The organism is Ruminococcus sp. (assembly GCF_024691275.1).
Taxonomy (GTDB): domain Bacteria; phylum Bacillota; class Clostridia; order Oscillospirales; family Ruminococcaceae; genus Ruminococcus.
Map to the genome: position 1 here is coordinate 57672 of NZ_JAILNU010000112.1, position 47448 is coordinate 105119.

The following is a 47448-nucleotide window of genomic DNA, read 5'->3' on the forward strand; positions in this document are numbered from 1 at the left end:
ATATACTCGGCAGCTGATGACGGAGGAACGTCACGTCCGTCAAGGAAAGCGTGGATGTAAACCTTGTCAAGACCGTTCTTCTTTGCCATTTCTACGATGCCGTAGAGGTGTTCCATGTGGCTGTGAACGCCGCCCGGTGAGAGAAGTCCCATAAGGTGGAGGGCGCTGCCCTTTTCCTTGCAGTTGTTCATTGCGCCGAGGATAGCCTTGTTGTTGAAGAAAGTGCCGTCCTTGATATCCTTGGATATCTTAACGAGCATCTGGTATACTATACGTCCTGCACCAATATTTGTGTGGCCAACTTCAGAGTTACCCATCTGTCCGTCAGGAAGACCTACATCGAGACCGCTTGCGCCGATGATTGTGTTCGGACACTCAGCCATGTACTTGTCGATGTTAGGCTTCTTTGCAGCAGCGATAGCGTTGCCGTATGTATCAGGGTTATAGCCGAAGCCGTCCATGATTATAAGTGCTACAGGTTTTTTTGACATATTTATCCTCCTATAAAACTTTTTAAATACCAATCGCTTTTATCAACATAATAATTTATGCCGTTTTTTTCACACCAGTCAATGATCTTCTTCAAGGAGTATTTATCCTCGAAGATACGATAATCCGTAAGATTCTGTCCGCCGTCATCAACAGTTCCCCAGAACCGGTTCAGAAATTCCTTTTCATCTGTTATACTTTCAAAAAACTTTGCCAGCTTTTTATCGAATGTCTTAGTATAGGCTTTTTCGGCTTCGTTTTTTTCAGTGAACGGAAACGGTATGGGATCTTCTATAAAATCGGCCTCATCACTGTCCTTATCAACGATAAGGTAAGTATATGGATCAAACCAAAACTTTTCAGACTCAGCTCTGACAAGTTTAAAAACTTCATAATCTATTTTCAGTATCATATCATAATGCGAAGTTAAAATAGGGGCGGATAAAATCCGCCCTTCAGTTTATCTTAGCCGTTTACAGCAGCCTGAACGATTGTATTGAAGTCAGCAGCCTTGAGTGAAGCACCGCCGATAAGACCTCCGTCGATATCAGGCTGTGCAAGAAGCTCAGCAGCATTGCCTGCGTTCATAGAACCGCCGTACTGGATAGTTACAGCATCAGCTGTTGCCTGATCGTACTTCTTAGCAAGCTGAGCACGGATAAATGCACATACTTCCTGAGCCTGGTCAGGTGTAGCTGTAAGACCTGTACCGATAGCCCATACAGGCTCGTAAGCAATAACAACGTTCTTAACCTGCTCAGCAGTTACGTCCCAGAGATCAAGCTTGATCTGACGAGCGATAACTTCCTCAGTGATGTTGCACTGACGCTCCCACTTGAGCTCGCCAACGCAAACGATAGGCTTGAGACCGGCATTAAGAGCTGCAAGAGTTCTCTTGTTTACAGTCTCGTCTGTCTCGCCGAAATACTGTCTTCTCTCGCTGTGACCGATAACAACGTACTCAACGCCGAGCTCTGTGAGCATATCAGCAGAAATTTCGCCTGTGAAAGCGCCGCTCTTCTCAAAGTGAACGTTCTCAGCACCAACCTTTACGTTGCTGCCTGCTGTTGTATTGATAGCTGTTTCGAGGTTTGTGAAAGGTACGCAAGCGATAACTTCGATCTTGCCCTCAGCATTAGCTACGAGAGGCTTGATAGCTTCGAGAAGCTCCTTAGCCTCGGGACGAGTCTTGTTCATCTTCCAGTTACCTGCAATGATTGCTTTTCTAAGATTCTTGTTCATTGTAATTAACTCCTTAAATCAGAATTTTATTTCTTCATCATCGTAATAAGGCAGCTTCTTTGGCTCATTATTGCAATTATTATTGCCGTTATTGCAGCCTATTTTTACACCCTTCTTTATAGGCGCGATAAAGAAGCCCACGATGATACCTATGAGGAAGCTGCAAACAGCAAACAGCCAAAATGCTATAGAGCTGTTCTTTATCTCCTCATTTATTTTGCATAGACAATTACATTTCTTCATAACATTATCCCCCTTAGGAAAAAATACGGAATATTCTATCCAAAAAACAGCATGGATTCGATGAGAATAATGAGGGAAGCGATGAAAATACATGAAAAAGCTGCTTCCTTGCTCAATGCGGGTTTAGGAATGAATTCCTTGACAACTGTTGGATCTTTACGTGAAACGTATATCATAGCTTTGTTGCCATATACAGTGAATCCATCTATTTCAGCCGAATATTCTACATTATCATAGTAATACCGCGTTTGATATAACTCAGTATCCTCATTCTGCACAACATCCGCTCTTGTTCTGAACCATTTTCTTCTGGAAGGCGGCAGATTCAGAGTTTTATTGAAAATGCTCCGAAAGCCGAACCATAACATTTTGAATAGAAAAACATTGAAGCAGATCAAGACTATGAGTGTGATAATTAAGCCACAAATATCTTGTATGCCATCAATTTCTTTTATATAGTCTTCAAGCTCTTTCATATTAGCAATCAAGGGCGAATATCTCTATCCGCCCTATTGATTATAAAATTACTTTTCAGCGATAGCTGCAACACCAGGAAGAACCTTACCCTCGAGGTATTCGAGAGAAGCACCGCCGCCTGTTGAGATGTGGCTCATCTTATCAGCAAAGCCGAGCTGGATAGCAGCTGTAGCAGAATCGCCGCCGCCGATGATAGTTGTAGCATCAGCCTGTGCGAGAGCCTCACATACAGCAACTGTACCCTTCTTGAGTGTTGGGTTCTCAAATACGCCCATAGGTCCGTTCCAAACAACTGTCTTAGCAGACTTAGCAGCGTTTGCGAAGATCTCAGCTGTCTTAGGTCCGATATCAAGACCCATCATATCAGCAGGGATCTTGTCAGAGTCAACATACTCTACAGAGATCTCAGCGTCGATAGGATCAGGGAATGAAGGAGCGATAGCTGTATCTACAGGGAGAAGGATCTTCTTGCCGAGCTTCTCAGCCTTAGCAAGCATTTCCTTACAGTAGTCGAGCTTCTCGTCGTCAACGAGTGACTTACCGATAGAACCGCCCTGAGCCTTGATGAATGTATATGCCATACCACCGCCGATGATAAGTGTATCGCACTTCTCAAGGAGGTTAGAGATAACATTGAGCTTGTCAGCTACCTTAGCGCCGCCGAGGATAGCAACGAATGGTCTCTCAGGAACTTCTACTGCATTACCGAGATACTGGATCTCCTTCTGCATGAGGTAACCTACAGCTGTTTCCTTAACGAACTTTGTAACGCCTGCTGTTGAAGCATGAGCTCTGTGAGCTGAACCGAAAGCGTCCATAACGAATACTTCGCCGTCAACGAGATCAGCAAGCTCCTTTGAGAACTCCTCGCCGTTCTTTGTCTCCTCGTTTCCGCGGAAACGTGTATTCTCAAGAACAACGATCTCGCCGTCGCTCATAGCAGCTACAGCCTTCTTTGCGTTTTCGCCGACAACTGTATCATCAGCAGCAAAAGTAACCTTTGTGTTTACGAGCTCACCAAGTCTTGCTGCAGCAGGAGCGAGTGAGAACTTAGCCTCAGGGCCATTCTTTGGCTTGCCGAGGTGTGAGCAAAGAACTACCTTTGCACCATTCTCTACGAGCTTATTGATAGTTGGGAGTGCAGCCTGGATTCTGTTGTCGTTTGTGATAACGCCGTCCTTCATAGGAACGTTGAAATCAACTCTTACGAGAACCTTTCTGCCCTTAACGTTAATGTCTTCTACAGTAACCTTGTTTAAACCTGCCATTGGTATGACATCCTTTCGTAATAAGATACATTGATAGCTGTTGTTATATTATTAACAACGTACAATACTATTTTACACTATTCTGAGAAAATTTGCAAGCGTTTCCGTAATATTTTTCTTTAGAAATCGGAAAATTTTTTGTAAAGTTTTTTATTAGTATGGTATTATGTATTCCGCGTAAGAAAATCCATACTGATATCATAAAATTCATCAGCATTCGTAAGCATTGCAGGATGATCTCCGTTTTCAAAAAGATACATTCTGCCGTTTGGTATTTTTTGAAGCATTTTCGAAAACACCTGTTCGTAGTAATCATCATAAACACTATACATGAAACTATCTTTTTTACTGCCTGTCAGAAGTATATCTGCTTTGATATCACTGAGCGGTCTATGATAGAAATTCGCTGTTTTCTTTTCATGTCTAATAATTGCAGAGGTATCATTGACGACGATCTTTTACCAGTCGTCACCGTGCATATATTCATAAAATCCTCTTGCAGACGGATTTTTCAAGGCGTTTTCTCTGTCAGAAACAAGGCGTTCTACAAACTTTTTATCTGCTTTTTCTCCTTTAAAGCTGTCCGCTATGATCTTTTCAACAAGCTCAGGGACTTCAAGAGCGACATTTAGTGCGGCAATAGCTCCGCCGCTGCTGCCGATAATGTACACATCTTTATACTTTTTATGTCTAAGAAAGGATATGACCTGCTGTGCCTCATAAAACCAGAAATCAGAAGGAAATACATCAAGTCTGTCCGACTTGCCGTGCCCCAGAAAATCAATCAGCACAACTTTAAAGCGGCTGCTGTATTTGTTTGCAAATTCACTGAACATTTTTGACGAAGCTGTATTGCCGTGCAGAAATATCAGCGGCGTACCACTGCCGAACTCTTCATAATATATATTTTTATTACGGAATCTAAAAAAGCTCATGATAGATACTCCTGTAAATCTAACTTATAAACTGATTATACATGATACAATGAACCATGTCAATAAAAAGCCGCAGTATTCCAGGTTGTAACAGAATACTGCGGCTTATTAAATTATAAACTCATCAAGTTATCACTTGAAAACAGCAAGTAAGAAGCCTGCTGCGATTGCAGAGCCGATAACACCTGCAACGTTCGGTCCCATAGCGTGCATGAGAAGGAAGTTTGAAGGATTAGCCTTCTGACCTTCCATCTGAGATACACGGGCAGCCATAGGAACAGCGGATACACCAGCTGAACCGATGAGCGGATTGATCTTTCCGCCTGAGAGCTTGTACATGATCTTGCCGACAAGAAGTCCGCCGATCGTTGAGAAGCAGAATGCTGTAAGACCAAGAACGATGATCTTGATAGTCTCAAGTGAGAGGAATCTCTCAGCAGCTGTTGTAGCGCCTACTGAGATTCCGAGGAATACAGTTACGATGTTCATAAGAGCGTTCTGAACTGTATCGGAAAGTCTCTCTGTAACTCCGCACTCTCTCCAGAGATTGCCGAGCATAAGGCATCCTACGAGAGGAGCTGTTGAAGGGAGAAGAAGGATAACGAACATAGCAACAATGATTGGGAAGATGATCTTCTCTGTCTTTGAAACTACACGAGTCTGCTCCATCTTTACCTCTCTCTCCTTCTTTGTTGTGAGGAGCTTCATAAGAGGCGGCTGGATCATAGGGATAAGAGCCATATAAGAATAAGCTGCTATAGCGATCGGTCCAAGGAGCTCAGGAGCAAGTCTTGTTGTAAGGAAGATAGCTGTAGGACCGTCTGCACCACCGATGATACCGATGGAAGCAGCCTGATTTCCGCTGAATCCGAGACATACAGCTCCGAAGAATGCGAGGAAAACGCCCATCTGAGCAGCAGCTCCGAGGAGGAGGCTCTTAGGATTGGAGATAAGCGGACCGAAGTCTGTCATAGCACCAACACCCATGAATATGAGTGAAGGATAAACGCCTGCCTTAACGCCTATGTAAAGAATGTCAAGGAGTCCTCCGTGAGCCATTATAGCTCCGTAGCTGTGGTAATATTCGCTTGACGGATCAAGGAACTCGTCCCAGAGATCCATGTGATAAAGTGCATCTGTTGAGCCTGCACCGAAGTAAGAAAGGTTTACGAGCAGACAGCCAAATGCGATACCAACGAGAAGGAGCGGTTCAAATTTCTTTTTGATTCCGAGGTAGAGAAGAACACATGATATAAATATCATGATAAGATTCTTCCAGCCCCCGTCAACGAAAAAGCTCTGGAAACCTGAATCGTTCCACAAAGTTTTCAGGGTTTCAAGAATATCCATCTATGTGCCCTCCTTATGCTATTACAACAAGAGGAGCGCCTGTGTCAACTACAGAACCCTTGCTTGTAACGACCTGAGCAACTGTGCCGTCCTTTGGAGCAACTATCTCGTTTTCCATCTTCATAGCTTCGAGGATAACGAGTATCTGACCAGCCTTTACTGTATCACCCTGAGCAACATCGACTCTGATGATATTACCTGGCATTGGAGCTGTAACAGTCTCGCCTGCTGCAAGATTTACAGGAGCAGCAGGAGCGGGAGCAGCCGCCGGTGCAGGTGCTGCTGCTGCAGCAGGAGCAGCAGGAGCTGCCTGAGCGGGTGCAAGTGCCTCATATTCGTCAAGAAGAACAGCCTTTCCGTGTTCGACCTCGACCTCATAAGTTTTACCGTTAAGTGTAACTTTATACTTCATGATTATTTGACCTCCTTGATGGAAATAAAGTGCAGCTCATTGAGCGGCTTCTGCATTTTGTCGGCAACTATAGCCATTATCATTGCAGCTTCCTTATCAGGAACGTCAAAGAGCTTAACGTGACCGGCTGAACCGGGTGCGAGCGGAAGCTCAGTCTTTGCCTCAGGGGATTTTTCGGCAGGTGCAGCCTTCTGAGCTGCTGCCTTAGCTGCATCTGCGGCTGCCTTTTCCTTTGCATCTTTCGACTTGAAGTATGCACCTGTGCAGTAGAGCAGTATCATAAGGATAACAAGTCCTGCAAAAACGACACTGTATCCGAAAACTGCTGTGATAGCAGCATCGCCGATAGACATTTCTTTTACATTTTCAGCAGCGGCAGTAAACAACAGATTATTGAACATACCTCTGCCTCCTTACATTTCTTCGATAGTATATACGGCTTCGTTCTCTTCCTTTGCCTTGCGGTCGTTGAGGAACTTGAGAGTCTGGTCAGGATAGCAGATGTAGCTCATTGCATCTTCCTCGCTGCGGCAGAGATCACCGAGAGCTTCTCTTGCTGCTGCGAACTCCTCACCTGTACGCTTCTGATCCTCGATACGGCAGTCAACTGCTTCGCTGTCGCCGAGTACCTTATCAACGAGCTCCTGGGCGATAGGTGCAGGCGGATTGCCGTACTCACCCTTGATGTAGTTCTTTATTTCCTTGGAAATGTTCTTGTATCTTTCTCCTACAAGTACATTTGTTACAGCCTGGTTGCCGACCATCTGTGAAAGAGGTGTAACCAGCGGAGGATATCCCATGTCAGCTCTTACCTTCGGTATCTCAGCGAGAGCTTCATCGAATCTGTCCATTGCGTGCATATCTGTAAGGTTTGCGATCATATTTGAAAGCATACCGCCCGGAACCTTATAAACGAGTGCCTGAGCATCAGTACCGAGGCTCTTTGGATTGAGCTGACCGTTGTCGATGTACTTCTGCTTGATCGGCTTGAAGTAGTCGTTGACCTTGTTTATAATATCCTCGTTAAGACCTGACTCTATGCCGTATTGCTGAAGAGCATAGAACATTGTCTCTGTTGCAGGCTGTGAAGTACCGCCTGAGAAGCATGATGTAGCTGTATCAATAACATCAATGCCCGACTCGATAGCCTTTGTAAGTGTCATGTAAGCCATACCTGTTGTGCAGTGTGTATGGAGGATGAGTGTCATGTCGCCGATAGCGTCCTTGATTCCCTTGATAAGGTGCTCAGCCTCGTATGGAGACATTGTACCTGCCATATCCTTGAGGCAGATAGTATCAAATCCCATTGTCTTGAGTTCCTTGCACATCTCGATGTACTTGTCAACAGTATGTACAGGGCTCTGAGTGTATGAGATACAGCCTGAAGCGATAGTCTTGGCAGTTGCATACTTCTTTGTAGCATTGAGAGCAGTCTCGATATTTCTGAAATCGTTGAGCGCATCAAAAATACGGATAACATCGATACCGTTCTTGATAGAGAGCTCGATGAACTTCTCAACTACATCGTCATGGTAGTGCTTGTAGCCCAGAAGGTTCTGACCTCTGAGAAGCATCTGGAGTCTGCTGTTAGGAAGGTTCTTTCTGAGATTGCGAAGTCTCTCCCACGGATCTTCGCCGAGATAACGAAGACATGAGTCGAATGTAGCTCCGCCCCAGCATTCAATAGAATAATAACCTGCCTTGTCCATATCGGAGAGGATTCCCTCATAATCCGAATAAGGCAGACGTGTAGCCATCAGTGACTGATTGGCATCACGCAAAACTGTTTCTGTCAGTTGCACTTTTTTCATGTACAAGCCTCCTCAAAAAATAAATCTGCATTGCAGATAAAATATACAGTTTGTTCATCAGAACAGATATGAGCTTTTTTGCTATTCTGCAAAAAAACACCAATCAAAGAAAATTATAACATATTTGTTCTGAAATTACCAGACTTTTTTACAAATTTATATTTATTTTTTATTTTAAACTAAAAGTGGTTTAACCAAATAGAAAGCAGCCGCTCTTTTTAAGAGTGGCTGCTTCTTGTTATTTCATAGTATCTATATACTCTTTTATGGCTTTTTCTGCTTCAATGCACCGCTTTTTGAATTCTGCTGCCGAGATCCTCATAGCTCCGTTGCCGAGAATGATGATCTGCTCAGCTCCGTCAGATGTGGCAACTCGTACCCTGTGCTTCTTTGACAGCTCATGTGTAACTTTCTCTATATAGGTATCGGCTGTCTCCGATTCCTTCGTGTATACTATGTTGATATTGCAGTACTTCTCTATATCGCGGTGTCTGCCCTTGACCTTATAAGCGTCGAAAACGAGTATGAGCTCACAGCCTGCATAGCCCTGATAATTACACATTCTATTAATGAGTTCGCTTCTTGCTGCATCGAGGTTCTCCTCGGCTATTTTTTTCAAGTCGTCCCATGCAAAAATGATATTATAGCCGTCTACCAGAAGATAATCAGGTCCTTCGTACTGAGGGAGTCGTACTTTTTTATCACTCAGCTCGACAGCCCTGGTCTTTTTGAAAGTTCTTACAGGATCACGGTTGAGCTTTCCGTAAGTCATTTCAAATATCTCCATGAGCTCTTCATCGCTCACAGCCTTCTCAATGAATTTTGCAGCTTTGGAACGCTTGCTTTCGAGCGGTTCTTCATATTCAGCGTCATCTTTCAGCGACAGCGGCAAATGCATATGCTCATACACTTCGTTCCATTTGACCACATAACCTGCTCCGTGAGAACAGAACACCGAATCAGCGCTGTTTTCAATGTCTCCGTCACAGTCGTAGGCTATTTCAGCAGTAACTTCTTCTGTTCGGTGACACTCTCTGTAGCCGTCAAGAGCAAGGGATATCCTGCCCTTGCCGTGAGTGTACGCGATGATCTCCGACTGATAGTTGTTTATTTCAGAAACAGGAGCAGTACCATTTATAACTGCCATTTCTCCAATGTTTCTGGGAGTATCGAAATCAGCACACATATGCTGAAGGTCCGAGATAGCTCTTCCGACGTTTTCTGCGGGTATCTCCAGCTCATAACTGTAGTAAGGCTCAAGCAGTATCGGCTCAGCCATGCGAAGTCCCTGACGAATTGCGCGGTACGTTGCCTGTCGGAAGTCCCCGCCTTCTGTGTGTTTAAGATGAGCCTTTCCGCTGACAAGAGTCAGCTTCATATCCGTGATAGGCGAACCTGTAAGAGCTCCGATATGCGTCTTTTCTGTAATATGTGTGAGGATAAGTCTCTGCCAGTTCCTGTCAAGGTCGTCCTCCGAGCATACGGTATCATACTGAAGACCGCTTCCCGCAGGCAGAGGCTCCAGAAGGATATGCACTTCTGCATAATGCTTTAACGGCTCATAGTGACCGACACCTTCAACTGCATTTCTAATCGTTTCTTTGTATGTGACCGCACCGTCAGCGAATGAAACATCATAGTTGAATTTATCGGAAATAAGTTTTTTCAGCACTGCAAGCTGTATGCTTCCCATAAGCTGAACGTGTATCTCGCGGTTTTGTTCATTCCATATGATGTGCAGCTGAGGGTCTTCATCTTCAAGCTGCCGCATATCCTTTAATGCTTCATATACATTCTTATCCGCAGGGAGTATTATCCTATAGGTCATTACAGGTTCAAGGTATGCTTTTTCGGAATTCTTCACGAAGCCGATCCCCTGTCCTGCAAACGAGCCTGTAAGCCCCGTTACCGCACATACTTCTCCTGCTTCGGCAATATCGGCAGTCCTGAATTTTTCGCCCGAGTAAAACCTTATGGAACTTACCTTACATGAGATGTCCTCGCCATTCTGGTTTTTGTAAGTGAGCTCATCACGCATTTTCAGCTGACCGCCTAAGACCTTGATATGAGTAAGCCTGCTGCCCTTCGGGTCATATGATACCTTGTAAACCTTTGCTCCGAATTCATCGGGATATTCCGATGCGGCAGTATAACTGTCCAGTATTTTCAGAAATCCCTCTATGCCTTCAAGCTTCAGTGCTGAACCGAAACAGCACGGAAAAACCTTCCTTGTCTTTATTGCATCTGCAATATCTGCATCGGATAAGGTTCCGTCCGAAAGGAACTTTTCCATAAGCTCCTCGCAGCACATGGCTGTATTCTCACATGTCTCGCTGTGTTCTCCCGAAAAATCAACGAAGTTCCCAGACAGGCGGCTGCGGAGATCATTCACGATATAGCTTTTATCCGCGCCAATAAGGTCCATTTTATTAACAAAGATAAAAACAGGTATCTCATACTTGCTCAGCAGCTTCCACAAGGTCGATGTATGGCTCTGTACGCCGTCAGTTCCGCTGATAACAAGCACAGCGTAGTCAAGGACGCACATCGTTCTCTCTGTTTCTGCTGAAAAGTCAACGTGTCCCGGAGTATCGAGCAGTGTAAAAAAAGTATTTTCTGTTTTGAATTCTGCCTGAGCCGAAAAGATCGTGATACCTCTTTCTCGTTCTATCGAGTTGGTGTCAAGTGCCGAATCGCCGTTGTCAACTCTTCCGAATTTACGTATGCTTCCCGTTTTATACAAAATCGCTTCGGAGAGAGTTGTCTTGCCCGAATCAACGTGAGCTGTTATGCCTATAGTTATTTTCTTCACCCGATCACTCCTTATAATTGATTATAATAATTTTATCATAAAAAAACAGTTTTGTCCATATATATCACACTTTAAAATAAACTGAATATAATATGTATAGGACAAATGAAAGGAACGATAGCATGAGGCGCATCAGACGACACAGAAAACAGCCCAAAAATAAGATATGTATCCTTTTGATCCTCACGGTGACAGTCGTATTGCTGAGTTTGTTCAGAACCGAATGCGCTCTGCGTCCTTATGCTCAGCTTCAGGCTGAACACTTTGCAGAAAAGACAGCCAACGAGATCATAGAGAAAACTGTCTGCGGTTATCTTGAAAAAAACAAATACAAGTATAATGATTTTGCCTGTGTATTGTACGACAGCAGCAGTAAAGCAAGCTCTATCGAAACTCTGCCGTATACAATAAATAAAGTCCAATCAGAGCTGACTCTTCTTATTAACAGGGAGCTTGAACAATCAGGCAAAAAATATACGGATATCCCCTTAGGTACGCTGACGGATTCTTTTTTGCTCACAGGAAAAGGGCCGAAGGTAAGAATAAGAGTTGCACCTATCGGAGTTGCTTCCGTGGAGCTACAAAGCAGATTTGAGGATTCGGGCATAAACCAGACCGTACATAAGATATCAGCTGTGATACGTGTGAAAATGAGCTCATCAACTCCGCTGTATTCATTCGAGGTTGTTTCCAAATTCGAGTTTGTCCTTGCGGAGAGCGTATTGGTAGGCTCTGTACCGAATATAGTTCCTTATATCTTAGAAGGAAGTAAGCCTGCATTACAGTGAATATACCCATACAAAAGTTTTGCCCCGAAGCATTCCAAAATGCTTCGGGGCATTGCATTAACTTACGATCGAATTGCCGACAGAATGATATACAATACAAGGTAATATGCTTTTGCCGACATTATGCAGCGAATGTAATGATAAAATATTGAACTGTTCTTTTATTCATCCTTGTTTTTATTTATTTCCCTCGGCGCATACCCATTTCTGTCCGTCTTTAGTGTGAACTGCAACATTAATGAATCCTGCATTTTCGAGAAGCATACGGAATTCGTCCAACCGCGGATTGTAAAGACTGAATTTTTTTATTCCTTCAATATCTGTCTCATCAAGCTCGGCATCGCCGTTTATATCCGCAACGATAAGAAATTTTCCACCCTTTGCGAGCACTCGGAAGACTTCCCTGAGATTCTCCTGCGGATCGGGCCAGAAATAAAAGCTCTCGACTGTTATTATCTTGTCAAATGCTTCGTTGTCAAAAGGGAGCTTTTCTACAGAAGCTTCGATTATCTTCATCTTTCCGCTTTCGATGTCTGCCTTGTTATGCTCTTTTGACATTTTAACGGATAATTCAGAGTAATCTGCACCTGTGAGCTTCCCTTTCTCAGTCATAACCGACATTCTGCGAAGAGTCTCTCCCCCTCCGCAGCCTATATCCAGCACCCGATCATTCTCTTTAAAGTCAAAAAATTCCAGCGCCCAGCCTGTTACAGCATAATGATGCTCATTCATTCCTTCGAGCATTTCTGCACCTGCTTCGCCATGCGGCTTACGTGGATCTCCCAGTTCTGTTATTGATATTTTTTTATCGGCCATTATTCATTCTCCTTTGCAGCCATTTTGCAACTCCGTTGTCGTTATTGCTCTCAATCACCGCCGAAGCGATATCTTTGAGTTCAGGTGCGGCATTTGCAACTGCATACGCTTCATCAGCACATTCAAACAGGTCTTTGTCGTTGAGCGCGTCGCCGAATACTACAAGCCTGTCGCACTTCAGAAATTCCTTGAGCTGTAGAGCTGCCCGTGATTTTGATGCCTTGAAAGGCATTATCTCCAGCCACTGCTCATTAGAATAGATATCCCGCTGAAAGACACAATGATACGTGTCCTTGTATTTTTCATAAAAAGGCAGCAGCTTTTCGTATTCGTCGATGCAAGTGAGATAGAATATTTCCCCTTTATGAAGATCAGAGACATCTGATGCAGGATTTGTTCTGCTGTCCCCCTTTCTCGACTCGACGAAATCAGCCATTCCGGCTGTTATCTTATCGGTGATAAACGTAAATTTTTCTTCAGCTTCCCTGACTGAGTACACAGTGGGAAAAATCTCTTTTTCTGTCATATCATCTATCACATCGTGGACATCTTTTCCGAAATAATTGGAAATGAGCCTTTCACCGCTTAAAGTATCTATTACAAAAGCTCCGTTATAGACTATAGCGGGGATACTGACAGATATACCGTCTGTCACCTTTCTTGCAGTGTTCCATGAACGAGCTGTGGCATATGAAAATTTCATTCCCGAGCCAACAAGATCGTTTATGACTTTATTTGTATAGTCGGTGGTTTTCTGCTCGCTGTTGAGCAGCGTACCATCAAGGTCAGATAAATAAAGTGTTTTCATACATATCCCCTGAACTTAAATTATATATTTACTTGCTTCCTTTATACTAAGGCTGTTCATTTTGTCCTTGTGTCTGTTAATGAAATCTTTCACCCATTCGGGAGAGGTCTTTGAGAATTCTCTCAGCGCCCAGCCTATAGCCTTGTTTATGAAGAATTCGTCGCTGTCGAAACAGTTACATATTATCTTTTCAAGCAATTCGCAGTCAGTTTTATCCTTGTACGCCAATTGATGCAGAATAGCTGCTCTTCTGACCCAGATATCAGTATCGACAGACCATTCCAGCATGAGCTCTTTGACTTTTGCATCTCTCAGACCAACATCACCAATTACTTTGCAAAGAAAGTCGGTGGTATCCCACCACGCCTTAGTAATGATGTAGCCTCTTATTTCACCGATATCTTTAAAAGATACGTATTTTTTCATTGCAAGGAGATAGTCATAGACAAAATACTGAGTTTCCCTGTATTTATCCTCATAACACTTGTCAAGGAGCTCCCAGTCTATAGCTTTTGTCTTCTTCTCGGATCTGATAAAGTCCTTGAACAGTTCCTTGCGTTCAGGCGCGGCAATTCCGTAAAACTCAAACTTGTTTTTCATGTATTTTGACATAGCTGCCGCATTTTCTGTATTACGATGCTTTTCAAGAATAACTTTTATAAGTGCGAATTTATCCATGCCTTTCTCCTTATAGTCCTTTCAGGCGAATGATGCTAAATTAAGTATACAGCATATAATACGATATGTCAATTAAAAAGCCATAGCATCTGATATCTTCGTTTCAAATGCTATGGCTGATATTCTTGAATTATATTCAGATCAAATGATCCGCTCTATTATTCTACTGTTACGCTCTTTGCAAGATTTCTCGGCTTGTCAACGTCATAGCCCTTTGCAACTGATACATAATATCCGAGGAGCTGGAGTGGGATAACGGAAAGACTTCCTGCAAAGTGAGCGTCTGTCTGTGGGATATATACTGTGAAATCAGCAAGGTCTTCCATACTGTAGTTTCCGTAAGTTGTAAGTCCCATAAGTGAAGCGCCGCGGCTCTTTACCTCGACCATATTGCTTACAGTCTTTTCATAAAGCTCCTGCTGTGTGAGAACGCCTATTACAGGGATACCCTCTTCGATAAGGCTGATAGGACCGTGCTTCAGTTCGCCTGCTGCGTATGCTTCGGAGTGGATATAGCTGATCTCCTTCATCTTGAGGCTTCCCTCAAGACCGATAGCATAATCTATGCCGCGTCCGATAAAGAATGCGTCCTTAGCGCCTGCAAGCTTGTTTGCATACCACTGGATACGCTCTTTATCTTCGAGTATCTTTTCGATCTTTTCAGGTATAGTATTGAGCTCTTCAAGAAGCTCGCCGCACTTCTCCTCGGTCATTTCTCCGCGAGCAACTGCAAACTGCATTGCAAGGAGATAGCCTGCTATGAGCTGAGTGCTGTATGCCTTTGTTGTAGCAACAGATATCTCAGGACCTGCAAGTGTATAGAATACGTTATCTGCCTCTCTTGCAATGGAAGAGCCGACAACATTTACGATTCCGAGTGTCTTTATGCCCTTATCCTTAGCCTCTCTGAGAGCTGCAAGACTGTCAGCTGTCTCGCCGGACTGGCTTATTATAACCACAAGGCTGTCTTTTACAAGTGACATTTTTCTGTATCTGAATTCGGAAGCGAGTTCAACTCTTACAGGTATCGAAGTGAAGTCTTCGATAACATACTGTACTGCCATTCCAACGTGATATGCGCTTCCGCAGGCAACGATATAGATCTGGCTTATCTTCTTCATTTCATCATCTGTGAGTCCGATATCCGAGAAGTCAATCTTGCCGTTCTTGATTACTGAGTTTATTGTATCACGAACTACCTTAGGCTGCTCGTGTATCTCCTTGAGCATAAAGTGCTCGTAGCCGCCCTTTTCAGCTGCTTCAGCGTCCCACTTGATCTCTGTGAGAGGCTTTTCGATCTCCTCACGGTCAATGTTATAGAAAGTGACAGCGCCCTTTACAAGCTTTGCAATTTCCATATTGCCGATATAGTATACATTCCTTGTATATTTAAGTATAGCAGGAACATCGGAAGCTACATATGTTTCGCCGTTTGCGATGCCGATTATCATAGGGCTGTCCTTACGGGCAGTATATATTTCGCCCGGGTAGTCCTTGAACATTACAGCAAGGGCATATGAACCTCTGATCCTTATCATTGCTCTTGCAATGGAATCAACAGGGCCCAGACCGTACTTCTTGAAGTAGTAGTCGATAAGCTTAACAGCTACTTCCGTGTCTGTCTGAGACTTGAATGAGTAGCCGCTCTTGCTGAGCTTTTCGCGGAGCTCCTGATAGTTTTCGATGATACCATTGTGTACAGCAACGACGTTCTCGTCGTCACTTGAATGAGGATGTGCGTTAAGTGCAGAAGGTTCGCCGTGTGTAGCCCAACGGGTGTGACCGATTCCGCAGTCGCCTTTTACTGCGCTTCCGTCATTTGTCATTTCTTTGAGGACTTTGAGTTTTCCCTTTGCCTTGACAACTTCAACGTCCTTTTCGCCGTCACGTACAGCTATTCCTGCTGAATCGTATCCTCTGTATTCAAGCTTTGAAAGACCGTCAAGCAGTATAGGTGCTGCCTGAGTGCTTCCTGTAAAGCCAACTATTCCGCACATAAAATGTTTCCTCCATATATTTATTCTTGATATATACGATAGTCATACGATAGAGATATTATGACACATTACATTTATTATATATCAAATATTTAGCTTTGTCAATCGCAAACAAATATTTAAATTTTTTGCATGATTGCTGTATTATTCGGTAAAAATCACTTATACCATCAACAAAAAACAGGCGAGCATTTTAGCTCGTCTGTTTTTATGTACTTATTTAACGATATCATCGTCAGTAAACGGATCGCCGCACTCAGGGCAGAACTTAGGAGGATTCTTTGGATCCTCAGGCTCCCAGCCGCACTTGTCGCACTTATAGAGAGGTGCGCCGACAGGCTTTGGCTTTCCGCACTCTGAGCAGAACTTACCCTTGTTTACATGACCGCACTCGCATACCCAACCGTCCAGTGTGAGCTGAACAGGCTTTGGCTTTCCGCATGTAGAGCAGAACTTGCCTGTATTTGCAGCGCCGCACTCACAATTCCATGAATCAGCTGATGCAGCAGAAGGTGCAGCAGGTGCAACAGGAGCCTGCGGCATCTGAGCAGCCTGATTCTGCTGAGCCATATTGAAAAGTCCCTGTGCGTTCATACCGCCTGCCTGATTAGCCATTCCCATTCCGAAGAGTCCCATTGCAGCACCGTTAGGGTTCTTTGCAGCATTCTGCATAGCCTGTGCCTGAGCCTCAACGAGTGTAGCAGCAGCATTGCCGGGATCGCGGTTCCATGCTCTGTCCTCAAATTCCTGAATTCTCTTGGTATCTTCATCGGAGATAGTAGCGGAATTGATATTAACTGTCCAGATCTTGAGACCTCTCTTCTCCTTCCAGATCGGATCGACCTCATTCTCCATAGCTGCCTTTACTTCCCTCTGTCTGCCCGGGAGCTCATCATATCTGATGCCCGAAGCCGAGATAGCTGCAAATGCAGGCTGGAGAGAATCAAGGAACTCGCTCTTGAGCTGATTATCCAGCTCTGAACGTCTGAACTGATCTGTTACGTTGCCGCATACATTTACATAGAAAAGAACAGGGTCAGCGATCTTGTAGGAATAGATACCGTTGCATCTTACTCCGACTGTGAAGCTTCTTCCCAGATCCTGATATGTCATTCTGAAAGGAACAGGATTCTGTGTTCCGAACTTATTGTCGAGAATCTCCTTCATGTTGAAGTAGTATATTCTCTGATCCTTTGCAGCTGTACCGCCGTGCTTGATACGATCCCACATTTCCTTGAAGGTCTCTTTAAGACCTGCACCGAATGTGCTGGAGAAGATGCTTGGCGAAGTACCTGTTTCATATTTATATATACCCGGTTGTGTAGCGATCTCTGTTACCATGCCCTGATCGACCATTATCATAGCCTGACCTTCATGTACAACGATACCGCTTCCGTCTGATATAACATTTTCGTTGCCCTTTGTATTGGAAGAATGCTTTCCAAGCTGCTTCTTACCTCTTACAACAAGTACATCTGAAGGAATCGAATCACAAACGAAGAATTCCTGCCATGTATCAGCGAGAGTTTGACTTGCTCCTACGAGAGCTGCCTGAATAAGACCCATAATTATAGCTCCTTTCGGGAAAAAATCCCTATAAAAAATGATATTAAACGGAAAATTGGCTTTTTCCGTCAAAAATATGTCAGCATTCCACTAACACATTGTAATTATAACATATTTACGGATAAAATGCACTACCTTTTTATCAAATTTTTACCCATCAATATATATTTTTTTGTTTTAACCAAATTTACTCCCATTCTTTCCAAACATCAGGGCAGTAACCTATCGTCGCTTTCTTTCCGTTTCTGACGATAGGAGTTCGTATAATCTGTGGGTTATCGAGTATCTTTTCTTCCTTATCTTCGTCTGACAGATAGTTTAGAAGTGCAAGGAGATCCTTGTCTTTGTGAGCATCATTTATCATTTTGTCGATGCCGCCGACAGCCTGCTTCACGCTGTTCAGCTCGCCCTTGCTCATGCCTTTTTCCTTCATATCTATAAACTGGAACTTAACACCGCGTTCCTTGAAGTAACGTTCTGCTTTTTTGCTGTCAAAGCATTTCTTTGTTCCGAATATCTGTATATTCATTATCAGTCTTCCTCCGTGACAAAAGCTGCGTCCATACTGTCTGTTGTACGTGTCAGTTCAAATTCTATGCTGTGCAGATCAAGTCCGTTCTGCGCGAAATAAATGCGCATAGCCGTAAAGCGTGAGAACATTGGTATCTCGGTCGTATACGAAACAGGTTTGCCGTCTGTACCGTTCCATGTCAGTGTACCGCTCGGAGTTCCCATTGAGAATAACGTTATCGGTATCTGTGCAAGCGGGCTCTGTGTTGATGACGCGGTAACGGTCACCTTGTACCAGCCTGCCGGTTCGACTGTAAGAGCAAACGAGTAGTTCTGTCCCTTAACGCTTCTGACACCGCTGAGATCTATGCTAAGCTTCTTGTTGAGATCGTAGAACACAACAGGCTTGTCAGATATCTCGTCACCGTCAGGTCTGTTGATTATTTCGACGGTATCCTCCTCACCTTCCATACGTTTAAGCGCGTTCGTGCCAAGAAGAAAGCCGAGAATATTAGCCGCATTACGCTGTAATTCAGCCCTTGTGAGCTTGCCGTTTTCAAGAGCCGTCATGATGCTCTCGTCAACACATGAGCTGTCAGAGCAAACCATATACACATCATTTTGCGCCCGAGCCATAGGAACATAAAAGCTCCTTTCGGGTTCTTCGCCGCGGTAATTGACATTTGCCCACCAGTCTGTCATCGTAAAGCCTTTGAATCCCCACTCATTGCGGAGAACAATAGTGTTCAGGTCATAGTTTCCTGCCGTCCAGAGACCGTTGACCGCGCCGTATGTTGTCATTATCGAGTCGGCGTTTCCTTCCCTGACAGCTATCTCGTAGCCTTTGAGGTATATCTCACGAAGTGCTCGTTCAGAAGCTGCCGAATCAAGTGAATGTCTGTTTTTCTCCTGATTATTTGCGCAGAAGTGCTTGACCGTTCCTGTAACGCCGACTTTATGAAGTCCTCTGAGCTCGGCTGCCGCCATATGACCTGTAAGATAAGGATCTTCGGAAAAATACTCGAAATTGCGTCCGTTGAGAGGGTGGCGGTGGATATTCATTCCCGGTCCGAGGAGACAATCTACCTTGTTTGCCACCATTTCCGTTCCCATGAACTCGAAGAGCTCCTCAACAAGCTCTCTGTTGAACGTAGATGCTATAAGAGTACCGTTCGGAAGGCTGAACGCCTTTGTTCCGCAGTCAAGTCTCATGCCCGAGGGACCGTCGGAACAGCAGGCAGCAGGAACGCCGAATTCATTGAGCGTGTCCGAAACACCGCCAAAGGCAGAAGCTGTACCCGCAGTTACGCGAGGGCTTCCCATACCTTCACCGCGTATAATACACGAAAGATCATGATCGGAAAGCTGCGCGATGAACTCATTCATCGTATTCTTTCCGTTTCTGACATCAATGAGCTTGATGCCTTTATCGCCTGTATATGGTATTTCGGCAGGCATACCTTCCGCAAGTCTTTTTGCTTCATCGACCTTGCTGAGTGGAGCTTGTTCCTTGATATAAGATAGTTTATCTCCGCTGCAAACAGCTTTTATGCGTTCAAAATCCTCAACAGGAGCAAGAGCCTGCGAACAGCGCTGCACAACGATTTTTTCGGGCAGCTCCTTCGTGAACACAGGAGACGCCGAACGAACATCTGAACCTAAACAGAAATTATACTTTCCTTCTTCAAGTATCCAGCAATATGGCTCTCCTGCTGCTCCCGAGTCATCATACGAAGCGATATCACTCATCTTTACTACGATACTGAGATCCTGAGCTTCATCGGGTAAAAGCTCCTTAGTCTTTGCAAATCCGCACAGAACTCTTGCCGGCTGTCCCAGTGCGCCCTGCGGCTTCTCAACGTACAGCTGAACGACTTCCTTTCCTTTGCGGCTGCCTGTATTAGTGACCTTAACACTGAATGTCAGTATATCGTTTCCGCTTACAGAAGAAGTCTCAATGCTGAAAGTTGTATATGAAAGTCCGAATCCGAAGGGATACAGCACATTGTCCTTAGCAAAAGACTCGAACCAGCGATAACCGACAAAAATATCCTCTGTATAGCAATTCCTTGTCTTGTTGCCGAAATACGGATCTGACGGGTAATCCGATACATTTTTTGCAATGGTATCGGGAAGCTTTCCTGAAGGACTTGTTTTGCCTGTAAGAACGTCCGCCGTTCCGGTTCCGCCTGTCATACCGCCCTGCCATACAAATAGCAGAGCATCAGGCGATGTGCTTTCGATGTCGTTCAGGTCTATAAGTCCGCCCACATTGAGCAGCACTATTACCTTATCGAAATGAGCTCTTACCTTTTTCAGCATATCAAGCTCGACAGAAGTAAGAAGATACGAGCCCTCTTCTGCGCGTGCGTCCTGTTCCTCGCCTGCTGTTCGTCCAATTATAACAACAGCTTTGCTGCTTACAGACGCAGCCTTCTTCACAACGTCGTCGTCAAGGGGCATTTCCTTCTGTGACCACGGTTCTGCGCCCCAGCCTTCGCCAAGCTCGTATGGGTTCTCTTCGTCCCATTTGCGATAGATTTCCAGAAGTTCCTCGTTGATCTTTACTCCTGCTTCGAGGAGACCGTCGAGGATACCTGTGACCTTAGTCACATTTACCATTCCGCCTGAACCGGTACCGCTTTTATAATAATGAAGCTGTATGCGTCCGAAGACGGAAACAGTCTCATTTACATCAAGCGGAAGAGCACCGCCTTCATTTTTCAGCATAACGATGCCCTCGGAAACTGTCTGTGCAGCTTTTTCCAGATATTTGTTCCAATCAAGTATTCTTTTCATAGCTATTACCTCACTGTGAAAAAATTTCGGTAATAATATTATATCAAATTTTGCACAATAATTCAAGCGGTTTGTACAAATCTACGCAAAAAGTTTATAAAATAAAAACTGACGAGATATAAGCACAGTGTTTATACAGAAGTTTTTACGTGATATAGATTCCTTCTTCAAACTCCTTTCCTAAAACTTCCGAAATGGATTTTTCTCAGATAAAGCGCTCAAAGCAATTAAAAAGCCCTGCAAGTTATGCAGGGAACGCCCTATCTGCGGAAAATTCGTGTTAAAGGCATTGTATTTGGAGACGGGGAGAACCTTTCCTCAGAATGGTTCTCCCCGATAATTACGTGTAAGGTTTCTGTATGAGTCCCCTACTTATGTACGTCGGTTATTAATGTCTATATCAGCCGAAATATCTCTTGAGAAGTCCCTCGAAAGCCTTGCCGTGACGCGCTTCATCTCTTGCCATCTCATGTACTGTATCATGTATAGCATCAAGGTTCAGCTCCTTAGCTCTCTTTGCAAGCTTGAGCTTTCCTTCGGTAGCGCCGTGCTCAGCTGCCACTCTCTTTTCAAGGTTTTCCTTTGTGGAAGCAGAAAGAACCTCACCGAGAAGCTCAGCAAACTTTGCAGCGTGTTCTGCTTCTTCATATGCAGCCTTTTCCCAGTAAGCACCGATCTCAGGGTATCCTTCTCTGTATGCAACTCTTGCCATAGCAAGGTACATACCTACCTCGGTACATTCGCCGCTGAAATTTGCTCTGAGTCCTTCAAGTATCTCGGGATCTGTTACAGCCTTTGCAACACCAAGCTCATGCTCGCAAGCAAATACAAGCTTATCGCCTGTTTCCTTAACGTTGAACTTTGAGCCCGGAACTCCGCACTGCGGACATTTCTCAGGTGGTGCATCTCCTTCATGAACATAGCCGCATACTGGACATACATATGTTTTCATAATCTTTTACCTCCGTAGTGTTTTTTATAAGAGCCCGTTGAAAACACCTGCGTTCACATACGGGACAGTTATACAGTGTGCTTTACTCTGTCGTGTTCTTCAGCACGTTTACCGTTGTTGAAGCGGTCAAGCGTACCAACGAGATAGCCTGTTATCCTTCTGATCCTGTCGAAAGGTATATCCTTCGCAAAATCATATTTAAGGTCTACATACTCTCCGTCGACCTTAACAGTCATTCCAATGATCTCTCTGTCGCTGTATTTCTGCTTGCCGTAATCTATGTAAGCATTTATCTCGTCCTGAGAGAGCTGTTCACCGATAACATTAATCTTCATTGTTTTGACCTCCATACAAAATAGTGTTGACATTTGTCATAATGTATTGTATCATAAAGAGAGCAAAAAATCTGTTGCAATTGCAACACAGGAGGTATTTTTTATGTTGCCTGAGGATAATATATTATTCAAGGGAATAGATCAGTCCGACTGCCAACGCATGATATCCTGCTTCAATGCAGATATCAAAACGTTCAGGAGCGGACAGAAAATAATGGACTATTCTGACAATCCCGATAAACTCGGTGTTATTCTCTGCGGTACGGCTGTTATGGTAAGATATGATATAAACGGTGTCCGCTCCATTATGGAATCACTCAATGAGCAGAGCATATTCGGCGTGTATTTTACATTTACTGCTTCTCAGAGAAGCGGTATCGAGATAGTAGCCGAAACAGAATGTAATGTTATGTTCGTCAGAAGGTCAGAAATCACAAAAAGATGCGAAAAAGCCTGTCAGTGTCATTCAAAAGTCGTCGAAAACCTGCTTCAGCTCATGTCGGAAAAGGCAATATCCCTGAATGAGCGCATTGAGGTGCTCAGTCAGCGTACTATCGAGGAAAAGCTTATAAGCTGCCTGAGCATAATCGAGGAGAAAACTCCCAATGGCAAAGCACCGCAGATACCGTTTTCAACAACTGCCCTTTCGGATTACCTCTGCGTCAACAGAAGCGCTTTACAGCGTGAAATAACCCGCCTGAAAAATAATGGAGTGCTTACTATATCAAAGAGAAAATTCAAGCTTATGAGAAATCGTGACTCTGACAATTGACACGCATATATATGTGTGATATAATAATCTTTGTATTTTATTTGAAAGGAACAAAACATATTATGATCTGGGAAATAATCAAAACAATCATTCTCGGTATTGTCGAAGGAATTACGGAATGGCTTCCTATAAGCAGTACAGGACATCTTATCCTTGTAGGAGAGTTCCTTAAACTCGATCAGTCAGATGATTTCAAGGAAATGTTCGATGTTGTCATTCAGTTCGGCGCAATCATGGCTGTAGTTGTCATTTTCTGGAAAAAGCTGTGGCCGTTCGGAAAAGAGGGCAACGCCCATCCGCTGAACGCTTCGCCTTTCGGACAGATGGTCAAGACAGACATATTTACCATGTGGTTCAAGGTCCTCGTAGCCTGCATACCTGCTATTTTAGTGGGAATGCCTCTCGACGACTGGATAGACGAGCATCTTTATAACCCGTGGACAGTTGCCATCGCACTTATAATATTCGGTGTTGCATTCATTATCGTCGAGAACTGGAACAAGGGAAAAAAGCCAAAGGTAAACACCATTGCAGAGCTTACATATAAAGCAGCTTTCATAATCGGTATATTCCAGCTTATCGCAGCCCTCTTCCCCGGAACATCACGTTCGGGCGCAACTATAGTAGGTGCTCTGCTCATCGGCGTATCACGTACAGTTGCTGCTGAATTCACATTCTACCTTGCTATCCCTGTTATGTTCGGTGCAAGTCTGCTCAAACTCGTAAAGTTCGGCTTCGGATTCAGCGGAAGCGAGCTTGCCGTACTTCTTACAGGCATGATCGTTGCATTTGTAGTATCTGTTTTCGTAATCAAGTTCCTCATGGACTACATAAAGAAGCACGATTTCAAGGTGTTCGGCTGGTACAGAATAATCCTCGGAATACTTGTTCTTTTATACTTCGGCACAAAAGCAGTAGTTAAATGAAAAAAGCAGCTCAATGAGCTGCTTTTTTATTATTCATCAAAAGAATCAAGGTCGATGCCTGCAAGAAGCTCTTTAAGCTCTGCAAGCTCATCTGCTGTAAGAGTAACACCCTTTCCCATTCTGGAATGATCGGGAGACCATTCACGGATATCGTACTTTGGTTCATGCTCGTTCCAGCTTACAAGGTTAAGTTCCTTGGACCAACCCTTTGCATTTTCGGATAAAACACCTAATTTTTCTGTGATCTCATATTTCAGCTCTGCCATACTGCTATCTCCTTTCCGTTTTTGACGGTATCGCCATTTCAATTTGATATTATATCATAAAAAAATCGTTTTGTCTATACCCGAAAACAAAAAAATTATATTGATACTTTCAAAAAGCCCAGCGCCTTTCCGTATAGCTGACGCGGACGGCTCTTTGCAGCGATGAGCTCCTCGGCAAAAATAACTGCATCTTCGATATTGCGTGAAAAATCGGATATGATCTCCTTGTCGCCGCTTTTATGGTCAATGACCTCAATGCCATATGTAATTATCTCATCGCCGTACAGCTCCATTCTTCCGCTCAGAACCCTGTATGCTACCTTATTATCACCGAATATCTCCATATATACAGCTTTGTCACGCACCTCATGTTTTTTTGTTTTTACGATCCCGAACATTTTTATGCTCCTTTCTGTTATTCTGTACATATATTATAACATCGGGAACACAGCATGTGAACGGGTATTTTTTCGTAAACAAGGGCACATTGTGCGGCTTTGGGGCGAAAAAAGTCCTCATGTCATGAGATATTTTTATTCCATATCATTTATCTGCATATAGATACGCTGCATCTGCATATCTGTTTCAGCTATCCTTTCCGCACACTGTTTCAGTTCCTCTGATATCTCCGGCGGAATGGCAGCAGATGTCTTATACTTCAGCTGGTGCTCAAGGCTTGCCCAGAAATCCATAGCGATAGTCCTTATCTGTATCTCCACCGGAGCGTATTCCTTATGAGTGGATAGATACACGGGAACATTCACTATGATATGATAGCTTCTATATCCGCTCGGTTTTGGATTCTTTATATAGTCTTTTCGCTTTATAACTGTAAAATCGTCACGTCTTGCGAGCATCTCCACTATAGCGTAGATGTCGGTAATGTAGTAACAGGTAACACGTATCCCTGCCATATCGAGGAGATTTTTCCGTGCAGCTTCGGTGGACAGCGGAAGTCCTTTTTTTTGCAGCTTTCCGATTATGGACTGGGGCGATTTCAGGCGGCTCTCGATATTATGTATAGGATTACGCTGAAATTTTACGCTGAACTCGTTGTCAAGTATCCCAAGATATGTCTTTACGACTTCTATTGCCGAATCATACAGATGCTGGAGCTGAAGAAAATCATAAAAAACATGTGAAAACGTTTCCTTCACCGATTCACTGTTGCTGGCAAGTGCGGGAAGATTGTCAAATGCTTCCGCATAAAAATCTATTTCACTCATATTATTTCCTTTCTTTATATTTTCACGGTTATGTCAGATAAAACCTGTTTTTATTTTTTCTTTTCGGACGGAACTTTTCCGCCGAGGCTCTCTATCACTTCGGTCACAGCACCGTAGTAGTCTTCCTTGGCGGCAAGCTCATTTGCTTTATCCAGTGCTGTCTTGAACTTTTCGGTGAATCCATCATCTGAGAATGCTATTATCTTCTTTGAATTTGTCTCAAGCATGAGCATTATGCCGTTTTCGCTGTAATATCTGCGAGCATAATAGCTTTTCAGTATATTCTCGTTCGACGTTTCGGAGTTGTTGCACGAAGCTATCAGCATAACGCTGCCATCACAGGTCGAAAGACCTTTTTGCAGCTTTGTGAGCTGCTCCCCATCAAACACATCTGCGTTGTCGACGATATTTTCGGGACAAAGCTCGGCAAGCTGAAGAAGGCGCATTATACCTCTTCTGTAATTGCCGTCTATAAACTCCTTCGTAGCCCAGTATACGGCATTATCCTGAGCTTTCTGAGAAATATTTGTCAGACAGGCTCCTGTTTTGAAAACGATATCATTGTTGGTCGCGTTGTTCACGAGGACGACAATACCGCTGCCCTTGCCTTCATACAGCCTGTTATATTCGTCAAGAGCATAATCGTAAGGAGTTTTACCTCCAAGATCATTAACGGTGATAACTGCAGTATTTATGAGTTTTTTTCTGTAAAGCCAGCAAGCATAGTCATTGCAGGCTATGCCGTCACCGGGACCGAGCAGATTTGCGTTGTCAAAAATATAGGTGCCATCTGCATCTTCTACTTCTCTTTCGGTAAACGGCTGACTTGTAGCCGGTGTACGTGCTTCCTTTTCATCAGAACTGTCTTTGAAAGAACAACTGCTTATTATAAGTGTCAGTGCAGCTGCAAAAACTGCGGCAGATAAAAATTTTCTCAAAAAAATCATTCCTTGCTCTTGTAATCTCTATTATATTTTAGTATAATTTAATTGAAAAATCAAGTGCAAACATTAATTTTCACGTTCCGAACTTATAAAAGGAGGAAAATATGGATTACCGTGTACAGGGAAATGACATCATCGTATACGAACCTGATCTTGACCTTGACGAGACCCTCGACTGCGGTCAGGCATTCCGCTGGAAGAAAATAGCCTCGGATCACGACTGCACTTATGTAGGTTCTTTTGTCAATGATAAGCTCATGGTCTCGCAGACAGAAAAAGGAAATTTTATTTTTCATAATACCGATGAGAACGATTTTATTTCAAAGTGGATAAAATACTTTGACTTTGAAACCGACTATTCTGAACTCAAACGCTGTTTCTCCGAAGACGAAACTCTCTCAAAAGCCTGTAGCTTTGCAGGCGGGATAAGGCTCCTCAGACAGGACAGCTGGGAATGTCTTATTTCCTTTATTATTTCCCAGAACAATAATATTCCAAGGATAAAAGGCATAATCGACCGCCTGTGCGAGCATTACCACAGTAAATTTCCTTCATGCGAACAGCTCTCTCAGGAAAATGAAGACTCCCTCGCCTACCTCAGAAGCGGTTTCAGGGCAAAGTACATCGCCGATGCAGCTTCAAAGACTGCGGACGGCACAGCAAAACTCCGCGAGATCGCTGCGATGCCTATAGACGAAGCAAGAGCTGCTCTTAAACAGATCAAGGGCGTAGGTCCAAAAGTTGCTGAATGCGTCCTGTTGTACGGTATGTACAGAACAGAAGCCTTCCCGATAGATGTGTGGATCAAAAGAGTCCTTGCTCAGTATTATCCCGACGGTTTCCCTGAGTTTGCCAGAGAGAACGCAGGCATTGCTCAGCAGTATCTTTTCCATTACATACGCAGCATCACCAAGCAGAGTGAATAAATCCTGACATATTGCCAATACTTTCGCTAAAAGATATTTTCGGAGGTATTATGATAAAAGGCGTGAACAGAAAGATCATAGAGATAAAAAATCCCGACAGTCTTTATTTTGAAAAGGCGATACTGTATTTAAAGCCGAATATTACTATGTTCTCGGAGGCTGCTTCCCGAAAAGCAGCAGGCAGTTTCCTTGAAAGCATCAAAAGCAGCGAATACGCTGAAAAATCAAGGAAACGCCGCCGTTACCTTGTATTCTCGGCTCTTGCCGTAACAGTGGGAGCACTCGCCATTTGGCTTCTCAGATGAACAATATCATATTATATGTCCGTACACTATGTCCCAATACTGGACTTTTTGCTCGTAACATGGTATAATATCAGTACAGTATTTCTTTTATAACTTTGCAAAGGAGGTCGGTCATGGAAAAGCACGATCCGTCAAACTACAAAAACAAACTTTCCAAACGAATCATCAGTACACCAAGTCCATCAGCAAAAAATGCTTTCTTTTATATACAGGAAGCAGGCTGTGAAAAAAAAGAAGACTCTGCTACCACACAAAGGCAGAATCTTGAATCTTTTCTTATACTTGCTGTTATCAGCGGACGCGGCGAGCTTACTGTAGGTCATGAAAACTATACCCTCACTCAGGGCGAATGCCTGTTCATTGACTGCCGACTTTCGCACCATTACAAAAGCTCCGACTCCGATCCGTGGGAGATACTCTGGGTGCATTTCAACGGAAGCACCTCGCAGCAGTACTATGATTATTTCGTTTCAAACCAAAAGAATGTTTTCAGACCGCATTTCTTTGACAAGGTAGTGTCTGCAATAACAGAGATAATCGACATTAACGAGAAAAAAGCTCCTGATGCCGAAATAATGACCTCAAAGCTCATCGTTGATCTGCTCACGCTTGCACTGACGGTAAACGGAGAGCAGCAGTTCGATTCAGCATTAAAGCAAAAGCTTGCTGCTGTCCACGATTATATTGACGACCATTTTGCCGAAGACCTTTCGCTTGAAAAACTTTCCTCGGAATTTTACATAAGCAAATACTATCTTACCCGCGAATACAAGCGTATCTACGGCAAGACCATTTTCCAGCATATCATAAATGCACGTATCAATTACGGAAAAAAGCTCCTGCGATTTTCGGATAAATCCGTTGAAGAAGTGGCACATCTCTGCGGCTTCAACGACCAGAGCTATTTTGCAAGGCAATTCAAAAAAGCCGAGAACCTAACCTGTTTCGCCTACAGGAAGATGTGGCGCGATTAATAAGATATAATGAAAAAAAGAGAGCCGAAGCTCTCTTTTTTTATGACCAGACCGATAAGCCGTGTTCTGTCGTGTGCGGTAATTTATCTAGTCTTATCGTCGCCGATAAGCTCAAGCCGCCATTATCTGTTATCCGCCGAGCCGACGTTATGATAACAGATACCAATAGGCGTTGCATCGGATAGGGTTTACATAGCAGTACCGTCTCCGGCACTCTGGTGAGCTCTTACCTCGCCTTTCCACCATCACCGCCCGAAAGGACGGCAGTATATCTCTGTTGCACTTGCCCTAAGGTCGCCCTCGGCTGCCGTTAGCAGCTATCCTGCTCTATGATGCACGGACTTTCCTCGTAAACTGATCGTTTCCGCTACCGCATAGTCTGCTCACTTGAATATAATAACATTTTTACGAGAAAAAGTCAAGCACGAACTTTTTCTCCCAGTCTGTGACCGAGTATTTTTTCGATCTCTCTTACTTCCTCGACCTTCATAGCCTTTATTTTTAAGCGTTTGTGCTCCTCTCCCTCGAACCATATACACATAGCACAGCGTCCGCTCATAGCCTGTAAATAGTTCTGATGGAGCTCAAGCTTCACTATCTTATCTCTTTCCGAGACAACTGTATGGAATTTTGTCCATGACGAGCATCTTATCATTATTTTGTCATCGTAAAGTGTGACACCGCTGGTCATAAGAGCAACGAATTTGACGATTATGAACCATACCGCTGGTATTTCCAGCATGACGGCCACGAAGAACGAAAGCTCGGCAAAGCGCGGAAAAAGCTTCACAAACATATCGTGCAGCGGTATTATAACAGCCGCCGCTATAAGCGGATTCAGCAGATAAGAACCTATTCCCGCAGGCTGAGCACGGTACTGGTTTTTTATACCGCTATAGATCCCTATAACCTGTAGGTTTGTTCCGAGGCTCTTTTCGAGTTTGACAGGCAGCAGCACAGGCAGCCTGTTTTTGGAAGCACCGTAGCCTGCACAGCTTATATTGACCGCAACTGCACCCATAAGCTTCATGATAATGTTCTGTCTCAGGTCGGTGTAATTGATATGTGAGTTCTTTATACGGTACTCCTTGTGGTCGATTATGCCGTAGCCTACCTTCATGCATTTCTTGTCACATTCAACGGTAAAGCGTCCGTATCTGAAAATGTTCACGATAAAGGACAAAAACCACGATGCGATGAAGAATACTCCGATAAAAATTGCTGCTGTAGGTATCTTCAGCACCAGATTATCAGTTATTTTTTCAGTTTCGGCAGTGAGTATATTCAGTGAACGGCTGATGATCTTATATGCGATGTCTCCACCCTTGAAGAAGAACGTTGCCAGGTAAACGGTTCCCGAAAATCCGCTGGAAAAGAATATTGAAAACAAAAGCACCGACAATGATGTCGGCTGAGGTATCCCTTTGATCTTCTTCTCGTCGTCAATATCAGGCATACTGTGCATTATTGCACGAAGCGTTTTGCGGCTGACAAGCAGTTTAAGGTCTACTGTCTTGAATATGCCCGCCCTTGTGTCGCACCGAAATCTTACTGCGCGGAACGGTGCAAGGTAAACAGGTCTTTCAACCGTGACCGAGCTGACATTTTTATATGGTATATAGGTATTGACCCTTATGAATATGCCGTCACGATGCACCAGCTCTTCCCGTGTAAAATCTATCCTTGAAAAGACCCATCTCATGAATCCGAAAAGAATGATAGCTCCGAGAACGGCGATATCGAACCACGCGCCTTTCACCCAGCTGTAGAACCAGTCCTTGTCAAAATGATAAGTGTAGATGCCGCGAATAAGCGGAAAAATAAGAAGCCATATATTCTTTGCAGAGTATTTCAATATTTTCAGAGGATGCTCACGGTACATAATCGCCCCCCTTTACACTTATACCTCCGGATAACTTGATTATTTCCTTGGCATCTGACTGTTTCAGGAAAAGAAGTCTCAGCTGACCGCCGTACACGAAGAATATTATAAAGTTGAATCCAGTATACTGTGAAAAAGGGCTGCTTACAATGGTGGTGTATTGTATTGATGAATAGCGTACAGATTGATGAACTTTGAAGAAAACTCCGCTGCTTTTCATTATTTCTGTATCTGTAGCGGAATAACTTATTGATGTAAAATACATAGGCAGATGAACGAACATCTCAAAAGAAGCTATAAAAACTACAACTAAGGTAGTAATAAACACTATTTTATCTATGGGAATAAAATATTTCGCCGCAGCAAGAATAATAACAGACAGAGCTGTTATCATTATACGCAGCGTTGACAGACAATGCCTGTCAGGATAATAATGCTTCACTTGCCTGATCCCCTCCCCATTTGGGCACTTTATAGACATTATACCATAAATCAGCCTTAATGTAAAACAAAAATTAAAAACAATTTGTAAATTTTACGCTCATATGTAAAGGAGTTCCTGCGGTATATGCTTGATAGGATAAATGGTTTTGTATGGGGAAACGGACTTGTTTTTCTTCTGATTTTTACAGGATTATTATACACAGTAAAATTAAAGGGTATACAGATAAAAATGTTCCCATATATCATCAAAAGGATCTCAAAAGGCAATATCCGCTCCGAGCATATCCGCACAGTCTGTATGTCGCTGGGAACAGCTATGGGTACAGGCAATATCATAGGTGTTGCATCTGCAATTTCAATTGGCGGAGCAGGAGCTGTGTTTTGGATGTGGATATCAGCATTCAGCGGTATGGCGACAGTTTACGCAGAAAATATCCTTTCAGCAAAATACAGCAGTAAAAACTGCAAAGGTCCCATGGCATACATAAGCAAGGGTATCGGCAGCAGAAAAGCTGCTGTGTTTTTTGCCGTATGCTGTATCCTTGCATCATTTGGCATGGGAGGAATGACACAGACCAACACCATGAGCGAGAGCATAATGTGCTGCACTCACATTAGCAGACAAATGCTTGCTATAATTATTTTTATCGCTGTCTTTGCAGTCATCAGCGGAGGAGCTGCGCGTATCGGCAAAGCAGCGCAGCTCCTTCTGCCTGCTGCGACTGTCACGTATAGTGTGATATGCCTGCTGCTGATCTTCAGGAACCGTAATGTTCTGCCGACGGTGATAAGCAAGATATTTCACGAAGCATTCGGCTTCGAGCAGGCGTTAGGCGGTTTCTGCGGTCATACAATTTCTCGCGCTATGTCGGCAGGGATACGCCGTGGTGTTTTCTCAAACGAAGCAGGTCTCGGGAGCTCTCCCATTCTTCACAGTTCTTCGGAAGCTTCACATACATATGGCATCTGCGCAATGTTTGAGGTCTTTACAGACACGGTAATATGCTGCACGATAACAGCTCTTACCGTTTTGTGCTGTTCATCCGACCTGACTATAAGAAGCGCTTTTCTTCCTTTAACAGGACAGAACACTGATATACTTCTTGCAGGTATAATGACCGTTTTTGCTTTTTGCACAGTCATCGGCTGGTACTACTGCGGCGAAACTGCCTTCAGATATCTTTTCCCGGAGACATCGGCTGCAAAATACGCTTTCATATTTTCTTCGGCAGCGTCGGTCGGAGCATTATTCAGAGCCGATACCATATGGACTCTATCCGATATATTTAACGGTATGATGGCGTTCACGAACATACTCGCACTGATAATGCTGTCAAAAAAAGTGACCCGCGGAATAAAAACATCGGATATTGCCAATAAATAAAAACGTCAGGGAGCAGCTGTCAATATAAACGTAAATACGTTGTTTAAGCGAACGATGCTGTAAAAAATTCACCCCTGTCCAAAAATTTATTTATATTGCATAATGTTGTGTCCATTGTGATTTTACTATTGACATACAGCTTTCATTTCGGTATAATTATATTTGTATAGTTATGTTCATTACACGGCTGCGTGTTAAATATAAAATAGGCTTTTATGACGAAAAATCGTCATTAAGATATAAAAACCGCGTAAATGCGGCTTTATTGCTTCGGGAAAAATCGAATACCTTCAGATCACATAATTGAACAGGTCCAGCTTCTGTAATAAGCTTGTACGTTTGCCTGAATTTTATGTGGTCAGGATTTTTATCGCCTCAAAACGTCAAAATACTGTTTCTGAGCTCAGATATACTTATCATTAAGCGGTAAAAATGCAAAAAACTGATCGTTTCGACTGAAGCTTCTTTTTTGATAAAAGTTCTTCGCACCGTTCATGCGGAGTACTTCCCGATTACTGAAAGTGAGGTCATATAGTGAACGAAAAAGAAAAAAGCAGCAAGACTAAGCAGACTACATCTGCAGCGCCTAAGAGAACCTACAGAAAAAAGACTTCTGTAAAAGAAAAAACTGTTAAGGAAAAAACTGCAAAAACTGAGAAAAACACATCAGTTCCCGCAAAAACAAAAACACAGACAAGAAAACCAAAGGAAGTAAAAAAGACTCCTGTCAAGATAATACCTCTCGGAGGACTTAATGAGATCGGTAAGAATATGACTGTTTTCGAGTGCTCCAACGATATGTTCATACTCGACTGCGGTCTTGCGTTCCCTGATGCGGATATGCCGGGCGTTGATATCGTTATCCCCGATTTCACCTACGTCGAGAGGAACAAGGAGAAGATCCGCGGCATCGTTATCACTCACGGTCACGAGGATCATATCGGCGGTCTTGCATATCTTCTCAAAAAGATTAACGTACCTGTTTACGCTACAAGGCTTACCATAGGTCTTATCGAAGGAAAGCTCAAGGAACAGGGACTTTCGGGCAAAGTCACACTCAACGTTGTCGAGCCGAAAAAAACTGTAAAAATGGGCTGCATGGCTGTCGAATTCATCAAGGTCAACCACTCGATACCTGACTCTGTCGGTATGGCGATCCATACTCCAGCAGGTGTTATTGTCCACACAGGCGACTTCAAGGTGGACTATTCCCCTATCGACGGCAAGATAATAGACCTTGCGAGATTCGGTGAACTCGGAAGCCGCGGCGTACTCGCTCTTATGGCTGACTCGACCAATGCCGAGCGCCCAGGATATACCCATTCAGAGCGTACTGTCGGCGAGTCCTTCGACAAGCTCTTCCAGAAGGGCGAAGGAAAACGTATCATAATCGCCACATTCTCCTCTAATATACACAGAGTTCAGCAGATCATCAACTGCGCTGTCAAGTATGGCAGAAAGGTCGCTATATTCGGCAGAAGCATGGTCAATGTCATAAATACAGCCATAGAGCTCGGATACCTCGATGTTCCTGACGGTATAATAATTGATATCGAGATGATGAACCGCTACGAGAGCGAGAGGATCGTCCTCATAACAACAGGAAGTCAGGGCGAACCTATGTCAGCTCTTACAAGAATGGCTATGAACGACCACAAAAAGGTAAACATCACACCTATGGACTTCATTATCATTTCCGCCACACCTATCCCAGGAAATGAAAAGTTCGTTACACGAGTTGTCAATGAACTCATGAAATCAGGTGCCGAGGTCGTATACGAAGCAATGTATGAGGTACACGTTTCAGGTCATGCCTGTCAGGAAGAGCTAAAGCTCATGCAGGCTCTCATAAAGCCTAAGTTCTTCATTCCTGTTCACGGCGAGTACAAGCATCTCAAAAAACACGCTGACCTTGCCCGTCAGATGGGTCTTGAAAAGGAAAATGTCATTATCGCTGAGATAGGTAACGTCATTGAAACAGACGGAAATACCATGAAAATAGTTTCACAGGTGCCCGCAGGACGAGTTCTCGTTGATGGTCTTGGCGTGGGAGATGTCGGTTCCATCGTTCTCAGAGACAGAAAACATCTCGCACAGGACGGTCTTATCATCATCGTTATCGGTATCGAGAAAAATACAAATGAGATCGTTGCAGGTCCAGATATCATATCACGCGGATTCGTTTACGTGCGTGAATCCGAAGAGCTCATGGTCGAAGCCAGAGGACTTCTCTCCGATACACTGGCAAATTGTTCTTCAGGAGAGCTCAGAGAATGGAACTCTCTTAAAGGAAAGCTTCGCGATGCTCTTTCTGATTATATTTACCAGAAAACAAAGCGCAGCCCGATGATACTTCCTATCATTATGGAGACCTGATCTGTCCGAAAGGAGCAAAAAGTTGAAAAATAAATTCCCGACAGTCCTGATGATCCTGCACCTTCTTACTCTCGGTGCGCTCGTCGCTTCATTTCTTCTGATCGGCAAAAACGACCAGAAGTTTATGATATTTTATATTTCAACGGCTGTACTGATACTTATCAGTATAGGATATACTGTCATTTACTCAAGAAATTCCATGCGGCGCATCTCAAAGATGAACCAGCATCTTGAAAGCTCCGCCGCTGAATTTATGAACTCTCTCCCCGCTCCTGTCGCGGTCATCGACGATCAGAGGCAGTTTGTCTGGTACAACCAGATATTTGCCGAAAAGATCGGACTTGGTCAGGACGTTTACGGACTTGATTTTGAAGGCTTTGTAAAGATAGACATTGATTCACTTGTTTCAAACGGCTCTGCGATATGTCCGATAAAAGGCTGTATATATAACGTTACTGCCGAAAAATTCGACAAGAACGATATGTCGTTCCTCGTGCTGTACTTCCATGATAATACAAATTATTATGCCATTAAAAAAGCTATGGACGAATCGCACCCGAATGTTCTCGTCATAACTATTGATAATTATGACGATATCATGCAGAATGCAAAGGAAAGTGAAAAGGCTCAGACATCTGTTGAGACCGAAAAGCTCATAGAGAATTTTATGAGCAGGACAAACGGCTTCATAAAGAAGACTTCGCCCAATACTTTTTACGCTATTATCGAAAACTGCCACATAAAAGAGATCATTGACGGCAAATTCAAGATACTCGATGCGGCAAGAAATATCAAGATAGCAGGAAAATATCCTCTGACCTTCTCCATTGGTGTGGGTCAGGGCGCAAAATCTCTCTCCGAGAGCGAGAGCATCGCAAGACAGTGCCTTGATATGGCTTTGGGACGAGGCGGCGATCAGGCTGTTGTCAAGACCGAGAACGGTTACAGATTCTTCGGCGGCGTATCCAAGGGCGTTGAGAAGCGTTCGCGCTCAAAGACAAGGATTATCGCCAACGCTATGCAGGATCTTATAATGAGCTCCGACAAGGTGTTCATTATGGGACACCGCTTCGGCGATCTCGACTCGGTAGGAGCTGCCTGCGGACTTGCAGGTGCTATAAAAATACTCGGCAAGGAAGCTTATATCGCTGTAGACCGCTCCAAAAACCTTGCTGTTAACCTCATTGAAATGGTCGATAAGGAAACTAACTGCGGTCTGTTCGTTACCCCTTCGGAGGCAGAGCTGATGATAGGTCCCAACGATATGCTCATTATCGTTGATACCCATAACAAGGACTATATCGAAAGCCATGAGCTCTACGAAAAGGCAAAGTCCATCGTCGTTGTGGATCATCACAGAAAAACAGTCAACTTTATCGACGATGCCGTGATCTTCCACCATGAACCGTATGCTTCTTCTGCTTCTGAAATGGTTACCGAGATCATTCAGTACTTCAATTATGATGGCGAAAACGAAGAAAAGATCGCAAGCTGCCATGCTGACGCTTTACTTGCCGGCATTATGCTCGACACGAAGAATTTCGTTATGAGAACTGGTGTCAGAACATTTGAAGCAGCTGCTTACCTGAAAAAGCTCGGCGCAGACACCGTTGCCGTAAAACTGCTGTTCTCCAACTCCATCGACTCATACAGAAGAAAAACTCAGATAGTCGCTTCAGCAAAGATACATAATAACTGTGCTATTGCAGCTGCCGACTTCAAATCAGATGATATCCGTCTTGTTGCACCTCAGGCTGCCGATGAACTGCTCAGCATAACCGATGTTGCAGCTTCATTCGTTATCTACAGGACAGGTAATATATTAAATATATCAGCAAGATCTCTTGGTGCTCTCAATGTCCAGGTAATTATGGAACAGCTCGGCGGCGGCGGTCATCAGACCATGGCTGCGACCCAGCTGGAGAACGTTTCTATGGAAGATGCTGTAAAATCACTTATATACGCTATCGACGACTGCCAGAAAAGCAGTTCTGAATCGTAACACGAAAGGTTGGTAATAATAATGAAGGTAATTTTCTTACAGGACGTAAAGGGTTCAGGTAAAAAAGGTGAGATAAAAAATGTTGCGGACGGTTATGCCCGCAATATGCTCCTTCCCAAGGGCTATGCAGTAGAGGCAACTGCTGCAAATATGAACAAGCTCGAAGGCGCTCAGGCATCTGCTCAGCATAAGATTGACGTTGATGTGCAGAACGCAAAGGAAGCTGCTGCAAAAATAAAGGGCAAGCGTGTTGATATCACAGCAAAAGCAGGCTCTAACGGCAAGCTTTTCGGTTCTGTAACATCAGGAAACATTGCAGATGCTCTCGCAAAACAGTTCGGAGTAACTGTTGACAAGAAAAAGATCGTTCTCAGTACCGATATCAAGAACTTCGGTTCATATACCGCAACTGTCAAGCTTTACAACGGTATCTCCGAGACTATTGATGTTGAAGTCAGCGAAGGCTGATTGGTGAAGGATATGGATGAAAATGAAATTCTGCTCTCCGCCCGCGAACTGCCACACAGTATCGAGGCGGAGCAATCCGTTTTAGGAGCAATTATCTCCCAGCCCTCTGTTCTGTCAGATGTTATCGAGCTCATAAAGCCCGAATATTTTTACAATGAGCAGCATAAGGCGCTGTACTCGATAATGCTCCAGATGAATTCCATGAGTCTGCCCGTTGATATCGTCACAGTCCTGAACGAAGCTGAAAAGCAGCATATTTTTGAAAGCCCCGCCGAGGGAAGACGTTATCTTGCAGAGATAGGCGATCTTCTTCCGTCAACTTCAAATATACAGAGCTACTGCAAGATCGTTGCGGATAAGTACTTCCTGAGGAGCCTCAGTTTTGTCGCAAGGTCTATCCTTGAAGACGTACAGTCAGGCGAACAGGACGCACAGCTGCTTCTCGATGCTGCCGAACAGAAAATATACGATATACGTCAGGGACGTGATGTAAAAGGACTTGTTCCCTTGTCTGAGGCGATTGCCGAAGCATATGACAGACTTGGAAAAATATCGGGTCCGGATAAGGAAAAATATGTCGGAGCAAGAACAGGTTTTACTCTCCTTGACAGCATAACATCGGGTCTTAACAAGTCTGACCTGATAATCATTGCTGCCCGACCCGGTATGGGTAAAACTTCTTTTGCCATGAATATTGCGACCAACGTTGCAAGACGCTCCGAAAAAGAAGTTGTAACCTTCAACCTCGAAATGTCCAAAGAACAGCTCGCTACTCGAATATTATCTACAGAGGCTCTTGTTGAATCAAATACACTCAGAAACGGCAGAATATCAGGTGATGACTGGGTAAAGCTGGCAACAAGTGCGGGCTATCTCAGCACTATTCCGCTGTATATCGACGACACCGCAAGTATGACCGTTCAGCAGATGAAAGCAAAGCTCCGCAGAACAAAAAATCTCGGACTGGTTATCATCGACTATCTCCAACTCATGGAATCAACTTCACACTCAGACAACCGAGTTACTGTTATCAGTGAGATCACCCGTCAACTCAAAGTCATGGCAAAGGAACTGAATGTGCCCGTAATACTTCTTTCCCAGCTCTCCCGTGCTGTTGAAAGCAGAACAGACAAACGCCCGATGCTCTCAGACCTGCGTGAATCAGGTTCTATCGAGCAGGACGCGGATATAGTGCTCTTTCTTTACCGCGAGGCTTACTACAATAAAGAAAGCCAGCGGCAGAATATCTCAGAATGTATTGTCGCAAAAAACCGTCACGGTGAGACAGGTACCGTCGAACTCATTTGGGACGGTCAGTATACACGCTTTTCAAATCCTGATTATAATGCTCCTCCGGAGAATGTATGATGATATTAGATAAGATATTCGGATTCATAAAAGAAAATGCCCTGCTTGATGAGAAAGATACAGTCGTATGCGGTCTTTCAGGAGGTGCTGACAGCGTTGCATTGCTTCTGTCCATGTATGAGCTCAGAGAGAAGCTCGATATCACTGTTGAAGCTGTCCATGTCAATCACTGTCTGCGCGGTGAGGAAAGTGACCGCGATGAAGCGTTCTGCCGCGACCTGTGCCAGAAGCTTGGCATCAGCTTCATCGCTGTATCATGCGACGTTATGTCACTTGCAGAAAAAAGTGGAATGTCAGTTGAAGAAGCTGCCCGCACAATGAGATATGATGTTTTTGAAAAAGTATCCTGCGGTAAGAAAATTGCAACTGCTCATAATGCCAACGATAATCTTGAAACTGTTATCCTGAATCTGTCAAGGGGTACAGGCATCAAGGGACTGGCAGGTATCCCAACTGTGCGCGGAAATATTATCCGTCCCCTTCTTACCGTAACACGCGCTGAGATCGAAGACTTTCTTCGCAGCAAGTCTCAAAGCTACGTCACGGACAGTACCAATCTTTCGGACGATTACACGAGAAATAAGATACGTCACAGGATAGTCCCGCTTCTTGCTGAGTTCAACAGCTCTGTGACTGAAACATCTGTTAGTACGATTGCTACTCTGCGTGAGGAAAATGCACTGATCGAGAAAATGACCGACAAGGCTATGGCTGATTGTCTGCACGGGAACTGCTTTCAAAACCTGTCACAGTATGACGGCGTTATACGAAAACGCTGTATCGCAAGACTTCTTGCGCTGAACAGCCTTCCCTATTCGCGCCAGAGACTCGAAGAAGCTGATAATATTGCTATTAACGGCGGAAAGCTGAATATCTCAAAGGATATTTTTCTTATTGGCAGTAGCAGTAAGCTTACACTCACAAAAATTCGTGAAAATGACGAAATGTTTGTACAAAAAGAAATGGTGATCGGTGAAAACGCGATATTTAGCCATTGCAAACTTGTATGTGAAGTGATTGAATGTGATAATTCTAAGAAATTTGAAACTGTTAACAAAAAATCCACATTTTATGTCATAGATTATGATAAAATAAGAGGAAAGGTTTTTGTTCGCAGCCGAAAATTCGGAGACAAGATCCGTCTTAAAGGAAGAAATTTCACTTCTTCCATAAAAAAACTTATTAATGAAAAGATTTTGCCTGAAATGCGCTCCTCTCTTCACTTTCTGGAAGACGAGGAAGGAACTATCTTCGCGGAGGGCATCGGTATTGCCGATCGGGTAGCTCCCGATGATAATACATCAACTGTCCTGAAAATTTCGGTAAAACGATCATAAGAGAATGGAGAGGATAATTTGACACCAAAAAAGAATAAAGGTATTTTTACGTACCTTCTGCTTATCATCATTGCTGTATGCTGCTTGGTATATGTAAGCTCAAGACTCAACGGTACGGGCAATAAGACCGAATATACCACAATTATCAGCTACTTTGACAATTATGAGGTTTCGTATTACGAACTCGACTTGGGCACGGGCGACCTTGTTTACAAGCTGAGAGGCGAAGAGGTAGAAAAACACTACAGCGTCCCCAATGTTAATATCTTCCTCAGCGATACCGAGAATTACCGTAAGGAATACAATGAAAAATATCCCGATGAACCACTGAAACAGGATTATATCAAGATTACTGACAGGACATGGCTCTACTCGCTCATACCTGTTATACTCACTATATTGCTTGGAATCGCTATCCTCTACTTCATGATGAAGCAGAGCGGCGGCGGCGGAAAGTACACTTCCTTCGGCAAAGCAAACCTCAAAAACAGCGCAAGTGCAAGAAAAGCTACCTTCAAGGATGTTGCAGGCGCAGATGAAGAAAAGCAGGAGCTCGTCGAGATCGTTGATTACCTGAAGAATCCAAAGAAGTACACTGAACTCGGTGCTAAGGTTCCAAAGGGCGTTCTTCTTCTCGGCCCTCCAGGTACAGGTAAAACTCTCCTTGCAAGAGCAGTTGCAGGTGAGGCAGGCTGTCCGTTCTTCCCTATCTCAGGTTCGGACTTCGTTGAAATGTTCGTCGGTGTCGGTGCATCGCGTGTAAGAGACCTCTTTGAACAGGCTAAGAAACACGCACCTGCTATCATATTCATTGATGAGATCGATGCTGTCGGCCGTCACAGAGGTGCAGGTCTCGGAGGTGGTCACGATGAGCGTGAGCAGACTCTTAACCAGCTTCTCGTTGAAATGGACGGCTTTACAGGCAATGAGAGCGTTATCGTTATCGCAGCTACTAACAGACGTGATATCCTCGACCCTGCTCTTCTCAGACCGGGCAGATTTGACAGACAGATCGTTGTAAACTACCCTGATGTCAAGGGGCGTGAGGAGATACTCGCAGTACACGCAAAGAACAAGCCTCTCGGTCCTGATGTCGATATCAAGAGGATCGCAAGAACTACACAGGGCTTCACAGGTGCAGACCTTGAAAATGTCCTCAATGAAGCAGCTCTCCTTGCTGCAAGAAATGAGCGTCATGCGATCACAGAGGCTGATATCGAAGAAGCTACTCTTAAAGTTATTGCCGGTCCTGAGAAGAAGTCCAGGATCGTTACCGAAAGCGATAAGCGCATAACAGCTTATCACGAAGCAGGTCATGCTGTTGCCGGCTTCATGCTTGACAGTCAGGATAAGATACACCAGGTCACTATCATTCAGCGTGGTATGGCTGCCGGTATGACTGTTCACCGTCCCGATACAGACGATCAGCACGTTACACGCAATAAGATGCGAGAGCGTATCATCGTTCTTCTCGGTGGTCGATGCAGTGAGGAGATATTCCTCGACGATATCTGCACAGGTGCTTCAAATGATATCGAGCGTGCAACCGCTACAGCAAGAAACATGGTAACAAAATACGGATTCTCTTCAAAGATCGGCGCTGTAGCATACAGCTCCGACAATGATGAGGTATTCCTCGGCAAGGACTACGGTCATACCAAGAACTACAGCGAGGCGGTAGCTGCTCAGATAGATGAAGAAGTTCGCTCCATCATCGAAAAGGCTTACAAGGACTGTGTTGCTCTCCTTACTGCAAATGCAGACAAGGTACATGCACTTTCAAAGTACCTTCTCAAGTATGAGAAGATCGACGGAGATGACTTCGAGAAGCTTATGCGCGGCGAACTCGTCGTTGATCTCTCTGATCCTGTAGATACTACTGCTACAGAAAAAAATGACAACACCGAGTCAACAGAACTTGATTCATGATAAAACTATCCCGAAGATGCGATTCTTCGGGATTTTTTTGCAAAAATTGCTCATCTTCCCATACGAGTTGAAATATTCGATTCCTTGTGATATAATAGTAAACGATGTAAAAATTCGGAGGTGTTTTTTTGAATTCACTAAACCTGATACTTTGTGCTGTTGCAGCAGCTGCTCTTGACGTGTGTATACTAATTCTCATCATAACAGCCTACTGCGAAAAAAGATCATCAAAAAAGAAATGGCACACTGTTTCACAAGATATGGAGCTTGTTGAACAGAACAGGATATACGAGCTCGGCTGTGACGAGGTTCTTATAGGCCGTCATGCTTCTGCGGATATCCGTCTTCCCGATATGTCTGTTTCACGTTACCATGCAATTCTTACAGTTGCAGAGGGCGTATGGACGATCAGGGATATCGGTTCAAAATCAGGCGTATACGTAAACGGCAACCTGATACGAGAGTCCGCTCTCCACGAAAATGATGAAATCAAACTCGGAAACAGAAGACTTGTTTTCAGAAAAAGGAGGTCAGAGCGTGTACGCTAACCCTGTTGCATACATTTTTTCTTGTCTTTTTGTACTTATAGCACATTCGGCAATGCTTGTGAATATATGGTTCAACGGAAATTACAGCGAGACAAAAGATATCGCTGTCCTCGGAGCTGCTGTTATTATCCTCGATATTGCCTATTTTGTTATAATACTCTTTTTTAAGCAGTCATCATACGTTCTGGATTTTCTTCTCATACTTGTATTGAATATGAGCATGATCTTCCAATCATGCTTCGGAAAAGTCGGCTTTGATAAAAAGCACTTCATTACTTGTATCGTATGTCTTGCAGCCTGCAAGGGTAGTTATATCCTCTGCAAGAACCATAAGCTTCTCCAGAAGAATAAAAAGTTCATCTATGCTGCGATAGGAGTCATACTCCTGATAATGCTGTTGTTCACGAATGCTGAGAATATGTGGCTCGAAATAGGTCCTCTTTCAATTCAGCCGTCTGAATTCCTGAAACCGCTTTTCGTTCTCGCCTGCGCTACATCTATCGCAGACCAGCAGCACAAACATAAAGTCCTTATGTTCAATGTTGTGTACGATAATCTTGTGGTATTCGGCATTATGGCTGCAATATGTCTTGTTCAGGTAAAATCTCATGACTACGGAAGCCTTCCTACGTTTGTCAGCATATATGCTGTAGGTTTTCTGCTCCGTATTTGCTATCCAAAGGCAAAATTCTCCAAGAAGAAGCTCATAGCTGGAATAATCGCAGGTATTGTCTGCCTCTGCATCGCGCTGAAATATGCTCCTGATTACGTTCAGCACCGTCTGCACGTTGATATATGGAGCGATAAGACAGGCGACGGTTATCAGCAGTCTCAGGCGCTTATCGCCATAGCCAACGGCGGTTGGTTCGGTGTAGGTCCCGGAAAGGGCTTTCTCGTAAACGTTTTCGCCCACGAAAATGATATCGTTTTCGCAACAGTTAGTGAAGAATGGGGACTGTTTTTCTCCCTTATGATGATACTCACAATAATTGTCATCACAGCAGTTCCGCTTATCAATCCCGCTCGTTCATACTATCACGGAACGATGTCAGCTTGCATAAGCGCTGCCTTTATCGTACAGATGGCACTGAATATCTTTGGTTCATGCAATCTTATCCCTTTCACAGGTGTAACTGTACCGTTTATTTCCGAGGGCGGCAGCTCTCTTATGGTCTGCGGGATCATGGTGGGAATGCTCATAGCGGCTCAATCCCCTGTTTTCAAGGAACCTAAGCAAACTAAACAGGAAGAGCCTGTTCCCGCATGGAGGTGGCAGGAATGAAAAGTATAAAAAGGACACAGCGAATAATCACACTTATTATACTGCTTTTTGCCGCAGGTATGGCACTTCTTGTACTGAAGATACTACATGAGTCATCTTTCTACATGATGAACTCGGATAAACGTGAACTCGGCTATGTTTACGACAGGAAGGGCGACGTACTCTTTGACGGAACAGGTCAGGGACAGTATCCCGACAACTACTTTATCGACTGCGGAAATATTATAGGCGATGATAAGGGTCAGATGGATAATACTCTCGTAGCGCAGAATCTTGAAAAGCTCAACAACTACGGCTTCTCTGAAGGACTTCGCCATTCGGGCGGCAAGGCAGCTATCTATACTACCCTTAACCATGCAGCTAACCGCGCTGTATATGACTCATACGGCTATATGCACGGCTGTGTTGCAGCTTATAACTACAAAACAGGTGAGATGCTCGTCTGCACAAGTCTCCCCTCTCTGGACGTTACAAAGGGCTATGACAATTTAAACCAGTTTGAAGATGCTACTCTTATGTCAAAGACTCTTTACGGAACAGTTCCAGGATCTACACAGAAGGTATCAACTGTTATTTCTGCCCTTGAAATAATGGGAAGCAGCCAGCTGTTCTCCAAAAGCTACACCTGTTACGGAAAATATACCAATCGTACAGGCAACGATATCGACTGTCATAATATCTACGGTCACGGTACCCAGAACATACAGGAAGCCTTTGAAAACAGCTGTAATCCATTCTTTGCTCAGCTCGTAGAGGACGATGACCTGCCGCTCGATAAACTGAAAAAGCAGTATGAGAAAATGGGATATGTCCTTAACGGCGGCAAGCCTCAATATATTGATATCAACGGTATACAGTGCGCAACGGCTTCCACTACCCTTGAAGATAAATATCAGTTCAAGACACAATGGGGCTGTATCGGTCAGGGCGATACGCTTGTAAGTCCCATACAGCTCATGATGTGGGAGAGCGCTATTGCAAACGGTACAGGCAAAATGACCATGCCCTACTTCATTGACCATGTGACCGATCTTAACGGCAAAATCAAGGAAAAAGCCAAGACACGCTACAGCGATAAGATTTTCTCGGAGGAGACTGCTTCTACAGTAAAACAGATAATGCTTACAAATGGTGCTGACAGGTACTCCTACCTTATTAACGGTTATACCGTCGGTGTCAAGAGCGGTACTGCTCAGGTGGAAGAAGGCGCAAAGGAAAATTCACTGCTCGTTGGCTTTGTTGACGATCCGTCATTACCTGTTGCATTCTGCATTCTTATCGAGAATAAGGCAAGCGGTTCGCTCACTACAGAGCAGGTCGCACAGGTACTGCTTGATAATTTAAAAAACAATTATTGATGTCAGATTAAACAAAATATAAAAAATGCTTTGTGCACCTAAACAAAATTCATAAAATGTTCTTGTATTCTATCTATTTTTATGGTATAATATAACCATAAACTTAATGCTTTACTTTTGTAAAGCTAAAGGAGGACTAATATGAAAACAACTATTACAGCTAAGAAGATGCAGATCCCAACCAATTTTACGGAGTATGCAGAAAAGAGAATTGACTCACGTCTTGGAAAATTCTTTGGCGACGATGCTGATGCTAAGATTGTAATTTCCGAGATCAAGACACAAATCATTCTTGAGCTTACTGTTAAATATAACAGCATTATTTTCCGAGCAGAACGCGCTGCTGAAGACAAGTATGTTGCTCTTGACGATGCTATCGACAAGATCATCAGACAGATCAGAAAGAACAAGACAAAGGTTGAGAAGAAGCTCAAGGATACAGCTTTTAAGGAGGCGTTTGCTTACCCTGTTCCAGAAACAGTTGACTATGAGGTCATTAAGCACAAGAAGTTCAAGATGAGACCTATGGATATCGACGAGGCTATCCTCCAGATGAATATGCTCAGCCATGAGTTCTTCATGTTCTCAAACGCTGAAACAGGTCAGATCAATGTTGTGTACAAGCGTGACGACGGAAACTATTCCGTTCTTGAGCCTGATTTAGGCTGATATTACTTAAAACTTACTATGCGGGACGTAATGTCCCGCATATTGATTTTTTCACGATAGGAGCAAAAATATGGATACTAATAAAAAAACGATCATAGAAAAAAGAATAAACAAGGTCGGCGAAAACCTCAAAAAAAATAATATGGAGTTCTATTATGCTCCGACCTCGAAAGACGTTAGCAGGATAGTCGAGTCCCTTATCAAGGAGGGCGACGTTATCACAAACGGCGGTACTATGACTATGAAGGAATGTGGTCTTGCAGAGCTTCTCAGCTCTCCAAAATACAACTATCTTGACCGCTCAAAAATGACTCCCGAAGAGGTCTCAGAGCTCTATATACGCAGTTTTTCAGCCGATGTATATATTTCCAGCTCTAATGCCATAACCGAAGACGGTGTGCTTTATAACGTTGACGGAAACAGCAACAGGATCGCTGCAATAGCTTACGGTCCAAAATCAGTAATAATTATCGCCGGATATAATAAAATAGTAAGAGACCTGCATGAAGCTGAGATACGTGTAAAAACTATGGCTGCACCTCCAAACTGTATTCGCCTTGACTGCGCAACATACTGCAAGGAAAAGGGCGAATGTGTATCGCTGTCAAGATCGGATCACCAGATGAGCGACGGCTGCTCCTCTGACAGTAGAATATGCTGCAACTACCTTATTTCAGCTCACCAGCGCCATAAAGGACGTATAAAGGTTATAATCGTCGGAGAGGAGTTGGGATACTGATATATGAATGAAACTTCACTTGCTGTTTTCAGGACAGTAAGTTACTTCATTATCTATGCATTCTTCGGCTGGTGTCTCGAAGTAGTCTATCAGGCTGTAGAACACGGCAAATTCATCAACAGAGGGTTTCTTAACGGTCCGTACTGCACTATTTACGGATTCGGAGTGATAATAGTCTGTTATGCACTCGAACCAATAAAAGACAACCTCATCGTATTGTACGTCGGAGCAGTCCTTCTCACAACATCACTGGAGCTTCTAACAGGTTTTCTGCTCGAAAAAATATTCAATCAGAAATGGTGGGATTACTCTAAGGAACGATTTAATCTGAAGGGCTATATCTGCCTCAAATTTTCCCTTCTGTGGGGAGTTGCATGCCTTGTGGCAGTGAGACTTATTCACCCTTCAGTGGAACGCTTCGTTTCAAAAATCCCACAACGATTCGGCGTTGTGATACTTTCACTTATCATGGTGGGCTTCATCAGCGATATGATAATCACTGTCATGGCTATTATCCATATCAAGAAGAAACTCAAACTTCTTGAAGATATTTCAGCTGAAATGAGAAAGATATCCGACAAGACAGGTCAAAAGCTATTCGACGGAGTAGAGCTTGTCATGGATAAGAAAAACGAGCTTGATGAAAAGACAGAAGTACATAGAAAAAGATTCAATGATCTTGCTGAAAAGTACAAGCAACTTCTCGAAAAACGCACACTTACATCCAAACGTCTTGCAAATGCATTCCCTAAGCTGAAGCTTTATCCTGTAAAGGGTTTTCGTGAACAGCTCGAGGAACTCAGAAAAGACATCAAAAAAAGATTCTGACGGATAAAATTCAGTTTTTTCGTTACAGGAAGCTTATTAAGCACGATACTTATACAGAAGTTTTTACGTGAGATATTGAGGAAGAACCCTTTTGAAAAAGGGTTCTTCCTCAAACTCCTTTCCTAAAACTTCCAGCTTGAATTTTTCTCTGATAGGGCGCTCCCTGCATAACTTGCAGGGCTTTTTTATTATCATGAGCGCCCTATC

The 47448-nt window shown here is 43.7% G+C and carries 47 protein-coding genes and 1 other RNA gene (1 of these 48 cut by a window edge); 19 read left to right on the forward strand and 29 right to left on the reverse strand.

The window, feature by feature from the left end:
- From gpmI to K6G33_RS14025, 13 genes are all read right to left on the reverse strand, one after another.
- On the reverse strand, positions 1-491 hold the start of the coding sequence (gene gpmI, locus K6G33_RS13970) for a 2,3-bisphosphoglycerate-independent phosphoglycerate mutase (protein ID WP_296780653.1). The gene continues 1030 nt to the left of window position 1, outside the view; the window shows 491 of its 1521 coding nt (coding positions 1-491); it begins with the start codon at positions 489-491; its stop codon lies beyond the left edge, outside the window.
- Positions 492-493: 2 nt separating this feature from the next.
- A complete protein-coding gene (locus K6G33_RS13975; RefSeq protein ID WP_296780656.1) occupies positions 494-901 on the reverse strand; it encodes a hypothetical protein in 408 nt (135 codons plus the stop codon).
- Positions 902-954: 53 nt separating this feature from the next.
- Positions 955-1731 (reverse strand): triose-phosphate isomerase, encoded by a 777-nt coding sequence (gene tpiA / locus K6G33_RS13980; protein ID WP_296780657.1) that lies wholly within the window; start codon positions 1729-1731, stop codon positions 955-957.
- 18 nt (positions 1732-1749) lie between these two features.
- Positions 1750-1974, reverse strand: a complete 225-nt coding sequence (locus tag K6G33_RS13985) for a hypothetical protein (RefSeq protein WP_296780660.1) — start codon at positions 1972-1974, stop codon at positions 1750-1752.
- A gap of 35 nt (positions 1975-2009) precedes the next feature.
- A complete protein-coding gene (locus K6G33_RS13990; protein ID WP_296780662.1) occupies positions 2010-2450 on the reverse strand; it encodes a hypothetical protein in 441 nt (146 codons plus the stop codon).
- 48 nt (positions 2451-2498) lie between these two features.
- Positions 2499-3719, reverse strand: coding sequence for a phosphoglycerate kinase (gene pgk / locus K6G33_RS13995; protein WP_296780665.1), 1221 nt, complete (start codon positions 3717-3719; stop codon positions 2499-2501).
- Between the two features lie 164 nt (positions 3720-3883).
- A complete protein-coding gene (locus K6G33_RS15300; RefSeq protein ID WP_367270510.1) occupies positions 3884-4006 on the reverse strand; it encodes a hypothetical protein in 123 nt (40 codons plus the stop codon).
- Between the two features lie 171 nt (positions 4007-4177).
- Positions 4178-4654 carry an alpha/beta fold hydrolase gene (locus K6G33_RS15305; protein ID WP_367270511.1) on the reverse strand — a complete coding sequence of 159 codons (477 nt, stop codon included), beginning with the start codon at positions 4652-4654 and terminating at the stop codon, positions 4178-4180.
- 132 nt (positions 4655-4786) lie between these two features.
- A complete protein-coding gene (locus K6G33_RS14005) occupies positions 4787-6004 on the reverse strand; it encodes a sodium ion-translocating decarboxylase subunit beta (RefSeq protein ID WP_296780666.1) in 1218 nt (405 codons plus the stop codon).
- A 13-nt stretch (positions 6005-6017) separates the two neighbouring features.
- A complete protein-coding gene (locus K6G33_RS14010; protein WP_296780668.1) occupies positions 6018-6416 on the reverse strand; it encodes a biotin/lipoyl-containing protein in 399 nt (132 codons plus the stop codon).
- Between the two features lie 2 nt (positions 6417-6418).
- On the reverse strand, positions 6419-6817 hold the full coding sequence (locus tag K6G33_RS14015; RefSeq protein ID WP_296780670.1) for an OadG family transporter subunit: 399 nt from the start codon (positions 6815-6817) through the stop codon (positions 6419-6421).
- Between the two features lie 12 nt (positions 6818-6829).
- Positions 6830-8227, reverse strand: coding sequence for a pyruvate carboxylase subunit B (locus K6G33_RS14020; protein WP_296780672.1), 1398 nt, complete (start codon positions 8225-8227; stop codon positions 6830-6832).
- 238 nt (positions 8228-8465) lie between these two features.
- Complete coding sequence (locus tag K6G33_RS14025; RefSeq protein WP_296780673.1) at positions 8466-11039, reverse strand: translation factor GTPase family protein; 2574 nt, start codon at positions 11037-11039, stop codon at positions 8466-8468.
- A 122-nt stretch (positions 11040-11161) separates the two neighbouring features.
- On the opposite strand from K6G33_RS14025, the gene yunB reads away from it, so the two are divergent.
- Positions 11162-11827: a sporulation protein YunB gene (gene yunB, locus K6G33_RS14030; protein ID WP_296780676.1), complete on the forward strand. Its 666-nt coding sequence runs from the start codon at positions 11162-11164 to the stop codon at positions 11825-11827.
- Positions 11828-12004: 177 nt separating this feature from the next.
- On the opposite strand, the gene K6G33_RS14035 is transcribed toward yunB, so the two are convergent.
- From K6G33_RS14035 to nrdD, 9 genes are all read right to left on the reverse strand, one after another.
- Positions 12005-12643, reverse strand: a complete 639-nt coding sequence (locus K6G33_RS14035) for a class I SAM-dependent methyltransferase (protein WP_296780678.1) — start codon at positions 12641-12643, stop codon at positions 12005-12007.
- Positions 12633-13451, reverse strand: a complete 819-nt coding sequence (locus K6G33_RS14040) for an HAD-IIB family hydrolase (RefSeq protein WP_296780680.1) — start codon at positions 13449-13451, stop codon at positions 12633-12635. Before K6G33_RS14040 ends, K6G33_RS14035 begins: the two co-directional genes overlap by 11 nt.
- A gap of 15 nt (positions 13452-13466) precedes the next feature.
- Positions 13467-14129, reverse strand: coding sequence for a DNA alkylation repair protein (locus K6G33_RS14045; protein WP_296780683.1), 663 nt, complete (start codon positions 14127-14129; stop codon positions 13467-13469).
- 158 nt (positions 14130-14287) lie between these two features.
- Positions 14288-16126 (reverse strand): glutamine--fructose-6-phosphate transaminase (isomerizing), encoded by a 1839-nt coding sequence (glmS, locus tag K6G33_RS14050; protein WP_296780685.1) that lies wholly within the window; start codon positions 16124-16126, stop codon positions 14288-14290.
- Between the two features lie 216 nt (positions 16127-16342).
- Entirely contained in the window at positions 16343-17692 is a 1350-nt protein-coding gene (locus K6G33_RS14055) for an SPFH domain-containing protein (protein ID WP_296780688.1), read from the reverse strand.
- Between the two features lie 187 nt (positions 17693-17879).
- Positions 17880-18221, reverse strand: coding sequence for an arsenate reductase family protein (locus K6G33_RS14060; protein WP_296780689.1), 342 nt, complete (start codon positions 18219-18221; stop codon positions 17880-17882).
- A 2-nt stretch (positions 18222-18223) separates the two neighbouring features.
- Complete coding sequence (locus K6G33_RS14065; protein WP_296780691.1) at positions 18224-21001, reverse strand: glycoside hydrolase family 3 C-terminal domain-containing protein; 2778 nt, start codon at positions 20999-21001, stop codon at positions 18224-18226.
- 400 nt (positions 21002-21401) lie between these two features.
- Complete coding sequence (locus K6G33_RS14070; RefSeq protein WP_296780693.1) at positions 21402-21953, reverse strand: NADH peroxidase; 552 nt, start codon at positions 21951-21953, stop codon at positions 21402-21404.
- A gap of 68 nt (positions 21954-22021) precedes the next feature.
- The gene (gene nrdD / locus K6G33_RS14075) at positions 22022-22288 is read right to left on the reverse strand and encodes an anaerobic ribonucleoside-triphosphate reductase (RefSeq protein ID WP_296780695.1); all 267 of its coding nucleotides are present in this window, start codon (positions 22286-22288) and stop codon (positions 22022-22024) included.
- A gap of 103 nt (positions 22289-22391) precedes the next feature.
- Between nrdD and K6G33_RS14080 the strand changes: the two genes are divergently transcribed.
- Together K6G33_RS14080 and K6G33_RS14085 are read left to right on the forward strand one after the other, a co-directional pair.
- The gene (locus K6G33_RS14080) at positions 22392-23060 is read left to right on the forward strand and encodes a Crp/Fnr family transcriptional regulator (RefSeq protein WP_296780698.1); all 669 of its coding nucleotides are present in this window, start codon (positions 22392-22394) and stop codon (positions 23058-23060) included.
- Positions 23061-23119: 59 nt separating this feature from the next.
- Entirely contained in the window at positions 23120-23986 is an 867-nt protein-coding gene (locus K6G33_RS14085; protein WP_296780754.1) for an undecaprenyl-diphosphate phosphatase, read from the forward strand.
- Positions 23987-24015: 29 nt separating this feature from the next.
- Here K6G33_RS14085 and K6G33_RS14090 read toward each other — a convergent pair whose 3' ends face one another.
- From K6G33_RS14090 to K6G33_RS14105, 4 genes are all read right to left on the reverse strand, one after another.
- Positions 24016-24252, reverse strand: coding sequence for a PC4/YdbC family ssDNA-binding protein (locus K6G33_RS14090; RefSeq protein WP_296780700.1), 237 nt, complete (start codon positions 24250-24252; stop codon positions 24016-24018).
- A gap of 95 nt (positions 24253-24347) precedes the next feature.
- Positions 24348-24650, reverse strand: coding sequence for a hypothetical protein (locus tag K6G33_RS14095; protein WP_296780702.1), 303 nt, complete (start codon positions 24648-24650; stop codon positions 24348-24350).
- Between the two features lie 135 nt (positions 24651-24785).
- Complete coding sequence (locus tag K6G33_RS14100; protein ID WP_296780704.1) at positions 24786-25478, reverse strand: GTP pyrophosphokinase family protein; 693 nt, start codon at positions 25476-25478, stop codon at positions 24786-24788.
- A gap of 50 nt (positions 25479-25528) precedes the next feature.
- Positions 25529-26416, reverse strand: coding sequence for a TPM domain-containing protein (locus K6G33_RS14105; protein WP_296780706.1), 888 nt, complete (start codon positions 26414-26416; stop codon positions 25529-25531).
- Positions 26417-26526: 110 nt separating this feature from the next.
- On the opposite strand from K6G33_RS14105, the gene K6G33_RS14110 reads away from it, so the two are divergent.
- The 3 genes from K6G33_RS14110 to K6G33_RS14120 all read left to right on the forward strand — a co-directional run bounded on the left by K6G33_RS14110 (position 26527) and on the right by K6G33_RS14120 (position 28627).
- Positions 26527-27348 (forward strand): DNA glycosylase, encoded by an 822-nt coding sequence (locus tag K6G33_RS14110; RefSeq protein ID WP_296780708.1) that lies wholly within the window; start codon positions 26527-26529, stop codon positions 27346-27348.
- A 50-nt stretch (positions 27349-27398) separates the two neighbouring features.
- The gene (locus tag K6G33_RS14115; protein ID WP_296780709.1) at positions 27399-27653 is read left to right on the forward strand and encodes a hypothetical protein; all 255 of its coding nucleotides are present in this window, start codon (positions 27399-27401) and stop codon (positions 27651-27653) included.
- Between the two features lie 113 nt (positions 27654-27766).
- Positions 27767-28627, forward strand: coding sequence for an AraC family transcriptional regulator (locus K6G33_RS14120; protein ID WP_296780712.1), 861 nt, complete (start codon positions 27767-27769; stop codon positions 28625-28627).
- A gap of 39 nt (positions 28628-28666) precedes the next feature.
- On the opposite strand, the gene rnpB is transcribed toward K6G33_RS14120, so the two are convergent.
- The 3 genes from rnpB to K6G33_RS14135 form a co-directional block, all read right to left on the reverse strand.
- Positions 28667-29013, reverse strand: an RNA gene (rnpB, locus tag K6G33_RS14125) — RNase P RNA component class A.
- 32 nt (positions 29014-29045) lie between these two features.
- Positions 29046-30509 (reverse strand): PH domain-containing protein, encoded by a 1464-nt coding sequence (locus K6G33_RS14130; protein WP_296780715.1) that lies wholly within the window; start codon positions 30507-30509, stop codon positions 29046-29048.
- A complete protein-coding gene (locus tag K6G33_RS14135; RefSeq protein WP_296780717.1) occupies positions 30499-30951 on the reverse strand; it encodes a PH domain-containing protein in 453 nt (150 codons plus the stop codon). The genes K6G33_RS14130 and K6G33_RS14135 overlap by 11 nt, the downstream gene beginning before the upstream one ends.
- Positions 30952-31077: 126 nt before the next feature.
- Here K6G33_RS14135 and K6G33_RS14140 point away from each other — a divergent pair, with 126 nt between their 5' ends.
- The 13 genes from K6G33_RS14140 to K6G33_RS14200 all read left to right on the forward strand — a co-directional run bounded on the left by K6G33_RS14140 (position 31078) and on the right by K6G33_RS14200 (position 47241).
- Positions 31078-32337, forward strand: coding sequence for a sodium:alanine symporter family protein (locus tag K6G33_RS14140; protein ID WP_296780720.1), 1260 nt, complete (start codon positions 31078-31080; stop codon positions 32335-32337).
- Positions 32338-32871: 534 nt separating this feature from the next.
- The gene (locus K6G33_RS14145) at positions 32872-34713 is read left to right on the forward strand and encodes an RNase J family beta-CASP ribonuclease (protein ID WP_296780723.1); all 1842 of its coding nucleotides are present in this window, start codon (positions 32872-32874) and stop codon (positions 34711-34713) included.
- A 22-nt stretch (positions 34714-34735) separates the two neighbouring features.
- Entirely contained in the window at positions 34736-36715 is a 1980-nt protein-coding gene (locus K6G33_RS14150; protein ID WP_296780725.1) for a DHH family phosphoesterase, read from the forward strand.
- Between the two features lie 21 nt (positions 36716-36736).
- Positions 36737-37183, forward strand: coding sequence for a 50S ribosomal protein L9 (rplI, locus tag K6G33_RS14155; protein WP_296780727.1), 447 nt, complete (start codon positions 36737-36739; stop codon positions 37181-37183).
- A gap of 12 nt (positions 37184-37195) precedes the next feature.
- Positions 37196-38551: a replicative DNA helicase gene (gene dnaB, locus K6G33_RS14160; RefSeq protein WP_296780729.1), complete on the forward strand. Its 1356-nt coding sequence runs from the start codon at positions 37196-37198 to the stop codon at positions 38549-38551.
- A complete protein-coding gene (tilS, locus tag K6G33_RS14165; protein ID WP_296780731.1) occupies positions 38548-39888 on the forward strand; it encodes a tRNA lysidine(34) synthetase TilS in 1341 nt (446 codons plus the stop codon). The genes dnaB and tilS overlap by 4 nt, the downstream gene beginning before the upstream one ends.
- An 18-nt stretch (positions 39889-39906) precedes the next feature.
- Positions 39907-41817, forward strand: coding sequence for an ATP-dependent zinc metalloprotease FtsH (gene ftsH, locus K6G33_RS14170; RefSeq protein ID WP_296780734.1), 1911 nt, complete (start codon positions 39907-39909; stop codon positions 41815-41817).
- A gap of 128 nt (positions 41818-41945) precedes the next feature.
- Complete coding sequence (locus K6G33_RS14175) at positions 41946-42365, forward strand: FHA domain-containing protein (RefSeq protein WP_296780736.1); 420 nt, start codon at positions 41946-41948, stop codon at positions 42363-42365.
- Positions 42355-43647, forward strand: a complete 1293-nt coding sequence (locus K6G33_RS14180) for an FtsW/RodA/SpoVE family cell cycle protein (RefSeq protein WP_296780739.1) — start codon at positions 42355-42357, stop codon at positions 43645-43647. The genes K6G33_RS14175 and K6G33_RS14180 overlap by 11 nt, the downstream gene beginning before the upstream one ends.
- Positions 43644-45005 carry a penicillin-binding transpeptidase domain-containing protein gene (locus K6G33_RS14185; protein WP_296780741.1) on the forward strand — a complete coding sequence of 454 codons (1362 nt, stop codon included), beginning with the start codon at positions 43644-43646 and terminating at the stop codon, positions 45003-45005. The genes K6G33_RS14180 and K6G33_RS14185 overlap by 4 nt, the downstream gene beginning before the upstream one ends.
- A 141-nt stretch (positions 45006-45146) precedes the next feature.
- The gene (gene raiA, locus K6G33_RS14190; protein ID WP_296780744.1) at positions 45147-45674 is read left to right on the forward strand and encodes a ribosome-associated translation inhibitor RaiA; all 528 of its coding nucleotides are present in this window, start codon (positions 45147-45149) and stop codon (positions 45672-45674) included.
- Positions 45675-45744: 70 nt separating this feature from the next.
- Complete coding sequence (locus tag K6G33_RS14195; RefSeq protein WP_296780746.1) at positions 45745-46413, forward strand: lactate utilization protein; 669 nt, start codon at positions 45745-45747, stop codon at positions 46411-46413.
- A 3-nt stretch (positions 46414-46416) separates the two neighbouring features.
- Positions 46417-47241, forward strand: a complete 825-nt coding sequence (locus K6G33_RS14200) for a putative ABC transporter permease (protein WP_296780749.1) — start codon at positions 46417-46419, stop codon at positions 47239-47241.
- Positions 47242-47448: the final 207 nt, after the last annotated feature.

Bases quoted from the DNA above. Each gene is read 5' to 3' on its own strand.
- K6G33_RS14195 (WP_296780746.1), top strand. From the start codon at position 45,745: ATGGATACTAATAAAAAAACGATCATAGAAAAAAGAATAAACAAGGTC.
- dnaB (WP_296780729.1), top strand. From the start codon at position 37,196: ATGGATGAAAATGAAATTCTGCTCTCCGCCCGCGAACTGCCACACAGT.
- pgk (WP_296780665.1), bottom strand. From the start codon at position 3,719: ATGGCAGGTTTAAACAAGGTTACTGTAGAAGACATTAACGTTAAGGGC.
- K6G33_RS14040 (WP_296780680.1), bottom strand. From the start codon at position 13,451: ATGAAAACACTTTATTTATCTGACCTTGATGGTACGCTGCTCAACAGC.
- K6G33_RS14035 (WP_296780678.1), bottom strand. From the start codon at position 12,643: ATGGCCGATAAAAAAATATCAATAACAGAACTGGGAGATCCACGTAAG.
- K6G33_RS14095 (WP_296780702.1), bottom strand. From the start codon at position 24,650: ATGTTCGGGATCGTAAAAACAAAAAAACATGAGGTGCGTGACAAAGCT.
- K6G33_RS14070 (WP_296780693.1), bottom strand. From the start codon at position 21,953: ATGAAAACATATGTATGTCCAGTATGCGGCTATGTTCATGAAGGAGAT.
- K6G33_RS13975 (WP_296780656.1), bottom strand. From the start codon at position 901: ATGATACTGAAAATAGATTATGAAGTTTTTAAACTTGTCAGAGCTGAG.
- K6G33_RS14020 (WP_296780672.1), bottom strand. From the start codon at position 8,227: ATGAAAAAAGTGCAACTGACAGAAACAGTTTTGCGTGATGCCAATCAG.
- K6G33_RS15300 (WP_367270510.1), bottom strand. From the start codon at position 4,006: ATGCTTCAAAAAATACCAAACGGCAGAATGTATCTTTTTGAAAACGGA.
- K6G33_RS14130 (WP_296780715.1), bottom strand. From the start codon at position 30,509: ATGTACCGTGAGCATCCTCTGAAAATATTGAAATACTCTGCAAAGAAT.
- K6G33_RS14090 (WP_296780700.1), bottom strand. From the start codon at position 24,252: ATGGCAGAGCTGAAATATGAGATCACAGAAAAATTAGGTGTTTTATCC.
- K6G33_RS14200 (WP_296780749.1), top strand. From the start codon at position 46,417: ATGAATGAAACTTCACTTGCTGTTTTCAGGACAGTAAGTTACTTCATT.
- K6G33_RS14140 (WP_296780720.1), top strand. From the start codon at position 31,078: ATGCTTGATAGGATAAATGGTTTTGTATGGGGAAACGGACTTGTTTTT.
- K6G33_RS14100 (WP_296780704.1), bottom strand. From the start codon at position 25,478: ATGAGTGAAATAGATTTTTATGCGGAAGCATTTGACAATCTTCCCGCA.
- glmS (WP_296780685.1), bottom strand. From the start codon at position 16,126: ATGTGCGGAATAGTTGGCTTTACAGGAAGCACTCAGGCAGCACCTATA.
- K6G33_RS14015 (WP_296780670.1), bottom strand. From the start codon at position 6,817: ATGTTCAATAATCTGTTGTTTACTGCCGCTGCTGAAAATGTAAAAGAA.
- tilS (WP_296780731.1), top strand. From the start codon at position 38,548: ATGATGATATTAGATAAGATATTCGGATTCATAAAAGAAAATGCCCTG.
- K6G33_RS14055 (WP_296780688.1), bottom strand. From the start codon at position 17,692: ATGGGTCTTATTCAGGCAGCTCTCGTAGGAGCAAGTCAAACTCTCGCT.
- raiA (WP_296780744.1), top strand. From the start codon at position 45,147: ATGAAAACAACTATTACAGCTAAGAAGATGCAGATCCCAACCAATTTT.
- K6G33_RS14060 (WP_296780689.1), bottom strand. From the start codon at position 18,221: ATGAATATACAGATATTCGGAACAAAGAAATGCTTTGACAGCAAAAAA.
- K6G33_RS14045 (WP_296780683.1), bottom strand. From the start codon at position 14,129: ATGGATAAATTCGCACTTATAAAAGTTATTCTTGAAAAGCATCGTAAT.
- yunB (WP_296780676.1), top strand. From the start codon at position 11,162: ATGAGGCGCATCAGACGACACAGAAAACAGCCCAAAAATAAGATATGT.
- K6G33_RS14110 (WP_296780708.1), top strand. From the start codon at position 26,527: ATGGATTACCGTGTACAGGGAAATGACATCATCGTATACGAACCTGAT.
- K6G33_RS14005 (WP_296780666.1), bottom strand. From the start codon at position 6,004: ATGGATATTCTTGAAACCCTGAAAACTTTGTGGAACGATTCAGGTTTC.
- tpiA (WP_296780657.1), bottom strand. From the start codon at position 1,731: ATGAACAAGAATCTTAGAAAAGCAATCATTGCAGGTAACTGGAAGATG.
- K6G33_RS14080 (WP_296780698.1), top strand. From the start codon at position 22,392: ATGTTGCCTGAGGATAATATATTATTCAAGGGAATAGATCAGTCCGAC.
- K6G33_RS14010 (WP_296780668.1), bottom strand. From the start codon at position 6,416: ATGAAGTATAAAGTTACACTTAACGGTAAAACTTATGAGGTCGAGGTC.
- K6G33_RS14185 (WP_296780741.1), top strand. From the start codon at position 43,644: ATGAAAAGTATAAAAAGGACACAGCGAATAATCACACTTATTATACTG.
- K6G33_RS14065 (WP_296780691.1), bottom strand. From the start codon at position 21,001: ATGAAAAGAATACTTGATTGGAACAAATATCTGGAAAAAGCTGCACAG.
- K6G33_RS14115 (WP_296780709.1), top strand. From the start codon at position 27,399: ATGATAAAAGGCGTGAACAGAAAGATCATAGAGATAAAAAATCCCGAC.
- K6G33_RS14120 (WP_296780712.1), top strand. From the start codon at position 27,767: ATGGAAAAGCACGATCCGTCAAACTACAAAAACAAACTTTCCAAACGA.
- K6G33_RS15305 (WP_367270511.1), bottom strand. From the start codon at position 4,654: ATGAGCTTTTTTAGATTCCGTAATAAAAATATATATTATGAAGAGTTC.
- K6G33_RS13990 (WP_296780662.1), bottom strand. From the start codon at position 2,450: ATGAAAGAGCTTGAAGACTATATAAAAGAAATTGATGGCATACAAGAT.
- rplI (WP_296780727.1), top strand. From the start codon at position 36,737: ATGAAGGTAATTTTCTTACAGGACGTAAAGGGTTCAGGTAAAAAAGGT.
- K6G33_RS13985 (WP_296780660.1), bottom strand. From the start codon at position 1,974: ATGAAGAAATGTAATTGTCTATGCAAAATAAATGAGGAGATAAAGAAC.
- nrdD (WP_296780695.1), bottom strand. From the start codon at position 22,288: ATGAAGATTAATGTTATCGGTGAACAGCTCTCTCAGGACGAGATAAAT.